The organism is Rhodopirellula halodulae (genome assembly GCF_020966775.1).
GTDB lineage: Bacteria > Planctomycetota > Planctomycetia > Pirellulales > Pirellulaceae > Rhodopirellula > Rhodopirellula halodulae.
Map to the genome: position 1 here is coordinate 172,892 of NZ_JAJKFV010000007.1, position 57,671 is coordinate 230,562.

Consider the following 57,671-nt stretch of genomic DNA (forward strand, 5'->3'; position numbering starts at 1 on the left):
GGGAGGTGCAATCGCACCGTTTTCAGGCCAACTGTCTGCACAGACACCTTTGTTGGGTGCTAGGATCGTGTTGACGGTTCCGTAAACAGGACGAGCGTTCGCCCATCGCATGCCTCGGGCCGTCGCGGCACCGAGATTACGAGGTTCATCGCCAGGCGACCGCCCCGTTCCAGCACCGTCGGGATCGATCCAGAATTGAGGCCGCTCGGGATCCAAGAAATTCTGTTCGCAATGGTTGGGGTTCGTTTGATACGTCCCGCTTGTGGTGACCGCCAACGAAGTTCGTTTGTCGCCATCGTTCAGGTCGGTTGCGATTTCACCCATCGCAATCGTGTTGGACAAACCATCCAAGATGTCTCGGAACTTCGTGACGTCGCGAGGGATGAAGAAACCTCGGTTGCGAGATTGAACACCCATGGCCCAATTGTTCACCGTCAGGTCACCATTTTTGCCACCGTGCCAGCGGTTCATGTTGTCGCCAACACAGGGGGCATAGTTGGTGCGTCCCATTGCTGGTGCACCGCGGCCGGGATCGCTGGGGCAACGCAGGTAGGGTAGATCCGTCATCCAAGGGTCGTAATAGTTGCGATCATTACCGCCCGGGGTCGGGGTGGGGCCCATTGGTGGGAAGGTGATGTCTGGCGTGCCGTCATTGTTGGTGTCGGCCGGAAACGGATTGGAGATTTGTTCCCAAGTTGCTTGCGATTCCACGAATGGCGTCAAGCCGATCAACATGGACAACAGCTCATGGTTGCCGAAGTTGCTGCTCTGCCACCAGAACTCAGCCGAGCCAGGCCCGTTCAACAAAGGAGCCACCGGTGTGGTGCCGCCGTAGTTGATTGGAAGCTGATCGTAGGCGGAATGGTAGTTGTGCAATGCCAATCCCAATTGCTTGAAATTGTTGCTGCAGCTCATGCGGCGTGCAGCTTCGCGTGCCGCTTGAACAGCCGGCAAAAGCAACCCCACCAGAACGCCGATGATGGCGATCACGACGAGGAGCTCGACCAGCGTGAAGCCGGTGCGAGAAAGAGTGCGTTTCATCATCTTCATTGTCTCCAATTCTTTAAAAAGAGTCCAAACAGGAAATGATTCAAAATGCGGTGAGACGATGCGTCTCGCGGCATGGCTCGCCCACAGACGGGCGAGCCGATGAGATGGAATCAAAATTTCGATTCCAAAAAAGAAAGAGAGGAACTGAATCAGTTCCCCATCTGGGCGGCCATTTCTTTGTCGTATTCAGCCTGCTCTTCGGGAGAAAGTTCAACTGATTCGACGGCCTGATCCGGCTCGACGACGGTGGCTTCTTCCCCACAACCTGTGAACGTGAAAGCGAGCGCGGCAACGACGGTGAGAAGAGATAAGTGCTTCATCGGGAATGAGTTCCTAGCTGCAAAGTTGGCGAAATACGCCGTTTAAGGGGCTTGAAATGCGACGCCTGAGCATGTGGTTGCTAAGTCGGCACCCGTAGGATAGCAATTGTGGTGGTTCAGTTCCCGTTAAAACGGTGTAGGAAATCTATAAATTTGAGAATTTTTCCACGGCAATCGGCGCATTGCACGTTCCATCGTTGCTTGTTGCACTCGGAATTGGTGCTAACTGCGGGCTTCGTCCGCAGCGGTGACACCGCGAGAAAGACGCTGCTTTGGCGGGATCAAAGTGGCGATCGAGAGATGACGGGGGCGAGGGCCGATCAGACAGCTCAGAAGTCCGGCCCGATGAACGATCCGGGCGGTTCAGCACGGACACGCCCGTCATCAGAATGGCGCTGCGGCCGCATGCCTTCAGCGGAAGCAGGCACGACAATCGCGAAGCGAGGTCGCGTTGAAAGAGCTATTGGTCGACGACAACGATCGCGTGCTGGTAATTTGGATCCTGACGCACGGAGACAGCACGGCGGGAAGCAACAAGCAAGTCAGCCGAGGTTCATGCTGAAAGAGGCTTCGGCGGATCAAATGTTCAACGCCCGTGCGGGCGATTGATCACTGATTCGATGTTTGTCGCTTTCGAAGACCGCTGACCAGAGATTGCTGGCCCGTGATTATTGGCCCCAGCCAGCGACGCTGATGAGCATGTCGGTGAGAGCACTGACGGGGGCGGAGGGTTCGGCGTAGCTCCACATGTTGCGGACGAGATCCGTCATCAACATGCCGCCAAGACTCATCACGCAGAGGATCAACAGCAAACCGATCGTTTGCAAGAGTGTGAAGGGGACTTCGTAGCCCATGCCAACGGGCGCACCCGCTGCGGCCACGGGGGAATCTTCGTCGATCAGCACGCCGCCTTCGTCCATCGCCATCGGATCATCGAGGGCGTCCACTTCGGCGACTTCCGCGTCCATCGCGAAAGCATCTTCGCCGGCGTCTCCAAACGCGTCGCCTTGATCGGCACCGTCGAAGTCAACTTCTTCGATGTCGACGGCTTCGGAATCCATCACTTCGATGACTTGCGACGCACTTTCGTCATTGCCTTCGATCTGGATCCCGGACGCAGAAAGTTGGAACTCGTCGTCACCTTTGAAATCGATGCCCGATCCCATTTCGCTGGCGGGAACCAAACCGCTGCCGTCGTGACCACTTCCGGTTCCGGAACCTTCGTTGAGTTCCGCACCCAAATCCAAAGCGGAGATGCTGCTGCCGGCCAAATCCAATGGCTCGCTTTCCAGTGACAGTCCGCTGTCCGATGGGCTCATCAAGTTGATGCCACTGTCACCGGCGATCGAGATGTCGCTGCCAGCACCGCTGACCACCAAGTCATCGTCATCGTCGGCGATGATCAAATCGTCATCATCGGCCAAGGCGTCGTCGACACCGGACGAACCACCTGATTCGGCGGACATCAGAGAGCTGCCCAACAAGTCGCCGCTGCCCGAAAGCAAACCGCTTCCGCCGGCATCGCCCGCGAGCAAATCCAACTCGCTGAGAACGTCACTGCCTGCTTTGCTGGGGGATTCAACCGCCGATGGGCTGCTGTCCAAGTCGAGGTCGCCCATCAATTCCAAACTGCTGGCTTGCTCGTCCGAGCTGATATCACCCAGGTCCAGTTCGCCGTCGCTGTCCTCGCCGCCCAAACCCGATAGATCGGATTGGCTCTTTGGCGTTCCGCCAGGAGTGTTTTCGCTGACGGGAGCGAGTGCCAAATCGTCTGAATCGCTGCTGAGGTCCAGCGAGCTGCCCAGGTCAAATTCGTCGCTGTCCGCGACCGGTTGAGGGCCTGGCGTGGGGGATTCCAATTCCAATTCACCGCTGTCATGCGACAATGCGGAGCCAGACAAATTCAATTCGTCCAAGTCAATCTTGAGCGGTGCGTCGCTATCGGCGGCGGCTCCGGGGACAATCGTGACATCGCTGCCTTCGCCGGAATCGTTGGCGATCAAGTTGACATCGCTGCCACCGCTGGATGATCCACCGGCGTCGATGTCCAGATCCAACCCGCTGTCTTCGGTCGATGAGGCGTCGCCCCCGATGACGGATCCGATTTTCGATCCGCTACCGTCGGCGGCCAGGATGCCGGAACCCAGTCCGGACATGTTGGGCAATTCGTCTTTCAGACGCTCGATTTCCGCTTCTGGAAACTTCCAACTGGAGCCATCACGAAAACCGCGAACTTTACCTTGGCTGCGAAGGTCGATCAGTTTGTCGGCGGGAATGCCCAGTTGTTTCGCGGCGTCTTCGAGAGACAAGTAAGAAGCCATGGCAACGCTGAGAAGAGGATAGAGGGCGTCGAAATGTGTCGGTTTGGTGGCGCTTCCCTGCGTTCCCCATCTTAATGGCCGAGCTGTTGAATCGCCAACAGAAACGGTCGGTTCAGATGCAGAATTGCCGCCTCAACGCGAATTCGAGCTCCCTTGCATCCGACGAATTTCGCCGGGAGTTGGAGCGGCCACGTTGAGTTCCAATGAAAAATCGGCATCGATGGCGCGGCTGCTGGTCAGACGGATCTCACCACCGGGACCCACATGATACACAGCCATCCACATTTTGCCTGTGTTCACCAAACTAATTACTTGGGTTCCTGACTCGTCCACATGGGAAAATCCGATTATTTCGCCTGATGCCCCCACATCGCGACCAGGGCGAGCTTGGATCAACGTCGGTGTTCCCCCCGGGAGGGAGGTTCCTTGCGGCAATGGCATGGGTTGGGCGGCAGCGGAATCAATCGCCGAGAAACCGGGCGGCACGTCCAGGCTGTTTTCCTGAGCCGCCGCGAAATCGCTGCCGCCGGAGGTGATCAGAACACCCAAAAACACGCCCATTCCAACGCACACGATCGGGGCGAGCAGGTTCAAACGCACGGAAAGAGAACGCATCGCAGTTTTCCGGAAGATGGCGGAGGAAAATTCGGTTCGGGCATGAGCCAGATTCGACTCGCATTCCTCTCGATTTGGAGGACCGCTTCACCTTAGAACAGCATCAGCGTTTCAGTCCAGATCGTCTGAAATGCGCCGCGAAACGGCCGCTGGTAAAAAGTGCGGATTGGGTGAAGTCCAGCGGTTGTGACGGTCGATCCTAGCGACGTGGCATGTTCAATCGGCTACCCGATTTCATGTCGCTCCAAAGCAGTCCCTCTCGGAAGGAGTCCGATGAAGCCTCTCGATCAAAACGTGCCGCCCTCTTCCAGCCCGGCTCTGCACCCAGGGACGAAACCGAACGATTCGGGAGCGACATCGTTGGGGGATCATGCAGTGGGCGGTCTTGCAGCGGGCGCCCAATCGCCCGCGGACCATTGGGGTGAACCGGTGGAGCCTCGGCAATCCTACGCATCATCGGGCGTCGCCTCGGTGCCAGCGGAGGACGTCACCTTTCCCCAAGACGAATCAACGACGACCCATTGGATCTCGGCGGCGGGACCAATCGGTTTGGGCTTGGTCGGTGCGGTGGCGTTTTACGGAGTGGTGTACGCGGTCAATTGGGGGCCGCTGAATCGATACTTCTTGGGTCACCCCGTCGCGATTGCAGCGGCCGTGTTGTTCAGTGTCGCTTGTGCCATCTTGGTCGTGCGAGCGTTGCAGGTGGTTCGCGACCGTCAGCAGTTGGACCTGCTTCGTGACGAAGACTTGCTGTTGCAAACCGCGACGTTGCCAGGGCAGTCGCCCGCTCAGCAGTGGCTGCAACAAAACGACGCGGGAGCGATCGCTCGCAATTGGATGCAATCGCTTCGCGGTCTTCCCGTCGCGACTCGCAATTCATTGTTGGTACGTCGGTTGACGGACGTACTTTCTCGCCAGGCTCACCGCAGCGGGACCGGCGAACTGCCGCAAGACCTTCGTGAACTGTCGGATCGCGACGCCGACGCCGCTCATGATTCGTACGGTTTGATTCGCATCATCGTTTGGGCCATTCCAATGCTCGGGTTCTTGGGAACCGTGATTGGGATCACGCAAACGCTCGGCGGTCTGGACTTTTCCGACGGAACCGCGGCGGTCGATCGATTGAAGAGCGGTCTGTACGTGGCGTTCGACACCACCGCGCTCGGTTTGGTGTTGTCGGTGTTGGCGATCTTTTTGCAGTTCCCCGTCGAGCGTGCTCAGCAAGGTTTGCTCGTCAAAGTCGACCAGCGAGTCCGTGATTTGGTGTCGGGGAATTTGCCCAGCGAAGACGCGGCGGACAACCAAACCGCATTGGTCACGCAATTGTGCGACGGAATTCGTGTTGCCGTGCAAGAGTCCTTGGTGACGCAAGCCAAGTTGTGGCGGGAAACGATCGAGGAGGCTCAGTCGGCTTGGCGAGACCAACATGATCAAGGCGCAGAACAGTTCCGCAGTTTGATGCAGGCGTCTCTGCAACCCGCACTGACCAGTCACGCGGATCGTATCGAAGCGACCGTGTCACGCTTGGATGCCATTGGCGGCGGTCTCGGTCAAACGTTGAAAGACCAAACCAAAGCATGGAACGACGCCATGCAAGCCACTTCCGTCGAGGTGCAAACGCATCGCCGCACATTGCTGACCCACACCGAGGCGATGACCAGCCTGGCTGAACAGCAAAGCATGGCGGCTCCGACAACCGCGGCTGCCACGCTGGATCCGGTGATGGAAGAAGCCATGCGAGCATTGGCACGTGCTGTCGATACGTTGTCCAAGCGATTGCCAGCGAACGCATCCGGCCAGAACGCTGATCGATCCGATAGCAAAAGGCGGGCGGCATGAGTCGGCGACGCGCCTCGCTGTCTCCCTCGTTGTTTCCTTTCCTAGCGGTGCTGGTGTGCACGTTGGGGACGCTGATTCTGTTGTTGGCTTTGGTGGCCGAGAAGGCTCGGGACACTTCCGTACCGCAAGTCGCTTTGGCTGAAGACGACTCCGTGGCCGTGCCGACCACCGATGACCCGTCCAACCCATCGGTGGAAAGTGCCGTTTCGGCGAAAGCGGACGCTCAACCATCGGCGATGACCGCGTCGATGGCGACCAGTCTGCTGGAAGAAGAAGAATTTCGGGTCACGGAATTGGTGGCGCATCGCGAAAAGCAAACGGAAAAGGTTGAACGCCGTCGCGATGAATTGACGCAAATCCAATCCGCGACGCAGAAGCTTCGCAGCCGTTTGAAGCTACTCAGCGATGAAGTCGACGCTGCCGTGTCGCCGGAAGATGCGATGCAGGTCGACGAGCAAGCGATCGTGATGATGCGTGAAGAAATGGAAACGCTCCGTCGCGAAATTGCCGAATTAGAATCTGTCAAATCCGGTGACAAGCCTCGTGTTGTCATCGTGCCTCACCGCGGACCCAACGGAAGTGCTCGACGTCCAATCTATGTTGAGTGCACCGCCAATGGGATCACGATCTGGCCCGAGGACACTCGGATCACACACACGCAATTGATCGCGGGCGTTGAGTCGGGATCGCCGACCGCCAATCCTTTGGATGCGGCATTGCGAGTGGTGCGTCGTCATGCGGTGCAGCATTACGGTGATTCTGCTCCGCCGTACCCGTTGTTGATTGTGCGACCCGATGGCATCGAAACTTTCGTGGTGGCTCGCGCAGCGATGGGCGATTGGGATGATCAATATGGCTACGAGTTGGTGCCCGGCGAAGTGGATCTGGCATTTCCCAAAGCCGATTCGACGTTGAAACCGAAGATCGAGCTGGCCATCCACGAAGCCGTCAATCGAAACGCCTATCGCTACATCGGCGGACGTGGCGGGGCTGGTTCCGGAGGATCCGGCGGTGACGTCGCGGGCTCGGTTGGTGGTCCAAGGAGCAATCTACTGAGTGGTGGCCAGGATTATTACGCCAAACCCGACGGTTCCTACGCGTCAGGTTCAGGACCAATGGTTTCCGGCAACACCCAAGGAAGCGAATTCGGAAGCGAAATTGGAACCCAAGCCGGTCGCGATGCTGGATCTCGCAGCGGATTCGGATCCGGGGCCGAGGAAACTCGTCCGAGCAAACCGTTGCCGGTGCTGTCGGCTCGGTCGTTGGATCGCCAAGCTCGGTCCAATGGCTTTGCACCCTTGCGCGACAATGGTCCGCCTCTGACCGCCGGTGGGATGGCGGAGCCCGTCCCCGGTTCGACTCATGAGCGATTCGGTGCTGCGGAAACCCATTCGGACGCTTTGAACGAATACCTGGCGCAGAAAGACAAACCTTTGTCCAGCCGCATGCCATCGGCGGGGCAATCGGGAACGGGTGACAGCGCGAACGCGAACTTGATGGCGGCTGGTCAGGAGGCAATGGATGGTTCTGATTCATCGGATCAAAGCGAACCGTTCCAAAGCAACACCGATGCGGACCAGCGAGGTGCCAGTTCGCAAGTCAACGGAGAGATGGCTGCGGGAATGAAGCAGCCTTCCGGTGGTCAGTCCGCGGCGGCTTCCGTTTCGATGTCCTCTGCACCGGCGGCATCCCAGGCTCAACCGCCCGCGGGAGCCCCGCCGCAAAGCATGAACATGCGAATGGACCAGCAACAGCAAGCCGCACCAACGATGGTGCGACGTGAAGGCAAGGATTGGGCGTTGCCGCGTTCCATGGCGGGGATGAACGGAACCCAAGTCGTGCGACCAATCGCGATGGTTTGTCACCACGACCGATACGAGCTGGTTCAGAATAACGAAGTCATCCAGTCATTCCCGTTCGAGAACGGTTCGGTCTACAACGCGACATTGCGTTTGGCGACCGCTGTTCGTGATCGCGTCGATAGCTGGGGAACCACTCTGCCCGGCGGTCGTTGGCAGCCTCGGTTGGACGTGTTGGTGGCTCCTCACGCCGAGCAGCGTTTTCATGAGTTGCAAACGCTGATGAACGGTAGCGGTGTCGAAATCATGCGGAGGGTTCGATGAGTCGACGCAAACGGGCCACGCTGGAACTCGGACACGATGCCTTTTTGGACATTGTGGCCAACCTTGTTGGGATCCTGATCATTTTGGTGGTCGTGCTGGGGACCCAAACGCAACGCATCACGAGGGCACTGACGTCGCCGGATGAGGTCGCTCAAAATCCAGGCGAACTTGTGCAGCCCGACGCGGTGATTCCAAACACGCCGACGCTTGCCACCGAATCGCAGATTTCCGAACTCGCGCAAACGGCGATGCAAGCCGCGGCAGCGCAGCGCGAGTCGAATCGGTTGGAAAAGATGATCGTTCGCTATGATGCGGAACTGGAAGTTGCCAAACGCGAACGCGGTGCCTTGTTGGACCTGTTGACGTTAGCCGAAGAGGCTTGGGCGGAAAAACAGAAGTCTTTGGATGAACAGAAGGTTCGCGCGGCCAAGTTGGGAAGCGAGATGCAGGAGGTCAGTTCCCAGTTGGCGGAATTGGCGGGAACCAAAGAACGTCTGGAAAACCAAGAGTCGCCGGTTGTGGCGGTGGAGCATCTGCCGACGCCCATGGCAAAAACCGTGTTCGGCGACGAGATTCATCTGCGTTTAAAGAACAACCGTTTGTCGGTGGTCCCGATCGAGCCTTTGTTGGAAGCCATCAAAGAAGACTTCGGCCGCGTGATTCGCGGTTCGAGAAACGGGCGATCGTCCTCGGCGGTGGGACCGATTCGAGGCTACGTGGCTCACTATGCGATGGACAAATCCACCGGCCGGATCACGCAGAGTGGCAAGACTGGCATGGGCACTAGGGTGCAACTCGCCGGGATGGTGATCGAGCCGTTGGAAGAGCCTCATGGCCAACCCATTGATCAAGTCCTGACAACCAGTCGCTTGCTCGATGTGGAACTTGCCGGACGAGATCCTTCTAAAACCACTATCACGGTGTGGGTTTACCCGGAAAGCTTTGCTTCGTTCCGGTCGCTGAAGGAACACTTGTATCGACGTGGGTTTGCCACGGCCGCGCGTCCGTTGCCTGCGGATCGAGCCATCACCGGTGGCCCGAGCGGTTCACGATCACAGGCACAGTAACCAATTCACATTGTCGGCGTTTTCATCGTTGCTGCGTCGAAAGCATGGCGGGCGAATTGACCGCTAGCCAGCTTCCATGTCGACGAGCGTTTGCTTGACGATTTCCGCCGACCTTCGGAAAGCGTCCTGTTCTTCTTCGTTCAGCACGGGGTGCAGAATCCGAGTGATGCCTTCGCGTCCGATCACCGCCGGCATCGACAGGCAGACGTCTTCCACGCCCAAGTACCCATCCACCATGACGCTGACTGGTAACGTGTGCCGAAGGTCGTACGTGATGCTGTCCAAAATCGTGATCGTGGCCATCGCGATTCCATAGGACGTGTGACCTTTCAAGCGAAAAACCTCGTAGCCCATGGCTTTGGTTTTTTCGAACATCTCCCGTGATGTGTCACTGGGATAGAACCGTTCGCCACCCGTCATGGCGATGGATGATGCCGCGAATTGAGAGTCGCCGTGTTCGCCCATGATGTAGGCGCGGATGTCTTCCGGGTGAATTTGCAAACGCGTGGACAGGAGGGCTCGGTAGCGAATGCTATCCACCAACGTCCCCGTTCCGATGACTCGTTTGGGATCGAACCCAGTCAGGCGAATCGTTTCATACGTCAGTGCATCGACCGGATTGCTGACCATCAAGATGATCGCGTTGGGGCTTTGACGTGCCAGTTCAGGAATCCATTCTTTCAGGATGGGCATGTTCTCGATGCCCATCGCCAACCGGGTTTGTTCTGGATAGCGAAAGGGAACCGACGCGGTGAAGATGATCACATCGGAGTCCTTCGAGTCCGCGATCTCGCCGGCGTGGATCTTCATGTTGCTGTTGACCAGCGCCGCAGCGTGGGTCAAATCCAAAGCATCGCCCTCGGCCTTGTTACGTGAACGATTCAGGAGAAGCAGTTCGCTGGCGAGTGGATTGATTGTCAAGCCAAACGCGATGGCTGATCCGACACGTCCGGTTCCTACCAAGGTGATCTTCATGCAAGCTGCTCCGTTGCGATTGCGACGACGTTGAGACTCCGATTTCATCTTAACGTTTTGAAACGGAAGCCAATTGCCGACGCAGAGCGTACCGGCCCAGTGCAGCTTTCGCATCCATCGCAAGGCTTCAATGGCATCTAGCCGTCCGGTTCGACCAAGCGTTTGAGACGACGGCGGCGCACAGAAAAAGGCCAGTGCCCCGTAGGACACTGGCCTCGCAATTTTCAGATTGGCTGTTTGACCGTTTGGTCAAACAGACGGATCAGCATCCGCAGCCCGAAGCGACTGGAGCACCGCATCCGCAACCGCTGGCCGAGCCAGCAGCAGCACCAGCGGCCGAGCCACATCCGTTGGAAGCAGGAACTTCAACGGTTTGAGGAACCATGATGGTCTTCGTGACTTCGACTTCCTTTTCAACTTGGACTGGCACGCAAACGGTGTAGTCTTCGGTCTTTTCTTCTTCCACGCGGTCCATGACGGTCACGGTGTAAGGAACTTCTTCGCTCACCGTGTCGAACTCGGTGACGGTGTATTCGCGAGTCTTGGTTTCAGGAACCATGACGCAAACTTCGCGAGTGCGAGTTTCGGTGGTCATGCTGGTCTTTGGCACCATGCGGGTGCGAGTTTCAGCGACCATCGTGCAAACTTCTTTCGTACGAGTACGAGTTTCGGTTTTGTACTCGCAACGCTTTTCGGTGCGAACGCGTTGTTCTGCACGGCACTTGGTGACTTGGTATTCCTGAGTGCGTTGTTCTTGACGGCAACGACGAACAGGAACTTGGCAAGTGCGAGTCTCACGCTGCATGCGGGTCACTGGGACCATGCGAGTGCGAGTTTCCAAACGGCATTTCTTCACGTCGACCATGCGGGTCTTGGTTTCGGTGCGGTACTTGCAAACCGAAACGGGACGAGTGCGGGTTTCGGTACGGCACTTGGTCACGGTGTACGTGTAAGGCTCTTCCGAGCGCTCGTTGACGTACTCGGTGTAAGGAACTTCTTCGGTCACCAAGTTTGGAACCCAAACGCGTTTGGTGATGGTTTTGGTGCAACCGCCACAGCCGTTGTTGCATCCGCCACAGCTGCTGCCGCAACCGCAAGCGTCGCTGCAACCGCCGCACGATCCGCATCCGCCACAAGCCGATCCGCAACCGTTGCCGGCGGGGACTTCTTCGGTGACGCACTGGTAGCTACCCATGTCTTTGCTGACCATGCGGGTCTTTTGAACAGGAACGCGTTTGCAAACGGTGCGCGATGCGGTCAGCGTTTCGGTGTAAGGAACTTGAACCGTGTAGGTTTGCTCAACGGTTTCGGTGTAAGGAACGCGAACGGTGTAGGTTTGAGCGACTTGCTCGGTGTAAGGAACGCGAACGGTGTAGCTGCGCTCAACTTGCTCGGTCACAGGAACGCAAACCGAGTAGGTCTTTTCGACCATTTCGGTGTAAGGAACATTCACGGTGTACGTGCGTGTTGCGGTTTCGGTGTAAGGAACCTGGACCGTGTAAGGCACTTCGACTTCGGTCGTCACGGGAACTTGAACCGAGTAGGTTTCTTCCACGGTGCTCTTTTGTGGAACCATGACGGTGTAAGCTTCTTCGATTTCGGTCGTCACAGGAACTTGCACGCTGTACTCTTCCGTCTTCTTCGACGGAACCATCACGGTGTATTCCTCTGTCTTGACGACTTCGCGAGGAACTTGCTTGGTGACGGTGCGAGTGCGAGTTTCGGTACGAGGAACGCATTTCACGACCGTGTAGGTGCGTTGACGCGTTTCTTGTTGCATTTGCGTTTCAGTCACCGTTTGCATTTCGGTGACTTGTTGTGGAACCATGATGGTCTTGGTGACCATGGCAGGACCACAACCTTCTGCTACGGCGACAGGAGCTGCGTCAGCAGCAGGTGCACCTTCGGCGGGCGAAGCCGAGACGACAGCACCGCATCCGCCACAGGCAGGTGCGGGAGCGGGTGCGCCACAGCAGTCAGCGCTGGCGGTCGAGCCGTAGGCGATTGCAGTCGCTGCAACCGCGAACGAATAGAACAATTTCTTCACGGGGGATACCTCAAGAGGTTGGAACGGATGATGCCCAAGACGGATGTGGCGCATCAACATGGACTGTCGGTTCGTAGAAGCTCCGCAGAACTTCACGTCGCAACATATATAACTCGCGCTCGGGGGGATCGAAATTGATTCCGCTCAGGGAATTTGATTCAAGTTCGGAAAGGTCGCGGGTCAGGTTGACTGTGCAGGTCGTACCGATTGGAAGATCCGAATCGGTGTTCAACACGGTGTACGGTCGTGGTGATTTCGTCCGAGATGTTGCGGAGGCCGAACAGTCGTTGCAAACGGGCACGCAGCTTCCCTTTGCCAGCGCACACGATGTTCGAAGTGACCAAACCGTCGGCTCGAACGGTCATGAGAAACCGCGTTCAGAAATCCAATGAAGAACCCCACCGAGAGAACCCGGTGGGGTGGCGTGTTTTCAGTGGTGAACGAATTGATCGCTTGTCTTGGTCAATCAGTCGTGTTGGCCAATCAGTCGTCTTGGCCGAGAATTTGATCGATCGCGTCACGGAAGGTTGGGTACTCGTCTTCGATCAAGTCTTCCAGGCTGGCATCGAAGTCGAAATCGTCGACTCCGCCCAACAGTTGGACTGATGTGCCGGTCGAGTTCACTCGCAGATGCTCGCCGTCAACTTGAGCGGTCAACACATCGCCGTCTTCTTCGATGATGGTCAACAGAGCCGCGTCGTTGTTGCGGTTCATCGCCAGTTCAGCGTATTCGACCCCTTCGAATCCGGTTCCAGCGAGGAACATCATCTGGGCTCCACTGCTATCGAGCGTGATGAAGCCGCCCTCGCCGTACTCCACACCGTCGGGCAATTCGCTGCTGCCGTTGGTGTTGGTCGAAAGAATCGAGCTGTTGCCTTGGCCCGCTTCACCCAAAGTTGCAAAGGCAAAGTTACCAACCGGTGAAGCACCGCCTTCGGATCCGATCACAACAGGAATGACGCCGTCGACGGCTTCACCTGCGGCGACCGCACCACTGGGCAAGTTGTAGATAACGCGGTAGGTACCGGGAGCAACGTCCTCGAAGGTGTATTCACCGTCCAAGTTGGTCACAACCGTGATGTCAATGTCTTCGCCCAGCAAGTTTTCGCTGGCGGAAGAGACCAGTCGAACGGCAACGCCACCCAAGGCGGCTTCGCCCGAGTCACGAACGCCGTTGCGAACCGGATCGGCACCGTTGTCGATGACGTCACGGATGTTGGTGATTTGGTCAACGAAGAGTTGGCCACTGATGACCGATGAGACGAAGTCGTTCACCGTGACGTCGACGGTCGCCGTATCGGTCGAGACACCATCGCTGAGTTGATAGGTGATCGTCGTGGTGCCAACGAAGTCGGTGGCGGGGGTGAACACCAATTGGTTGTCCGCGTTGACCGTCACGGTGCCGTTGGCAGGTTGCGTTGGAACGGTGACGGTTGCGGTTTGATTCTCGTTGGCTGGTCCAAGCGAATCATTCGCGAGCACGTCGATGGTGACCGAACGGTTGCGAGATGTTTCCGCGGTGTCGTCGTTGGCGACTGGATCATCGTTGACACCGGCAACCGAGATGCTGATCGTTCCCGTGTCGGTCGCACCGAGCGAATTGGTCACGGTGTAGACCAATGAGTCGCTTCCGAAGAAGTCAGCATTCGGAGTGTAGGTCAACGTCGCATTGGTCAAGTCGCCCACTGTGCCACTGACGGAAGCCGAACCATTCGCAGGATTGGTCGTGATGGTGACCGTTCCCGTATCGCCGCTGTCCAAATTCACGAGTGTCGACAGATCCAAGGTTACCGCACCGCCGTCTTCGGTCGCCGAAAGCGAACCGTTGTTGGCGACTGGGGGTGAGATCACGTCGGTGACGGTGATATTGACCGTTGCGGTCGCAGTCAACGATCCATCGGTCACTTGATAGGTGAACGAATCGGGACCGTTGTAGTCGGCGTCCGGGGTATATCGGATGATGCCGTTGCCCAGCGAAACAGCCGACCCGTTGCCTGGGTTGGATGCGACCGAGATGACCAGTCCGGTGCTGTCGATGTCAGCTACGTTGCTGTTCAAGTCGATGTCGATGCTGTTGTCTTCCAGAACCGTCACGCTGCGGTTCGTGGCGGTCGGAGCATCGTTGACAGGCGTCACGTTGATCGTGATGGTGCCTTCGTCGAACAATTGGTCGCCTTGAGTGCTGGTCGCACGGTAGACGATGGTTTCAGTCCCGTTCGCATTCGCGTTGGGAGTGTAAGTCAAGGTGCCGCCAGCAGAGATGCTGGACGTTCCGGCGGCGTCTGTGCCACTGATCTTCGTGAACACGACCGAGTCACCTGATTCCAGCGTGACCAAGTCGTTCAGGTTGATGGTCAGCGTTCCCGAATCTTCGTCGATGGTTTCCGAATCGTTGGCCGCGATCGGAGCGTCCAAGACGTCTTGAATGTCGATGTTGACGACCGCGGTGTCCGTTCCACCCTGGCCATCACTGATGGTGTAGGTGAACGAGTCATCACCGTCGGAGGCGACGCCCGTCGATGTGTAACTGATTTGAGTGCGGCCATCGACGGTAACGATGGTGGCCGTGCCACGAGTTGGTTGCGTGACTGAGGTGATCGTCAGCGTTCCGCTTTCACCGGGGCCGTCCGCGTCGTTGTCCAAAACGTCCAGGGTGACGGTTGCACCCTCGGCGACTTGATAGTCGTCATCGTTCGCGGTCAGGTCGGTGTTGTCCGGCGTGACGGTGACGGTAATCACGCCCGTGTCACTGCCAATGTCGTTGCTGGCGGTGTAAGTGATGGTCGCCGTGCCGAAGAAATCTTGTGCTGGCGTGTAGAATATCTCATCGCCAGCGAAGCGAACGGAACCACTGCCGGAAGTCAGGACTGCGTTGTCCAAGGTGACAGTGCTGCTTCCCGTGTTGATGCTGATCAAGTTATCGTCGCTGAGATCTGCGACCTCAGCTTCGCTGGTGACACCGCCACCGTTGTCCTCATCGATGGTGATCGCTTTGTCAGCCGCGTTGATGCCCGTTTGGCTGTTCGTGACCGTCACATTCACGGTCGCCATCGCCGTCAACTGACCGTCTGAAATCGTGTAGGAGAACGAATCGCTGCCCGAGAAACCAGCGGGAGCGGTGTAGCTGATCTCGCCATTGGAAATGATGGCACTGCCGCCGTTGGCGGTTGTCAGCACCGAAGATGGCTCTTGCAGAACCAAGACAGAGTTGTCTTCGAGTGGTCCGGCCGAGTCGTTGTCCAATGCGTCGATCGAGATCGTTTCACCTTGTTCGACGGTCGCGGTGTCGTTCACCGCGATCGGAGCGTCGTTGACCGCGGCGATATCGACCGAGATCGTTCCGGTGACGGTGTCTGTTCCGTCCGAAGCGGTGTAGACGAATTGATCGCCTGTTCCAAATTCATCCGCGGCAGGTGTGTAGGTCAACGTCGTGCCGCTGAGCTCGAACACGCCCTTGGTTTCCACTTCAGAAACCGTCGCGTAGGTCGTGCCACCTGGGTTGCCCGAGTTGAGCGTGGCCAAGTCGATCGAAACCGCACCCGCGTCCTCGGTGGCGTTCAGGGTGCTGTTGGCTGCCGTGATGCCGCTGGCGGAACCAGTGACATTCAGAATGAATCGCGAATCGTTGTCCAGCTGAATCATGTTGCTGGGAACGTTCTCTTCGCCAACCTGGGTGCCGTAGATCAGAACACCGTCGCCCTCATCCGGCGGATCCAGCGAAACCATCAAGTTGGTCGTCGGTGCAACCGCCCGGACGGGAATACTGAAAACGTCGTAGGCAATGCTCGAGTTGAAGTCGGAAAGTTCTTCGGTCAAGTCATTCGTTGGACCGAGAGCACCGATTTCGTTGAACAGGTCAACCGTGTCAGTGCCGATGGTGGCGTCTTGGGCGAAGGAGCCAAAGACTCGGTTCTTACCGTAGATCTGAGCGTTGCCCGCGTTGCGAGTGTTCAGCTCGAGGGCACGCAAAATTGGAGCTGCGTTGAAAGAACCATCGCCATTTTGAACGTTCGTTTGGGAGATGGTGACGGGTTGGACGTTGCCGCCAATTTCCAAGGTGACCTGCAACTGCGGCACATCCACGTTGATCAGGTCGTCACCGCTGTAAAGGATGTCCAACAAGAACGATCCACCACCGCTGGGTCCGCCCGAGGAACCATCGATGCTGCCGTTGACAGTGACGTCCGCTGCCGAATCCACCAACGGGCTCAGGTCCGCGATGATCTGAGCCAGATTGTCTTCGGCGGTATCAAGCGAACTCGTGCTTCCAATGAAATCGGCGAACGAGCGAGTTTCCGTCACCGTTGGATTGTCGGCAAACGAGAACGTGATGTTGCCGCTGATTGGAGAATTCAGAACGGTGTTGTCAAACGTGATCTGTTGGATCTCACCGACGGCTGGTTCCAACACGTCCGTCTGGTCCATCACGATGTCCGTGACCGCACGGAAAACGCCAGTGGCACTGAAACCACGAAGATCCTGGACACCAACTTCCAGCTTGAAGACTTCGTTGACGTCGACGTTGTAGGTCAGTTGCTCGTTCGAAGTCGGCAAAACATCCGTCGCACCAGCGGTGTTGTCGACCAGCGAGTCGTCCAAGTTGCGAGCGGCCAAGACGAACTCGACCAATGGCATGTCCGCTTCGCCCTCACCACGGTTCAGAGCGTTGATGACGCTGAGAGCATCCAGGGCGGTCACGCGGTTATCGCCAGTCACATCGACAAAACCAGCGAATTCCTCCGTGCCGTCCAGAGCTTCTCCCTCACCGTGTTGGTTGAGGTGATTGATCACCATCAGGGCGTCAAGCGCGGTGATGTATTTGTTGTTGTCAACGTCGTAGGCACGCCAGTAGTTGTGTGCCACGGCGATTTCGGGTTCGCCCTCGGGAGCTGCGTCCATGGCCGATGGAACGTCACCTGCCAGCAATTGACGACTTTCCAGCGATTCGCTGAGCAGTCGACGCTTGGTCAAGCGGTTCGCACGGGACCGGTCTTCGCTTCGCTTTCGTGATGACGACGGGCTCACGCTGCGAAGCAGTTGACGCAGATTCTTCATCTGTTTTCTCGGCAATTCGAATGGTTGGGCTGGGTCGATGTATGGGTCTCCGCGACGACCGAAACGCCCCAATGTCGACAGGCAATCCGGTGTTCCGCGCAAAGTCGTAACGAGCTCCCGAAGACCGCTCTCACGGTCGGGACCGCCAGCGTAATCCAAAAACTTTGGGCGGGTGCGAAAATTTGAAAAGCAGGTGCATCTTACCTAGACCACCGCCTTTATCAATCTTTGGTTGGTGCAAGGAAACAAAAACGATGGGTTGGTCGCGGTTGGACGGATTATTCCGGCAATAAGTTCCGATTTGGCTGATGAAAAAATGAAAAATTGACGACATCCCGCCGTCGCTTTTTTGATGAAAGTCGGGATGGTTCGGCTCAACCCGCTCGTTTTCATTCCACGCCCCCCGGTTTTCACGCGATTGCCCGCTGAATCGGGGCGGTGCACGTTTTCCGTGACCTAGCTTTCAAAAACTTTTTCACGCCGCGTGATCCATCACCTCTGATGACCCACTCCCAATCACCCGAAACCGAGACCGCCGAGCCGCACGTGGACTCGCTGGAGATCGCCGAGCCAACGATCCAGCCTTGCGAGCAGCGTTTGGCACTATCCGCTTCCTTGATGGGGGCTTGGTTGGCAGATTGGGCGGATCCGATGCAGGCCTGTTCGGCCGATATTCCGACGTCCGGTTCAGGCTCGATTGCACCTGCCAGCAGCGACGCTGATTCCTCACCGGTTGCTGATCACGGAATAGATGCACTGGGAATGGGGCCACTCGCCCCCGCCAACCCGCCCCAACCGATTGAAATTGAGAACGCTTCGTTCCCCACCCCCGCGGGTTGGAATTTTGATGCTTGGGTGGAGCAGTCAACTTCGGGATCGTTGTGGGAACAAGCTCAGAACCTGAGAGAATCCGGTGAGTTGGGGGCTGGCGGCAGTTCGCCTTGGGATGGCAGCGGTCAAACCATCGCCGTGATCGATAGCGGAATTGCCTACGATCACATCGCTTTGGGGGGAGGCTACGGGCCCGGTTACCGCGTGGTTGGTGGGTACGACTTTGCAGAGAACGATTCCGATCCCTACGACGATGCACCCGCCGGATACCACGGTTCGCACGTCGCCGGCTTGGTCGCGGGCGATGGATACCTCGATTCCGGAGCGACCTTTCAAGGTTTGGCACCAGGGGCTGACCTGGTGGGACTGCGCGTTTTCGATGACGCGGGTAACGGAAATCTGCAGTGGATCGAATCGGCGTTGCAGTGGGTGATCGAAAACCAAGACACGTTCGAAAACCCCATCACGACGGTCAATCTGTCTTTGGGAACTGAATTGACAGATGCTAATCGATTTGACGCGATGGCAATGCTCGAAGACGAATTGCAAACGCTTTACGAAAGCAACGTGATGGTGTTTGCCGCGGCGGGAAATTCATTCGCCACGATGGATCACGATACGGCCGACGCGTTGATGTATCCCGCATCCAGTCAGTATGTCGTCGGCGTGGGGTCTGTCGATTCGAATCAGAACCTCAGCGATTTCTCACAACGCGAAGACGGCATTTTGACGACTGGCGGGCAAGCGATTCGAAGCTCGGTGCCCGAACATGTTTATGGCGCAGATGGCTTCGCGAACGATTATGCGCTGTTGAGTGGAACCAGCATGTCCAGCCCACAAGTGGCCGGGGCCTCCGCGTTGATCCGGCAAGCCATGCTGGAATCTGGAATGACACCGACGGTCGATTCCATCTTGGCCCGAATGAACGAAACAGCAGACGTTCACACGGACCCAGTGACCGGAGTTCAATACAAAACATTGAATCTGGACGCCGCGTTGGCCTTTGCGGTGAACGAACCTGAACCAACACCGACGCCTGAACCCGCACCCACGCCGGAACCAACGCCCGAGCCAGCACCAAACCCAACTCCGGAACCTTCGCAGCCCACCACGATTGATCGATTCGACGGAACCACCGGAAGCGACGAAATCGTGTTGGATCTTCGTCAGATGCGGCTGGAATCCGATGGTTCGATCAGCGGCAATGCGTTGCTTACGGATGCGACCGGGACACACAGCCTGGACACGACCGCCCCGTTTCTCTTGGACGGTGGTACCGGTGGGGATGTGCTTCGCATCTTGGGTTCGGCGGAGGCGGAAAGCCTGCTGTTGCGACCACCCAACAACGCCGATGGTTTGAGCCGGCTGAGCTTTTTAGGCGGCGAAATCGAAATTCGCGGGTTTGAAAACGTTTCGTTTGTCGGCGGAGGCGGCTTGGACCACGCGACGCTTTATGACAGCACCGGCAACGATGTGTTGACCGCTTCCAATCAGACCGCACGCATGACCGGTGTTGGGTTTGAGTTCCGCGTCGACAATGTGCCGAAGTTGTTTGCTCATGCGACTGCCGGAGGCGAAGATTCCGCGCACTTGAATGACACGGAGTACGACGATCGGTTGGTCATTCGTCCACAATTCAGCTCGTTGCGAAACGAAGTGCAAACGCAAGCCGTGTTTGGTTTCGAAAGAGTCTACGCCTACGCCGAAGCCGGTGGGCATGACTCGGCTGACCTAGGTGATTCCGAAGCCAATGACGTCATGTCCATCTCGCAATCGCAAGCAACGATCAGCAGCAGCGGCTACCGCGCGACGGCGATTGGATTTGAAGATGTTTCTGCCAAAGCCTCGGCGGGCGGCGAAGACACCGTTCGAATCTATGTGACGCAGGCCGGCGGAACTTGGCACACGACCGATTCGCTGACCCAGTGGATCGGCGCGGATGGTACCAGTCGCATTGCTCGAGGGTTTGAGCACAGCGAAACATTCGAGCGATTCGAAACGCAATCTCTTGCTGAAACTTCCTCGTTGACCGCGAACCCATCCTCAACCAGCGGCCTCCCAACATCGGCGGTGAGACCGTTCGATGAAGAGGCCCACCGCGACGCTCTGCGGCGGATGTTTGAAACGTTGGAAGACTAGCAGTTCATTTCATGCTCGGTGAGGTCAGCCGCTGAGGGTCGCTTCCTGCTTCAAATCGTTGTTTTTAGAGTTGCGTTGGCTTCTGTCCGGTGGAACCGGACCTACATGGACTCATACTTCGCCCGGTGGAACCGGGCCTACACGGGCAGTCCGGTGGAACCGGACCTACGTGGGTTGGGAGTTGGTATGGCAGAGGGATGGCCCTTGGGTGTTGTTGCGGGAGCTGGGAGCGTCGCTGGGGCGGTCGCTGGCGTCTTTGCCTGCGATTTGCAGTGTTCTGTCGAGACGGTGTGACAATTTGGTACTCAAAGTCGCTTGGTTTAAACGCTTGTTTAAAACGTATGTTTGGATCATGCTGCGATGAAGTGGCGTTTCGATTTGAAACCGTTCTCCTTTTCTTTGAGTCCACCAGCTTGTCTCGCTCACAACCGGATGCTGACACGACCGATTCACGTGAGACCGTTTCTGGCTCTGTTGAATCAGGCTCCGTCGAATCAGGCCTGCCCGAACCGGCCCAACGTTTGTTGAACGCCGCGGGACCGGTGTTTGCCCAGCGAGGGTTCGATCGCGCCACCGTTCGCGAAATCGCGAACATCGCGGATGTGAATGTGGCTTCGGTGAGCTATTACTTCGGCGACAAAAAGGGCTTGTACACCGCCGTCATTCGATCCATCCGCGAGCGTCGCGAACGAGCGTTTCCTTTGCCGGTTCTGGGGCAGGGCACGGCTCAGCGCGATTTGGAATTGCTGGTTCGAACGTTGCTATCACGGATGTTGGCATCGGACGAAACCGGATGGGAATCAATGTTGATGATGCGTGAGATGCAACATCCCACATCCGCGATCGACGGCTTGGTCCGCGACTATTTCAAACCGCTTTACGACGCGCTTTGTCAAACCATTGGGACGCTGCTTCCGCCTTTGGATGCCAATTCGTCCTGGCAGACTGACGCACTGGTGCCCCAGTTGGCTTTGGGGGTCGTTGGCCAGTGTTTGCACTACCGGATTGGCCGCCCGGTGCTGAATCATTTGATCGCCCCCGAGTTACTTCAAAAGCATTACGGCTCGGATGCGTTGTGTCGCATGATCACGGCGACGACCTTGGCCGCTTGCCAAGACCAAAACGTGATCCAGCAACATCTCCTTCTCGAATCATCGACTTTCCCACCGGCGGAAGACGTCGCTTGTCAATCCAACTGAATCGCTGAACATCATGACCGAAAATACCATGACAGAAGACGAACCTGCTGTTCAGGCACATGGCGTGTCCGATGGGACTCCGCCGGAAATGGAAGGGCCGATCGCTTCTCCTTACAAACACGGCAACGACGTGACGAGTGCTCCTGCTGACAACGACTCGATCAAGTTAGTGCGATCCTCGAATCTGACTTCGTGGTTGCTGTTCAACATCGGAATGCCGATTGCCTTGCTGGCTGGTGCTGGTGGATTGGTCGCCGCGTTGGGCTCGATCCAACCGTCCACGCGTCCTCCCGCGGATCAATCACGAGCCGGACGTTTGCAAGCCTTGCCCGCCGTGGAGGTCGTGCCCATTCAGTCTTTGGCCGACAGCGGCGAGCGGTTGCACTTGAACTCCGATGGCACCGTGGTGCCCTTTCGCGAAGTCATCTTGGCAACGGAAGTCGCCGGGCGAATCATCGAGAAATCCGACCAATGCGAAGCTGGCCAGTACGTGACCGCGGGAACCGTGCTGATGCGGATCGACCCGACGGATTATGAATTGGCGGTGCAACGTTTGGAGCAAAGCCAACAGTCCGAGTACGAGCAAATTCGCGAAGTCGACCAAGAGTTGATCAACTCAAAACGTTTGCTCGAGATCGCTGACGCCGACATCGAACTGCAAAGTCGCGAAGTGAAGCGATTGGAGAAGTTGCCAGAAGACTTCGCCGCTCGGAAGGAACTCGACACGGCTCGGCGAGCGGTGTTGCAAGCCGAGCAACAAAAAGTCACGTATCAAAACCAAATCGATTTGCTGAGAACCCGCCGTTCGCGATTGGAACTGGCCGAGCAGCTGGCCGCGACTCAGCTAAAACAGGCCAAGATTGACCTGCAACGCACCGAGATACGGGCTCCCATCGATGGCGTGGTTGTCAGTGAACAAGCTGAGCTGAATACGTTTGTCGCTCGCGGAAACCCCGTGGTGACGATGGAAGACACGTCCAAAGTCGAAGTCGCGACCTCCTTGCGCATGGACCAGCTTTATTGGGTGCTGAACCAAAAGAAGTTGGAGTCGCCCATCGATGATTTGAATGCACCAGCCAACGGCGCACACCGTGGTTACAAGTTGCCGCCGACCAGTGTTGAGGTGCACTATCAACTGTCCGGACGCGACGATGTTTCTTATGTCTGGGACGGTCAACTGCTGGGCTACGACGGGATTGGCATGGACGAACAAACTCGTACGGTTCCGGTACGCGTTGTCGTGGATCAGCCGCAAGTGTTTGAGGTGCGCCGCAACGATGTGGCGGACGCGGCAGCCGATCCGGCCGTCCAAAACATGGTTGCGGCCGGGCCCACCGCCTTGGTTCGCGGCATGTTCGTGCGATTGCGATTGGAACTGGATCCCGCCGTGCCGTTGGTGATCCTGCCCGCGGAAGCCTTGAAGCCCGGCAATCGTGTTTGGGAATTCATTCCCGACGAAACGGTTCTGGACCAAGCGTCCGAGAAGGTTGCGGCAAAGACCGAAGAGGCTGAGGCTGCGAAACCCGAGGCGGAACCGGCGGCCGAATCCATCGCCAAGGATGGTGAAGAGTCCTCCGAATCAGAGCTTGTGTTCGACGCGAATGCTTGGTCGGCGGGACGCTTGGTGATCCGCCAAGATGTTCGTCCGGTTGATCTGCTGTCAACGTTCGGCGGAACTTCGGATCACTGGATTTGCGAAGTGCCCGATCAATCGATTCACGGTGACAGTTTCGTGGTGGTCTCGCCTTTGGGAAGCATCGAATCGGACACGTTCCCGGTTCGCGCACCGGCCAAAAGCTTGTCGCCTGAATCGGAGTCGGCTGAAGAAACCGCGGCCGCGGAATCCAAGCTGACCAAACGTTGAACGCAACTGGAGTGAGACACGTTGAGATGCGACGTGCTTTCTCAAGTGACCAAAATCCCGCGACACGCGGAAGCGGTCCGTCATCGTTGTCACCGGACCCAATCGCTCATTCAATTCCTTTCCAAACAAAGTTACTTCGATGAAACGTGTGCTCGCTTGGGCCATCGAAAACGCACCTGGCATGAACGTCGTGATGTTGGCGTTGGTGATCGTGGGTGCGGCAGCGTTTGTCGCGATGCGTCGCGAGGTCTTCCCCGAGTTTGAACTCGAAGTGGTGATGGTTTCGGTGCCTTATCCCGGAGCCACACCTCAAGATGCGGAAGAGGCCATTTGTCAAAAGATCGAAGAAGCCATCCGGTCGATCGATGGGATCAAGAAGGTCACGTCCATCGCGATGGAAGGTCGAGGTTATGTGCTGGCGGAACTTCGCAGTGACATCAAAGACGTTCAAAAGGTGATGTCGGAAATCGATCGCGAGGTGGATCGCATCCCGAGTTTCCCTGATCTCGCAGAAGACCCCGAGATCGAACAAATCACCTTTCGCGATACCGCCATTCGGTTGGGGATCATCGGGCCGGATGATCGAACTCGCCGCGGCGAATTGAAATTGCGTGAAGTTGCCGAGTCCGTTCGTGATGATCTGCTGATGCTTCCCAGCGTGACCGTGGCGGAATTGATGGGAACGCGAAACTATCAAATCGACGTGGAGATCCCAGAGGCAACACTGCGTTCCTACGGTCTGACTTTGGAACGCGTGGCCGCCGAGATCCGTGCCCACAACGTTGAACTCCCGGGCGGGCAGTTGAAGTCGTCAGGGCAAGAAATTTTGTTGCGAGCAAAAAACAAAGGCCGCGTCGGTCCGGAAATCGAGCAAATTCCGTTGATCACGCGACCGGACGGAGTCGTGCTGACCGTCGGTGACTTGGGCAATGTCCGCGATGAATTCGAGGACGTAACCGCTATCGCGGAAATCAATGGCGAACCTGCCATGGTGGTGAACGTCCAGCGGACCAAGTCGGAGGACTTGCTGAACCTCGTGGATGACGTTCGCGGTTATGTCGCCAGCGTGGAGCCGCCACCCGGATACCGATATGTCCTCTGGGGAGACACCTCGGTCGATGTGCGAGACCGGATGGCACTGCTTTCACGAAACGGGATCCAAGGGTTGGCGTTGGTCTTTTTGGTGCTGGCGTTGTTCTTGGAAGTGCGTTTGGCTTTCTGGGTCGCTCTCGGGATTCCGATATCGATCATGGGTGCGGGGGCCGCGTTGGCTTGGGGCGATCAAACGCTCAACATGCTTTCGTTGTTTTCGTTTTTGATTGCGCTCGGAATCGTCGTCGATGATGCGATCGTGATTGGGGAAAACATCTACGCACACCGGCAAATGGGCAAATCGCTGCATGATTCGGCGGTCGACGGGGCAACCGAGGTCTTGCCCAGTGTCGCTGCGTCCATCACGACCACGGTCATCGCGTTCGCTCCGATGTTTTTCGTTTCGGGCGTGATGGGGAAATTCATGGCGGTGATCCCGTTCGCCGTGATCGCCATGTTGCTGGTGTCCTTGTGGGAGAGCACGTTTGTGTTGCCGTGCCACTTGGCTCACAGTCATTCAGGGTTCTTCCGTTTGGCGACGATCGTTACCTACCCGTTTCGTCCGTTCATGCTGCTGTTGTTTTGGTGCAACGCACGAGCCAGCATCGCGATGGAATGGTTCGCCGAGAAGATTTATGTTCCGACGCTGCACTTTTGCTTGCGGAACCCGGTTCTGCCCATCGCGGTCGCGTTTGCCTTGTTCATTGGCACCATCGGAATGATTCGTGGCGGTGTGGTGACGACGGTGTTGTTTCCGAAATCCGACAACAACTATCTGCAAGCCTCGGTGGTCTTCCCCAACGGAACGCCATCGACCGCCACGGAAGCCGCGACTCAGCGGATGGAACGCGCTCTGCAAAAAGTGAGTCGCGAGATCGCACTGGAACGAGCCGCCGCAACTCGGGAACCACTGGAGTCCCTTTATCCGCCGCCGGAAGGTGACTATGTGGGCCCCGTCCGATTCGCCTATCGAGAGGTTGGATCGATCACGAACACCGCCGGACCGATGGGTGGGCAAGGATCCAGCGGCAGCAACGCGGGCCAGATCTTTGCAGAACTTCATGGCACCGAAATTCGCGACATTCACAGCGACCAACTGATCGCTCGTTGGCGTCGGGAGGTGGGCGAGATCGCTGGCGTCGAGAAGATCACCTACGGCAGCATCGGTACGGGACCAGCCGGCACGCCGATTGAATTCAAATTGCTGGCGTCGGGGGAACACGTCGATGAATTGCTCGCAGCGACCGAGGTGATGAAAGAAAAGGTGGCGACGTTCGCGGGTGTGTTTGACATCAGCGACGACAACACTCCCGGCAAATGGGAGTTTCAATTCCGAGTCAAAGACAAAGCGCTCGCTACCGGCGTCACGCCGACGGATTTGGGGCAAACCGTTCGCAACACTTACTTCGGCGCGGAAGTCATGCGTCTTCAACGCGGGCGTCACGAAGTGAAGTTGATGGTGCGATATCCGCCAGAGGAACGGACATCACTCGTGAATTTTCGCGAGATCCGAGTGGGAGGTGCCGACGGAATGCAGCGTCCCATCAATGAGTTGGCTGAGATTGAACTGGAGCGGGGGTTTTCCGAGATCAACCGAGTCGACCAACAACGAAGCATCACCATCTCGGCTGACCTGGACGAGACTACTGCCAATGCGGACTTAATCATTGCCGACTTGCAAAAGCAATCGGATGAATTCATGCAGCAGTTCCCGAATGTTTCGATCCGTTGGGAAGGACAACAAGAGCAAAGCCGCGAGTCGGTCGGCAGTCTGATGGTTGGATTCGCCGTCGCCATCTTGTGCATGTTTGTCCTGTTAGTGCTTCAGTTTCGTTCGTACATGCAACCGTTGTTGATCCTGGCGATCATCCCGTTCGGCATGATTGGTGCCGTCTGGGGACACGCATTTTTGAATCTGCCATTGACGTTGTTCAGCATGTTTGGATTGGTGGCATTGGCTGGAGTCGTGGTCAATGACTCGATCGTGCTGATCGATTTCATCAATTCACGCGTGCGTGCTGGTGACGAACCGGTGCAAGCCTTGTTGGAATCGGGCCGGCGTCGTTTCCGACCGATCATGTTGACCAGCATGACAACGATTGCCGGCTTGATCCCGCTGCTGACCGAGAAGTCGTTTCAGGCACAATTGCTGATTCCCATGGCCAGCAGTTTGGCATTCGGATTGATGCTCGCAACAGCATTGGTGTTGTTGTTGATACCGGTGCTTTACATGCTGTACTTGCTGACGCTGCAGTCGCTGAACATCCCCTTCGTCGAAGTCGAGGAGTGAAGCTTGTTCGACAGTTCGCGGTCCGTTTTCCGTAGGTCAGGCCTCGCCTGACGGCCGCGCACCTTCGCCCGCAACCCTGACGCTGTGGTCCTGCCACCTTTCCACTCTTAACCGTAGGCCGGAACAAGCCGCTTCGGCGCGGTTCCGGCGATTGCAATTGTTCGAGCGAGTGACGTCTTGCCGGATGTGCGTCGCAAAGCCTCCTTCATCCGGCCTACGCCTTTCGTCGCGACACATTGCGGGCGACACCGGTGGGCTTGCGCCCAGCCGCTAACATGGTGCACCCGTAGGTCAGGCCTCGCCTGACAACCGCGCACCTTCACGCACAACTTTTTCGCTGTGGCCCTTCCACCTTTCCACTCTTATCCGTAATCCGGAACAAGCCGCTTCGGCGCGGTTCCGGCGGTGCAATCGTTCGAGCGAGCGACGTCTTGCCGGATGTGCGTCGCAGAGCCTCCTTCATCCGGCCTGCGTGTTTCGTTGCGAAACATCGCGGGCGACACATTTCGGGCGACACATTTCGGGCGACACCGGTGGGCTTGCGCCCATCCGCTAACATGGTGATCCCGTAGGTCAGGCCTCGCCTGACAACCGCGCACCTTCGGCCACAACCTTGACGCTGTAACGCTGCCGCTTTTCCACTTCCCACCTACGCGGATGCAGAATCTCACGCATTCAACTTGGTCGCTACCAAAAATGCCGCATGTTGTCTTGGAGCCACGACGTAAAACGTTCACCAAGCAAGAATCCCAGCGTGGTCCCCGAAATGATTCCCAACACGGCTCCGAAGGCAAACGTGATGACACCCCATCCGGGCATCGCCAGCGCACAGCCGAATCCGATCCCCGTGCCCGCAAGCCCACCCAAAAGGGCTCCCGCGATGGCGTTCGAGATTCGATCGTTGGTGTCCGCGGTCACTGCTGATGGCCCCGGATGTGAATGCGTTTTTCAATGCTTTCGATCCGGCCTCGCCAATCCTGTGCCTCCACTCGTAGACTGAAGCTTGGGACGGACGCGTCCATGCAAACCTTGTAAATCAATCCGTTGCCTGGGGCGACACGCACGAGGCCGCGTTCGCCGGGGGACACATAGACCTGGTCGTCTCTCACGCCGCAAGCAAATCCTCCAATGATCGGAGACGCGAAGGGATCCGAGTTGTTTGGAAGCCAAACGGGGGAGCGTCCCGCATTGACGATCGAAACGTCATAGACTTTCGCATGTGTGTAGTACGCGTGGTAACGTTGGAGGTCGACGGGCGCGTGGATCTGGATTTTGGGTTGAAAAGGAATGCAGCATGCAAACACCAACGCAAACAAAGTGGTAAGTGCGAACAAGGTAAGAAGTCGAAACTGTTTTCGCTTTGGCATCGGTGAACCACTAATGAGTGAGCCGATCGGACGGCACCCATCTGCTAGCCGAGACATTCTCCACAGGATGCAGCCAATTGGAGAAGCAAAGCCGCAGCCAAGTGATTTTCTGTCCGTTCAGCTTCAATTGCTCCATTCTTTCAAGCCTCGTCGTCGATCGGAAAATCCAGCGGTTGATTAGCATGGACGTCCTCGCTCGTTCGCTCTGTTGGATCGTGCCGGGATGAAGGTCAAACCCGATCATGATATCGCATTGTTCGATTGCCGTTGAGATTTGGTTGAACTGCGAGGTTCTGAATCAATGTTCGTAGGCCGGAACGAACCGCTTCGGCGCGGTTCCGGCAGTTGCAACGGTTCGAGCGAGTGGTGTCTTGCCGGATGTGCGTCGAAGAGGCTACTTCATCCGGCCTACATGTTTTGTTGCGAAACATTGCGGGCGACACCGGTGGGCTTGCGCCCATCCGCTAACATGGTGCACCTGTCGGTCAGGCCTCGCCTGACGACCGCGCACCTTCGGCCACAACCTTGCCGCTGTGGTCCTGCCACCTTTCCACTCTTATCCGTCGTCCGGAACGAACCGCTTCGGCGCGGTTCCGGCAGTTGCAACGGTTCGAGCGAGTGGTGTCTGGCCGGATGTGCGTCTCAGAGCCTCCTTCATCCGGCCTACGCCATTCGTTACGACACATTTTGGGCGACACCGGTGGGCTTGCGCCCAGCCGCTAACATGGTGCTCCCGTAGGTCAGGTTCCACCTGACGACCGCGCACCTTAACGCACGATCTTTTCGCTGTGGCCCTGCTACCTTTCCGCCTCCATGCGTAGTCCGGAACAAGTCGCTTCATCGCGGTTCCGGCGGTTGCAATCGTTCGAGCGGGCGACGTCCTGCCGGATGTGCGTCGCAGAGGCTCCTTCATCCGGCCTACATGTTTTGTTGCGAAACATCGCGGGCGACACGTTTCGGTCGACACCGGTGGGCTTGCGCCCATCCGCTAACATGGTGCACCCGTAGGTCAGGTCCCACCTGACGACCGCGGTCAGCGCACAAAAAACCACCGGCACGCATGACTCGTGCCGGTGGTTGACGGTCCAGACGTTGGTGACGTTGGAGCTATCGAGCGATGACTTCGACCGTGGTTTCGATCAAGTCGTTTTCTGCTTGCAAAGAAGCGTTGTTGGTGTTCTCCAGAGTGACCCAACCTTCAGCGTCTGGTTTGGCACGGCTGATGGCCGATGCCAAGGCGACGGTTTCGGCTTGGTCCAATTCGATGACTTCGCCACCGTTGTTGACGAACGAGGCGGGGGGCAGCAAGGGAGCACCTTCAGTGCTGGCACAGCATCCCGCATCGCAACCGCCGATTTCGCATCCAACGTCACAACCGGTGTCGCAGCATCCGGTTCCGCAGGAGCCTTTGCCGCCGAACAGTCCACAAGCACGTTTGCGGCAATCAGGGCAGCAGGTGATGGCGGACCAATCGTAGGTGCAGACGGTCTTCTTCTTTTTGTCGGTGACCAGCTTCTTGATCGTGCGGACCTTGCCACACTTTTTCAACGGGCCACATTCCCATGGGAAACGCAATGGCGGGATGCAGATGGTTTCGCATTCCACATCATAGCATTTGACATCAACTTCTTCTTTTTCGACTTCGACAACGCAGCGGCCGGCTTGGCAGAAACAACATGCGGGGCCGAAAGCGCTGGCGGTGCTGGAGAACAATGCCGATGCGGTGAGGGCAACGAGTCCCAGCAGAGCGAAGCGACCGAATGGGATGGATCGGTTCATTTGAAATTCCTTTTTCAGTTCTGTGCGGTTTGGCGTGCGGGGCTGTGATCAGCCCCGCACAGAAACTTGGGGGACGGGTTCGCGGGATCGATCAGAAGTCGATCATGAAGCGAGCACCGTAGACGTTGTAGTTGCCATCGACGGGAGCTCCGCCGCGGTTTCCGACCGTGCTGTTTTCGATCTCACCCGTGATGTAGTTGAACTGCATGCGAGCGTTGGCGTTCCAGTACCAGTTCATGGCCGCCGTGAAAGCCTGAGCTTCACCGCCGTAGAACTGGGCATCGCCACCATCGCTGAAGTCAGCCACGGAGTAGCGTGCTGCCAATTGCCATGCACCCCAACCGCCCGAGCGGCATCCGTTGCAACGATCCACCAACCAGAAGTTCTCGAATGGAACCGGGCGGCCGAGCGTTCCCGAGCCACGATCCCAAGGCATGTGTTCGCCGGTTAGGAAGTAACTGGCGTAGACGTAACCACCGTCCAAACGCAAGTCTTCGAATCCGTCACGCTCGATCCAGTTGCTTTGGTATTCACCAACGATCTGCAACGCACCGAGGTTCACGACGCCTTCCAATCCGAGCAAGTTGTAGTAGTCGGTGCCGTCGATCTGTCCCGTGTCCAACCAACGGGTGCCGCTGGTGCGAGCTTCCGGACGAGTGCGGAAACGCGATTCAGCGTTGTCTTCGGTGCTGACGTCAGCGTGTGTACCGGAGATGGCCCAGTGAGCGTATCCACGACCGTTGCTGGTTTCGTCGTACCAGATCGTGTTGGCCAAACGCCCCGCGAGTTGCAATTGCAAGTGATCGCCGGTGTAGTTGCCTTCGTCTTGAACGTTGCGTTGGTTGTAGACACCGTAACGCCAGTTCCAAGCTTCGTTCTCAGAAACGCCGTACGAGGCCACACCCAAACGACGAGCGTCTTCGTTGAACGCTTCGATCACGAACGGACGTTCGATGAACACGTTGTAACGTGAGCTGTTCAGGTGGTCCAAGCCGTATGGACGCTTTTGGTTACCCACCAAGACTTTTTGCAGGAATGGCAGATCGCTCCATCCCAAGTAGGCATCACGGAATTCGGAATTGTTGCCGTTGGCAAATTCCATTTCGATCTTGTAGACCATGTTGTCTTTGACTTTGCCCGACACGCCGAAACGCAAACGTCGGAAGCCAAGGCGGTTCAGTTCGTCGTCTGGACCAGCGCTGAACTGATTCATGGCTGGATCGTCGTCGGTGTCAAATCCCCAGGCATCCACGTGCACACGACCACTGATCTTCATGGTCGATTTGCTGGACCCGCTGACGACCAACGATTTGTTGCTCGCTTTGGCATCGACCTCGTCGAGGGCTTCTTCCAAGCCTTCGAATCCTTCGTCCAGCGAATCCAAACGCTCGGCAAAGGCGTTGAGTTTGTCTTCGAACGTGTCGTCGTCGAGTTCCTCGGATTCTTCCAAGTCGGCGTCGACAACGCCGGGTTCAGGACCGGGGTTCAGTCCATCTTCGTCTTGAGCGACAGGCCGTACTGGTGCGGCACTGTATTCGCTTGACAGCATGCTGTTGAAGCCGCCCGCGGGTTGCGGATCGACCAAGACGGATTCGTTTCCATTGCTGGGCGCTGGTGACCACCAGTCTTGAGCGTTGGCCGCTGTCACGCCACTGGTTGCCAAGCAAACCAACGCCGCGAGGGTTCGTCTGGCAGCGCTCACGCGACGCCGCATGGATGAGGATTCCATCGATTTGAGACTCCGTTAATAAACTCTTAGCACCAACCAATCCCTAGGTTGGCGTCGCCTTACGGAGTCTGTATCGAACGTCTCTTTAACGCGGTGCTGCCGATGATTGACAGCGCCGCGAGTCTTAACATTTCTTAATAATTGTTACTGAATCAACTGGATCAATCGGCACAACCGGATTCGAAAGATCGAGAACATTCCGAACAACCGACACGACCGGAACTCGGTCAGTTGCCCATCGTCGAAAGTGTGCAATAGTACGCCCCAACTTCGCCGGTGGGGATTTGAAAGACCGGCGAAAGCTCGTGTGAGCCTTCGGTGAGCTCGATTTGCATGGTCACAACGGAGTCACCCGGTTCGACCTTGGTGGAAGCAACCGCTCGCCCGTCCACTCGAATTTCTGCGGCCTGAACCGAGATCGCTCGACCCGGTGTCGTTCGGTAGGCCCTGGAGGATCCAGGCACATCTTTTCCTGGCTCAAGAGCGGCACCGATGGCCGTACCGGACTCTTCTGGCCAACGTCGCAACTCAACTTGGTAAGTCCCCGATCGGTGGACTTGGATCGCCCAGTGGCCGTTGTGTTTGAGCTTCTTTTTGCTGGCCTTTTTCGGGAACACAGCCGCTGCGGCTCGAATGGCTGCTTGGTTCCATGGCGGTGCTTGACCGATCCAATCATGAGCCGTGAACGTGACCTCGGGGTGATCGGGATGTCCGACGATCATTTCGGTTGTTTGCGAGAACGTCGGTTCCAGTTCGGCCCACCACGCTTCGTAGAATTCTCGCATCGAGGCGACTTGTTCGGGATGTTCTTTCGCAATGTTGTTCGACTGACCGGGATCATCCGCGATGTTGTACAGCTCTTTCCCGTTGATCAAACGCCACTTGTTCTGCATGACGGATGACTGACGCCATTTGATGGGATCGATGACGCGTTGCGAATCCGTGATCAGCATACGTTTTTCGAATGAGTCGGCGGGTTGGTCTTTCAACAGCGAGACGATCGAGGTTCCGTCAAATTTGACCGTTTCGGGAGCCGGCACATCGCAGAGTTCGATCAGAGTTGGCACTACGTCCACCGCATGGCACAGCGTGTCATTGGTTCGGGCGGTTGCGAATCCACCGCGAGGGTAATGGAACACGAAGGGCACGCGGTGTCCGCCCTCGTAGGGGCTGCCTTTCTTGCCACGCATTTCCGCGTTGAAGATGTTCGCACCGCCAGCCGTCCCGTTGTCGGTGGTGAAAATGAAAATGGTGTTCTCGTAGATGCCGAGTTCCTTCAGCAACGCTCGTGTCTTTCCGACGTTGTCGTCGATGTTCGTGATCATGCCAAAGAAGGTGGCCACGTTGTCTTTCATGTCCGGGTACATGTCGATGTACTTCTGCGGAGCATGCAGTGGACCGTGCGGAGCGTTGGTGGCGATGTAGGCGAGGAAAGGTTGGTCCGCCTTGGCACAACGCGTGATGAATTCGTTGCCTTTTTCAAAGAAGACATCCGTGCAGAAACCATTGGCACGCACCGGTTTCCCGTTGTGGAAGTAGCTTCCGTCAAAGTAAGCGTTGTCCCAGAAGTCAGGCGTTTGACCGACGCCACCCCCGCCATGTCGATAGACCTCGGTGAAGCCATTGTCTTCCGCGCGGTAGGGATAGTTGTCGCCCAGGTGCCATTTGCCGAACATCCCCGTTTCGTAACCCGCGTCACGGAAGATCTCACCGAACGTGATTTCGTTGTCGCGAAGCATGGAACGGCCGCTGATGGTGTGCCAAACTCCGGTGCGATTGGTCCAGTGACCGGTCACAAAAGCGGAACGCGTTGGAGAGCAGGTCGGCGCAACATGGTAATCCGACAAAGAAGTCGACTCGGCGGCCAATGCGTCAATGTGCGGAGTCTTGACGACCGGATTCCCGGTGAATCCCACGTCACCGTAACCTTGGTCATCCGTGATCACGATCACCACGTTGGGATGATCCGCGGCGGAAAGACCGGTCGCAGAAAATGGACTTTGGTTCAGTCCGACGGAGGCAAACAACGTCAAGCAAATCAACCAACGCAACATGGCACGACTCAAACGGTGGGAAAGGAAAGGCGGGTAGCGAGACGCTCCAACGAGCAGTGAAGGCGGGCTCGAAAGCCGACGCCTGAGAAGCCAAATTCTAATCCGGTGGTGCGGACCCGATGCTGTGCGAGATGGTCCGAGTCCGGTTTCCACGCCGAATCATGATGATTCGGCTTGATCATCCAGTCCGCGTTCACTCACGTGACGCAAACGGTTGGTGGTGAAGGTTGAAAGCGACGCCTACTCGGCCATTTTCGCTTTCGAATACTCGTTTGAAATGCGAATGGCTTTCGCTCGATCCGCTTCGCTGTAATCCCAAAACTCCTGCACCACGGCTTCGGTTTTGGGGTAGTGCGAACCATCATCGCCAACACGGTCACGCAGTTGTGCCAAGCGGTGTTTCAGGTCCTGGACGACTTCCGCGTATTCGGGATTGTCGTATTGGTTGACGATTTCGGTTGGATCGTTGACCAAGTCATACAGCTCCCAAGCCGGTGGCGTTTGGTTTTCGCCCTTGTAGTCCGTGCCGTAGTAATAGATCAACTTGTGAGTCTTCGTGCGGATCCCAAGATGGCCGGGGTTGTCATGGTGTGCCATGTGCATCCAGTAGCGGTAATACGCTTCCTGTTTCCAGCCTTCGGGTTCCTGTCCGGTTTCGCAGATTTGGCGGAAGCTTTTGCCCTGCATGTATTCGGGCGTGTCGACGCCGGCGAACGCCAACATGGTCGGTCCGTAGTCCACGTTCTCGACGATGGCGTTCGAGCGTGAGCCGGCAGGAATGGACTTGGGGTAGCGAACCAAGAACGGCATGCGTTGGGATTCGTCGTACATCCAACGTTTGTCCATGTAGTCATGTTCGCCCAGCATGAATCCTTGGTCACCCGTGTAGATGATGACCGTGTTGTCCATTTGGCCGGTTTCCTCCAGCTTGGCAAACAATCGAGCCAAGTTGTCGTCGACGCCTTTCACGCATCGCAGGTAGTGCTTCAGGTAGATGTTGTAGGCTTTGCGTTTGGCTTCGTCGTCGCTGAGCCACGAGTCGACCCCGTAGTGTTTGGCGTAGTTGCGACGAGGGTTCCGCCGACCGATGGACGTTCCGATGTAGGGCGTCATTTCGTCACTCGCGCCGCGAGTCGCCAGGGAGCCAAACTTGGGTTGGTTCCACAAGTTCAATGGTTCGGGGATCGCGACGTCTTCCAGGTAATCTTCGTAACGCGGTGCGTATTCAAAGAAATCGTGGGGGGCTTTGTAGTGGTGCATCAGGAAGAACGGCTTGCTCTCGTCGCGTTCTTCATCGAACCACTGCAACGTGATGTCGGTGATGGCATCGGTGCTGTGCATGCCTTCCTTGACGATCGTATTTTTCGGCCATGGCTTGTCGCCTTGCACTCGAAATACCGGATCGAAGTATTTGCCTTGTCCCGGTAGAACGCAGTAGTAATCGAAGGCGGCCGGTTCGGCTTTCAAGTGCCACTTTCCGATCATCGCCGTTTGGTACCCAGCCTTCTTCATCTCGATGGCGAGGTGCTGGTTCTCCGGATCGATGCGTCCGTTCAGATCGAACACGCCGTTATTGTGGTTGTATTTCCCCGTCATGATGCAGGCACGACTGGGGGTGCAGATCGAGTTGGTCACGAACGCGTTTTCGAACAGCATGCCTTCCTTGGCCAAGCGGTCCAAATTGGGCGTAGGGTTCAAATAGGCCAAGCGGCTCCCGTAAGCACCCACGGCTTGCGTGGTGTGGTCGTCCGACATGATGAACAAGATGTTTGGACGGCCAGCGGCGGATGCCGTTGCTGGGGAAACCCATGGTGCGATGGTGAGAGCAAGCAACCACAGAACGTGTTGCGGCCCAATCGATTGGCGTGACATCATCAGTGCATCTCAAGGTGGGGAGGGATGGCGGGGAATGTTTTTCTTGATAAGCGTCAACCAATCCTTTGGTATCAGGCCTGCTGTTTGTCATCCGCCCGCGAAATTTGGGTTGGCTTTCGCGGGCGTGAATTGGAGTCTTGCGAACGGTCGTCGCGGATTTCGGTGCTGATCAAGCCGTCAAGCGTTTGAAGGCTTCGATGGTGTTGCGAGCCGCGGTGTCGGAATCAGGCAACGCAAACGCTTCCGCACACAGGTAGCCGTCGTAGCCGATGTCTTTCAAAGCCGCGATGATTGGGGCGTGGTCCATGTGACCCATTCCGGCGGCTTGGCGGTTCGAGTCCACAAAGTGAATGTGCCCGACGTAGCCTTTGCCTTCACGAATGGCGGCGGCGAGGTCGGCTTCCTCGATGTTCATGTGGAACAAATCGGCCAACAGTTTGATGTTGTCGTTGTCCAGCGTCTTGCAGAACTCAACGCCTTCGGCAACGGTGCGAAGCAGGTTGGTTTCGTAGCGGTTCAGTGGTTCGTAGAACAACGGCACGTTGTGTTGAGCGGCGTACGGGCCGAGTTCGTTGAGTGCTTCACGGAGATAGGCGAGGGCCTGGTCTCGCGAGACATCGCCGCCCCATTTACCCTGCATCGATCCGATGATCGCGGGGGCGTTGTAGACGCCGCCGAAGTCGATCATTTGTTTGACAAAATCGCGAGCCTTCGCGCGATGATCGGCATCGGGATTGGTCAGGCTCAAACCGTGTTTGACCATGCCCGCGCCGGTACCGACCGCCGCGACGACCAAGTTGTGTTTTTCCAGCAATCCCTTGAGTTCGGCTTCGTCGACCGCATCGGGACCGGGGGCGAAGATTTCGATGGCGTCAAAGGCGAGTGCGGACGCCTTTTCGCAAGCGTCTTGCATGCCGTCCCAATAAACGAACGGACCGCCGCGGGCTTCTTCGACCAAGCTGACTGTGATGGCTGATTTGAATGACATAGAAATTCGGGAGGGGAGACCGAGTGAGGAAGAAAAAAGGGTGATTCACAGAAGCGATCCGCTCGGCCAATGATCCAATGTCGCGACTGGGGAGGTCATCAACATGGAAAGATCGCAATGTTGCGATCGGATGGCTGCGGAGCGGTGACTTTCACCCACTGATTGATTGAATGGGGCTGGATTGAATCGAACCGGCGATCCGTGCGTGTGCTTTGCAAGAGCGGACGAAGGCGTCGCCAGACAGCGGTCGAGGACCGACGCCGGGCTCAGGCGTTGACGGGTTCGTCGTTGTTTTCAGGTCGGCCTTCGATGTAGAACCAATTGTGGATTGGTTTCAGGATCTCTTGGACCTCGGCGACCAACGTTTCATCCATGGGTTCTTGTGCCCATTCGACCCACTGAGCCACGCGTTTGGGGTTGGCGGAACCAGGGATGCAGGTCGCGAATTCTTCGTTGGCGATGCTGAATTGCAACGCAAGTTTCGCGATGTCACTGCCGCGATCCGCACAGTGTTTCGCGGCGGCCGCGGCGACCTCGCGGACTTGCGGGGTCGCTTTGTGCCACGGCGGCAGCTCGGCGTTGGTCAACAATCGAGCCGAGAACGGCGCGCCGTTCATCAGGCCGACGCCTTTCTCTTTCGCGATCGGCACCAAGTCGAGTGCCATGTCGTTTTGCAACGTGTAGTGGTTGTAGGTCAGCAAGCAATCGATGTCCGCACGTTCCATCACGTACTTGAACATCTTCATGGGGTAACCGCTGACGCCGACGTATCGGACTTTGCCTTTTTCGATTTCTTTGCGAATCGCGGGAATGGTTTCCTCGACGATCTGTGACATCTCGACAAATTCCAAATCATGACAGAGCACGATGTCGAGGTGATCGACCTTCATACGCTCCAGCGAAGTGTCGATGCTCTCCACCACACGCTTGGCACTGAAGTCGAAGTGTTGTCCGGTGTAACGTCCAAGCTTTGTGCCCAGGTAATACTGGTCGCGTGGGTAATCGGGCAGCACACGGCCAAGCATCATTTCACTCATGCCGCGACCGTAGAACGCGGCGGTGTCGATGAAGTTCATGCCGCTATCAAGTGCCACGCGAACGGCTTCCAGGCTTTCGCCCAAATCAACGCTGCGGAATTCCTGACCGATCGAAGACGCTCCAAAGGAGAGCGTCGTGAGTTCCATATCCGTTTGGCCTAAACGTCGACGAGGCAGCATTTTGGCAATTCTTGGGGTGATGAGTTGGGGGGGCATTTCACACGAGAAGCTGCTGCGAGTGTAACCGCCTCCTGCCGTGGATGCCAACGTGCCCGTCGCCGCGAAAACTGCGTTAAACGCTATAGACTACTGGCTGGTTGAAAGCATCCGAGCAGGCGTCTCATCTCACCATTGTTGATCGAGGTGTACGGCCGAAAACGAAGAAAGGCCGGAGGTCGACACACGCTCGATACGTGTGCCCACCTCCGGCCTTTGATGCGACGGCAAAGTGATGTGTCGTCGCTTCCGTTTTGCATCGGTTCAGTGGCTGACAATCAGCTCAAGAAAGCAGCTCGCGAAAGATAATTCACGCGAGAACCATTCATCGCAAGCTGGAGCCAAATGCGGTTTTCAACTTGCCGAGATACTGATCCGCACCGTTGATCTCGTTGAGGATCTTGCGGCTGAGTTCTTCCACCGACTTGTCCGCTCTTGCCAGCAGCGATTGAGCCTGATTCTGTTGAGCCAGCATCCACTCGTTCAGTTCCAACATCTGCTCGCGATGAGCTTCGTTGACCTGGGCAGCCACCTTGGCTTTGGACGCTTCCATCTGGCTCGCGATGGCCGTTCGTGCGGCGTTGTTGAACACGTCGCCCAGGTTGGTGTTCAGCTTCAAGTCGATGTCTTTCCAAGTTCCTTCGAACTCGGCGTCGATCTCGACTTGATCCACGTTGGCCAGCGATTGGTTCATTTGGATTGCGGCAGCGGACGCACCCGCGTCGCCTTTGACGTCGACACGCATGTTGACGCCTGACTGCTTGCTCACCAAGCGACCTTCGAGGTGTTCACCACGACTGGCCAATTGCACCCACACTTCGCGAACGCCGCCGGCGATGGCGATGCCAACGTCTTTGCCGCGGCCCAAACGGATCGGATCCGCGTTCATTTCTGGCCAGTGCAATGTCAGGCGATCCAGTTGATCGCCTTGGCGACGATCGCGAACGTAGTCGACGTCGACGGTTTCAGGACCTTCCAAACGCAAGCGTGCTCGCGTGGGATCGGCCAACAGTTCCGGAGTCGGTGTCATGTTTTCAACGACGCCCGACAGCGTGAAAACTTTGCCATCCGCTCGCATGGTACCGCTGACGTCACAGTGGCGAACCATCAACTCGGGACGGCGGTTGCCACCCAAGAAGTCATAGTCTTCGCCGCGAACACGCTCCGTGTCCGGGGCCACCACGGTGTAGTTGGCGAGGGTTCGCCCGTTTTCCAGATAGTCACGCAGTTGGTTCAGCGAACGGCGAATTTCGGCGCTGACCAAGTCGACGCCAAAGTTTTTCGATTCGCTGAGGTCGCCAGGGACAAATGCGTCGACCTTGTCCAAGTCTTTTTGTTTGGCTTGTTCCAAACGAGCCAAGTCGTTTCGCATTTCTTCGGGCATGGCGTTCATCGATTGACGCAACTGAATCAATTGCTCGCGAACCTTTTCGGCTTCCGCCAAGGTGCGTTGCAACTCGGGCCAATCTCGAAGCGGATTGTCGATGCCACTGGCGGCTTCGCGAATGGTTTCGACGCGTTGTTCAAGCGTTTTTGTTTCGCGGACCAAACGTTCGTATTCGTTTTTCCAACGTTCGCGAATTTGTTTGCCGGTGCGGACTGTTTCCAGGTCCTTGCCCAACGCTTCGGCGCGATCCGACAATCCGTCGGTTGCTGACGAAAGCAATTGCTCGATCATGGATGGACCGGACGATTCGATTTCGTCTTCGATCGTTTGATCCAAGTGACCGCTGCTGTCACGCGTGGTTCCGATCTGCAAACCGGCGATGCTGCCTTGGTCGATGACCCAGCGACGTCGTAGCAAAGCGTCCCCGTCGATCACAAAGTTGATCGAGTCCGCTTGGAAAGCGTTTCGAAATTCTTTGTCATCGCGAGGGTCGGCGACCCGCACGTCATCGAATTGGATTTGAGGCGGGAACAGTGCGACTCGCGTGGCACCGATTTCCGCTTTCGCTCCGGTCGATGCTTCCAAGCCACGAACGGTGATGTAGCTTGCCATCGGGCCGAGGCCCCAAAACAGCAGCATCAAAATGGTCGCGACAACGATCAACCGTGTCAGTAAGAATCTCCAACGAATCATGCTGCATCCTTGTCTTGCGAATCGCGCAATTGACGAAGCAAATAACTGAGCGCTTCATCGATCTTTTGTTGGTCGTTTTGTTCCGCCGCGTTGACGGAGGCCGAAGCCTTGGTCTGAACTCGGGGGCTGCTGAGGGTGGCGGTGGTTGTTGCCAGGTCCGCACGCTCGTCGATCATTTCAATCCGAGTGGTCTTGGTCTCAGACGACGAGTCAAATGCGGGTGGCGTTGGTTGGTTGGGTTCGATCGTGGCCGCGATCGGTTCCGCCTCATCGACTCGGCGAAAGTCAAAAACTCGTCCGGATGTGGCCGATGCGGTGGGCTCGAGCTCGGGGCGGAAGTGAGGCTTGGAGGGCGATTCGTGAGGTCCGTCGACCACCAATGTTTCTTCATCGCGTTGTCGTTGTTTTCGCTTGGGAGCGACGGCGACTTCTTCCAAGTCCTGGTCTTCGCTCCAGTTGCCCGAGATCGCTCGGCAAAGTGGATACGACAGCGCGAAAGCGGGCAGCAACGCGGCCAAGCCGATCAGGAAACTTCCCATCACGACGGTGTTGTTCAGGTCGGTCCAAGGAACCAACGGGTAGTCCCACGCTCGCGACATGAACTCGCTGACGCCTTTTTGGGCGAACACCCACTGCGCCAATTGGTCCGAGATGGGATCCAGCTTGGGGGCGATCATGGTCACGCCGATCGCGGTCAACGCGGCCATCGCGTGGTTGATTCGCAGCACGAGCACACCCAAGACCAACGCGACGGCGAGCAAATTGCCGTGCGGAATCAAGCCGATGAGCAGGCCCAACGAAAATCCCCAAGCGAGTTGGGACGGGTAGCGTCTTCCCGCGATGGCTCGGCGGAGTGTGCTGAGCAGTTTGATCGTGAATAGAATCATGCACCCGCCTCAAGCGGCTTTGATGGATGTAACAACTGGAGTCATCGTCTGTATCGGCAGGGCCGGAACAGATATTTAGTACAACCGTCAAAATCGACGCTGCCAGACCAATCCGTCGTTGTCGTCTTAGCGAGGAGATGAAAAATCGTGGCACCTGGGGCGTGGTGACAAAGAAACGTTGTCGACGGATCCACGCAAAGTCGGCAAGCATGCGGGCAATCGAGATTTATTCGTCGCTCCGTTGACGGATCGCTTGCCACGCCGAAGCCTATAGACGGTCCGGCGTGAAACATTTCTTCGCTTGGAGTTGTGAAACCGGGATTGCTCGCTCGTGAGCTTGCTCGTCAGCATGCTTCCTGCAGGCAAACATTGCGAATCGGAAGCGCATTGCTGCGATGAAACCGGTTCCTTCTGTTACAATCGCATGCAGTTTCCATCCTGCCTTTTTGGACGACGTGGACGCCCATCGCCGTGAAACTCCTCTTCACGGCGGGACGTTTCTTTCCACATGGCGGCGGTCGGTTCAACCAGCAACGGTTTGCCATCGACCTGTCTCGCCCGGTCGTCCGAACCCTTCCCGCCAAAAGAACATGATGTTGTTGCTTGCGAATTTTTTCGCACCTGCTCGACGTGCAGGTTTCAGATCCAGTCTGGTCTGCGTGGCAGTCGCCATGACTCCGTTGATCGCTGTCGGCGACGAAACCATTGCCGACGAAGACGTGATCCAGTTCAACCGAGACATCCGGCCGATCCTGTCGGAGAACTGTTATTTCTGTCACGGCCCCGACGAAGAAAATCGCCAAGCCGGTTTGCGGATGGACGTTCGCGAAGACGCCATCGATTACGCCGCGATCATTCCGGAGGACGTCGAAGGCAGTGAGTTGGTGGCTCGCATTGATCACGAAGATCCCGAGTTGTTGATGCCGCCGCCGGAATCGCACAAGTCGCTGACGGACAAACAAAAACAGTTGCTGAAGGATTGGATCCGGCAAGGTGCTCCGTACGAGGAACATTGGTCGTTCGCACCCATTCGGCGTCCGGAGGTTCCCGATCTGAGCCGCTTTGACGAAGCGTTCGACAATGAAGATGTCCATCCGATCGATGCGTTCATCCGCGCGGAACTGTTGTCGCACGGTCATGATCTGTCACCGCCGTCACGGTCCGATCGATTGCTACGCCGATTGCATTTGGACTTGGTCGGTTTGCCGCCGACCTGGCAGGACGTGGTGTCGTTCGAACGCCAAGTGGACGGACTTCGCGAGATTGATTCCGGACAGCCGGTCCCAATGGGTGACGTTTATGACTCGTTGGTCCAGAAGAAGATCGATGAGTTGCTTCGCAACCCCCATCACGGCGAGCGGATGGCTTCGTTCTGGTTGGACGTGGTGCGTTTCGCGGACACGGTGGGCTATCACGGCGACCAAACCCAACACATCTTTCCCTATCGAGATTGGGTGATCGATGCGTTTCAAAACAACATGCCGTTTGATGAGTTCACGATCAAACAGTTGGCAGGCGATTTGTTGCCCGATGCCAACGCGGATGATTTGATCGCGTCGGGATTCAACCGATTGAACATGATGACTCGCGAAGGCGGTGCTCAACCCGGTGAGTACTTGTCCAAGTATGCCACGGATCGTGTTCGCACGGTTGGAATGGCGTGGATGGGATTGACCACGGGATGCGCCGAATGTCACGACCACAAGTTTGATCCATTCACGGCGAAGGATTTCTATTCGCTGGGAGCCTTCTTTGCGGACATCGAACAATGGGGTGTGTACAGCAATTACGGCTACACGCCCAATCCAGACTTGCTGGGGTACAATAACAACTTCCCGTTTCCACCGGAGATCGAAGTCACCAGCGAAGCCTTGCTGAGAGAACAGGCTCAGGCTCGATTGGAATTGGTCGCTGTGGCCAAAGGTGACATCGCCGCTTTGGATTCTGCTAAGAAGGAAGAAGCCAACCAATGGTGGTCACAAACGGTGGCTTGGTTGAGCCAACATTTCGATGGGTGGCGACCCGAGCGGCTGACGAAGGTTGATTCGAAAGACAAAAAGGTTCGATTGTACGAATGGACGCTGAGCGAGGGAGGATCAAGCAACGAAGCCAGCGAAGCAGCCGTTGTTCGAAGCATCCAGGTCAATTTGGATGTGGCCGCGAATCAATCGCCGCAGAATGTTTCGGTTCAATTCTTCATCGAGAGTCCACCGGCTGAGCCCGCCAAGTCAGACGAACAAGCCGACAGCAAGGAAGCGAAGAAAGACGAACCCGCCGCGCCGACGCGTCGTGCGATCGCCGTCCAACAGGCACTCGCGAATCGTTGGTTGCCTTCGTTCTCCAGTACCGTCGCCCAAACGAATGTGGCTTCGACCTGGACGGTTCCTGCAACGGACGAAAATGGTCATGCGAAGAAGCAACGACCTCACCAGTTCATGATCGATCGATCGGCTCACGCGGATGATTTGAACCAAGCCGTGTTTGAGTTGAAGCAGCCTCTGTCGCTGAAGCTTAAGCCGGGCGAAAAATTTTTGGTGGAAATCAAAGGCCTGGCTGAATCGACGCAGGTTTCGATTGGCTCATCGCCCATGATTCGTTTGCGTCCCTTGGACACCGGCGAAGTCGAAACATTGCTGTCGTGTGAATCACTTGATGATTCGGCGGCTCTGCTGACGTGGAGTTTGTCCCACAGCGGCCAGGCTCGCGATGCGGGAGCGATTCAGCATTGGCGAAACGAATATGTTCGCTGTCGCGATGGCCGCACGTGGACAATGGTGACCCAGGCAACGGATCCGATGGAGATGCGGGTTCTTCCTCGTGGGAACTGGCAGGACAAATCGGGCGAAGTGGTTCAGCCATCGACACCGGAATTTCTTGGGAAGTTTGGTTTGGAATCGACCGAAGTCGACAACGCGTCTGCGAAACGATTGACGCGTTTGGATCTGGCTCGATGGATCGTTCATCCCGACAATCCGCTGACGGCTCGCGTCGTTGCCAACCGTTTGTGGAAGCAGTTTTTCGGAACCGGTTTGACCGCCGCCGTCGATGATTTGGGAGCTCAGGGCGATCCGCCGTCACACCCCGAGTTGCTGGATTACTTGGCGAGTGAATTGATCGAGTCGGGCTGGGACATGCAGCATTTGATTCGCTTGATTTTGACCAGCGACGTTTACCAACAAGACAGCCGCGTGCGGCCGGAGCTGGCGGAGTCGGATCCGAACAATCGTTGGTTGGCGTATCATCCGCCACGACGATTGGAAGCGGAGATCGTTCGCGACAACGCGTTGTCAATCGCCGGTTTGTTGAACCTGGAAATCGGTGGCCCGTCGGTCAAACCGTATCAACCGGGCGGTTACTACTCGAACTTGCAGTTCCCCAACCGAACGTATCGATCCACGGCGGGTGACGACCAGTACCGTCGCGGTTTGTACATGCATTGGCAGCGAACGTTCTTACATCCCATGTTGGCAAACTTTGACGCTCCCAGCCGCGAAGATTGTGTTGCCATTCGTGCCAACGCAAACACGCCGCAGCAAGCCCTGACTTTGCTGAACGATCCAACTTTCATCGAAGCCGCCAGCGAACTCGCGTGGAATTTGCTGGCGGAATCGGGCGACGACGAAAGTCGTTTGCATGAGATGGTGCATCGTTCGCTGCAGCGCGAAGCCACGTCGGAGGAGATCGAGCGATTGCTCACGTTCTTGAACGAGCAACGTCAGATCTTTTCGGCCGACGAGTCATTGGCCCATCAACTCACCAGCGTCGGTCAAGCGTCGCTTCGTCATGACGAAGCCTTGCCGGCAGAAAAACGATCCGAATGGGCGGCTTGGACCGCGACCGCTCGCATCGTTTTGAATTTGCACGAATCCATCACCCGTTATTGAACCAGTCGCACCTATGAACGCTTTGACCGATATCCAGCGTCGCAGTTTTTTAAAGCGTGGCACCTACAGTGTTGGGATGGCCGCGTTGGGATCGATGCTGGCGAAAGAAAGCCAGGCAAGTCAATCGACCAATCCGCAGCCCCATTTTCCGGGCACGGCCAAGACGGTCATTCACCTGTGCATGGCCGGTGGCCCCAGCCATTTGGAAACGCTCGATCCAAAACCGGAATTGGACAAGATCAACGACCAACCGTTTCCGGCGTCGATGACGGACGGCCAGCAGTTGGCTCAGTTGCAGGGAGCCAAATTGGTTGCCCGCGGCGCGTTCTGTAAGTTCAAAAAGTGGGGCGAGTCGGGGCTGGAAATCAGCGAACTGTTCCCGCACATTGGTTCCGTCGCGGACGATTTGTGCATCATCCGTTCGATGCACACCGAACAGATCAACCATGATCCGGCTCACGCCTTCATGAACACGGGGTCGATCCAAAAAGGACGTCCCAGCATGGGATCGTGGTTGCTGTACGGTCTTGGGGCCGAGACGGAATCGCTGCCCGGGTTCATCGTTTTCACCAGCCAAGGTCGCTACGGCGCTCAACCGGTTTCGGCTCGTCAGTGGAAAGCGGGCTTCCTGCCCAGTCGTTTCCAAGGCGTCCAGTTTCAATCCCGCGGCGATGCCGTGCACTACGTCCGACCGCCGGGCGGAATCAACGATGTGACTCAGAAAGCGACCATCGACGCGGTGAACGCTTTCAACCGCGATTTGCTGGCGGATCGTGGTGATGCCGAGATCGCAACGCGAATCAGCCAGTACGAGATGGCGTTCCGGATGCAAGCGTCGGTGCCTGAGTTGGCGGACATGTCGGACGAGTCCAAAGAGACGTTGGAACTTTACGGAGTGAAGCAACCAGGAGACGGTTCCTTCGCCAGCAATTGTTTGATGGCCCGACGTTTGGCAGAACGCGGCGTTCGATTCATTCAGCTTTATCACCGCGCCTGGGATCACCACGGCAGCTTGGAAGCCGGAATGAAGGACAGTGCGAAAGCCGTCGATCAAGCCTCCGCAGCCCTGATCCAAGACTTGAAACAACGCGGCATGTTGGATGAGACGCTCGTGATTTGGGGCGGCGAATTTGGTCGCACGCCCATGAAACAAGGCTCGGGGCGTGACCACCACATCAACGCGTTTTCATTGTTCATGGCGGGCGGTGGCATTCGTGGCGGAATGTCGTACGGCAACTCGGATGAATTGGGATATCGCTACTTGAAAGACGGCGAGGAGTGCCACGTTCGCGATTTGCACGCGACCATGTTGCATGCTTGCGGTTTGGATCACATGCGTTTGTCAGCGAAGTATCAAGGATTGGATGTGCGTTTGACGGGTGTTGAACCCGCGCGAGTTCTCAAGCCGATTTTGAAACATGCGTGACGCGATGATCGGGCGGCGATGTGTGCTCGCGGGAGTGGTTTGGGCTTGGGCGTTCATTTTGTCCTGTGCGTCACTTGTCGCCGACGAAGGCAACAACTTGCTGCAACGATTGGTCGGCGATGGAATTTCGCTGACCGAGACCACCAATGCTTCGATCGATCGTCCAACGTTTCTGGATGCGGACGGGAAACCGGTCGGGGATGCGGAAGTCGAGCAAGCGTTGAAGCAGGTCGCTCGCGCGGGAGGCGTGGCTCGGTTCGTCCGTGATTCCGTGGTGGCTCCCGTTGCCATCGAAATGGATTCGGTGCGGGATGATGCCGGGCAAAGGATCGGCCATGTCTTGAACGTCACGTTTGTGGTGCATGCGGCGCTCGATGTTGTGCGGGATTCGGATGCCCTGGATCAATTGATGGGCTTGCAAGAACCCGCGGCTGAGGATGCTGGCGAAGCCAAGACGCTGAGCGAAGACGAGTTAACGAAGGCGGGCGTGGCGTCGGCGATGGATGATGAAACGTCGGATGATGAAACCTATGGCCGAGTTCGATTTCCTTTGTTGGATCGCGTGCTGATTCAAGGAGTGATTCACGCGGAGTCGTTTCGGCGCATTGAAGGCAACGAGCAAGACCGCGTCACGATTGCTTGGCAATTGGATCCTCGTTTTGAGAACACCTGGAGTCCAATCAAGCGGGATGATTTGGGGCAGGAGGTGATCGGTGATGCCAAGGCTTATCAAGGCATCGGCGGCGTGATCGTCGCCACTCGGTTGCCGCCCGCAATCGCTCCGTCGGGCAAAGACGCGACGGTGGTGCAGGCTCGGTTGGTTATCCATGAACCGGAAGCCTGGTTTGGTGGACGCAATCAACTGCGAAGCAAGTTGCCGTTGTTGATTCAAGACCGCGTGCGAGATCTGCGGAAGAAGTTGGCGGAAGCAGACTGAGGCACCCGCGGCTGCGTTGGCCTTGCTGACGCAGCGGGGCGTGAAAGATGGTTTACCGCGTTGGCGTGAAACGCATGATGTGCCTCAAAGGTATTTGGCCAACTGGTCGCCTCGGGTGGCGCGGGCATCGACCTTGGCGGTGACATCGGGATCTTCGATCAACGGAGGTGCGTGGTGCGGTTTGACACGCGCGTCGATGACCAGAGGACCGCGGCAACCCCAGTGTTTGTCGATCACTTGCACATTCACACCGTCGATATCGATCGCGGGATTGCTTCGCGTGAACGTCAACCACAACCAATTGTTTAGCGTTGCACTGGCGAACTCCGAATCGTCACAGAGCGTGATCAGCGGAAGGTTGCTCAAAGAATCGCAGCCGGCCAACCGTTCGATTAACGCCGCGCGATCTTGGTGCGAATCGGGGCCGGTGAACTTCGGCCCTTGAATCGCCAGCACTCCGGGCATCACGACTTTGGGGTTTGAAAATCCATCGGGTAGCGCAAGGTTGCTTGGGACCTGTGTTGCGAGTTCTCGCGTGGGTGATCCGGTGGCCGCGATGACGACTTTGGATCCTTGGTTCAGGCCGGTGCCGCTGTAGTCCAAGGTGTCGATGGTGGTCTTCGTTTGAAAATGTAAATCGCGTCGCCAATCCGCTCGACGCAAGATGTGCTGCATGAACGCCGCGATGTCATGAATGCGAATCGAGTCGTCGGGATCATCGGTGATCCACAGGTACTTTGCCAACGAAAGCTGACCATTGCCGAGAATCGCATTGGCTTGCGTGAGCAACTCCTGCGGTTCTTTGGCTTTCAAATACGGCATGTACCGTTCGCTACCGATCGCCAGCAGCAACGGGTGCACGCCGGCGGCATCCACCGCATGAACGGCTTTCACACCGGGGATCACCGATGGGATGATCGGATCGGTCAGCTCGTGGATCAATTGTCCGAACGTGGTGTCTTCTTGCGGTGGACGACCCACGACCGTGAATGGCCAGATGGCGTCTTTGCGATGCCAAACTTTCTCGACCCGTAAAAATGGAAACGGGTGCTGAAGCGAGTAATAACCAAGGTGGTCGCCAAAGGGGCCTTCCGGCATCGTCGCGGTGGGATCGACTCGACCCACCAGCGCGAAATCGGCGTCGGCGTAGATCGGTGCGTGATCGTCGCGAATCATGCGGATGCGACGGCCAGCCAAAGCGCCGGCAAACGTCAGCTCGGTCAGGCCTTCGGGCAGCGGCATCACGGCGGCCAGCGTCATGGCGGGCGAACCGCCGACCGTGACGGTGACCGGCAAGTCTTCCCCGCGATCCATCGCGGCACGGTGATGGACGCCGATGCCGCGATGAATTTGATAATGCAACCCGATTTGGTTTTCAGGATCGTATTCGTTGCCAGACAGTTGGACTCGGTACATCCCGAGGTTGACTTTCATCAGGTTGTCAGGCGCCGTCGGATCTGACGAGAGGACTTGCGGCAACGTGACAAACGCACCGCCGTCATCCGGCCAAGATTTCAAACCGGGAAGTTCACTGAGACGACACGAGCGGGCTTGAACGGCGCCTCGCCGCGTCATTCGCGGCAGCATCGTCATCGCAGTCAGTGGGACGCCGGCGTAGCGGAATGGAGACTTTGGAACCGCGGAGGGATCCAACTTCACTTCGATCAGTCGCCGAACTTTTTGCAGTGTGTCGCGAAAGAGGTAGCGGGCTTGATCGAGCGACCCGAACAGGTTCGAGGCCATCGGAAAACGGCAACCACGCACGTTGGTGAACAGGATCGCGGGGCCACCGCGCAGGTAAACACGGCGCTGGATCTCCGCCATCTCTAAATTCGGATCGACCTCGTCGTCCACGGTGATCAAGCGACCACCGGCGCGAAGATCGTTCACGACGTCTCGGGTGCTGCGATGTTTCAACGAAGGTGCTCTCGACGTGATTGATTGAATTCGAAATCAACCCACGTGGAAACTCACCAAGCGATGTCGCTCCGATCGAGGAACATCGCGTCCGGCGGCAACGTGGGGCACTCGTTGTTGGACCGTAGAAAATGCCGTTTGACAACCGGCTTGGTCCGTGAAGCAATCGAGGCCGCGGGCTATTTGAATTCGTCTTCGAAGGCAGCGAAATCGTCACCGCCTTCGGCTGCGAATTCTCCACCGCCGAAATCGTCGCCAGCGGGTTCCGCCGCGAATTCGTCCTCGCCGACCATCTCGACCGCTTCGCCGTCTTCCATCATTTCCTCGGGGACCGCCGCCACAGCCGGCCGCGGTTTGCGGTTCTTGAAACCCACGATCACGACGGACAGGATCAGCGTGAGCAGGAAAACGACCCAGCAAATGAAATAGATCATGGAGGACAGGTCAGACGGCAAAAAGGAAGGGTCGCGGGACGAGTTGAGAAGCTCCCGCCTATCCTAATTGCCGTTCTGCAAGTCGGCAAATTTGCGGTTGGGGGCAGCCTGGCAGGCTGCGATACGAGTGCGCCTGCAGCCTGGCAGGCTGCAATACGGGGCGCTCAGCCGGGCAGGCTGCGATACAGGTTGTGCAGCCTGGTGGGCTGCGAAAAAGGTGCGTGTGCAGCCTTGTGGGCTGCGATACGGTGCACCGCGCAGGCCAGCAGGCTGCGTTGCCGGAGCAAGGCAGCCTGATGGGGTTTGTCACGGGGGCAGTCCTGGGAGCCGCCCAGAAGCTGCTCTGCGGCAGAGTCAAACGGGGCGGCGTCGGCGGTTTAGCGGACGTAGCTGAGACCGAAGTGGATGCCTTGGATGTAGAACGTGTCGTCTCGCATGGACGATGCCGGGCGAACGTTGTTGTTGTCGTTAATGTTGCGATCGAAGATCCCGGACACCTGAATCGCATCGGACATCGCGATGAGGTGGTACCCGATCGTGACGTCAAAGTTGTTGAAGCGGTGCCAGCCCAGGTTCACGTCCAATTCAGGAACCCATCCGAACGTGTCGCTGGTCGTCGTTCCTTGGTTCGTGTCCGCGTCGACGAACAGTCCGCCGTCCAGCGGAGTTTCCGGTGGTCCGGTGGTGGTGCTTCCTTGGCGTTCCGCGGTGCGGCTGACGTTGCCGAAGGCAGCCTTGGCCAACCAGTTGAAGCTCCAGCATCCTTCGCGGTAACGGCCCGCCAACCCAAACTGGGCTCCATGGAATTCGTTGACGGCTTCGAACGAGTCACGAATTGAGATGAAGTTGCCCGCGTCAGGACCCTCGGTCAACGTGGAGCTGCTGTTGATGCTCAGCCCTTCCGCCAAACGCATGTATTGATAGCCGTACAAGAAATCGAACGTGGTGCCCAATCCGCCTCGCCAATATTGACGAATGGAGATGTCCGCTCCGTGCACTTCGCTGTGGGCACTCACGCCGACGGCGCCGAAGCGTCCGTTGATCGTGCCGGTTCCGTTGGGAAAGACCAACACGTTGGAATCTTCCAAATCGGTGGCAACGTTGAAGAACGGAATGGCCAGCACGTCAAAGTTGCGTTGATCGGCTCCAAAGCTGTACGTCTCGTCGCCAGCCACCCAGCCTCGGAAGACAAGGCTGCGGCATTGATGATTGTCCAACCACAACCCCAGGGTCAATCGACCTCCGGCGGTGGCATCTTTCAGCACGGAGTCGTCTCCGGCCAGAACGGTTCCCGTATCGAGCGAGCCGGTGTCGGGCGATGTGTCGGTGGTGACCAAAGGCGGCAAACGATCGCCCTTGCGGAACATGATCATCAATTCCGCCGAACCGAACCAGCGATTGGGATCGACGCAGATCGCTCCGCATGGATCGCAGCTTGGGCCACACATGCCGTCGCAGCCTCCGTAGCCGCAACTGTCACAACCGATTGTTTCAAAGCCGCAACCGGCTTCGACACCGCAGCCACATGCCTCGATGCCGCAACCTTCCATGCCACAACCTGGACCAGAAAAGGACATCGCTCCCGGGCCCATCACGCTTTCGTTGAGGAACATGGGGTCCTCCATCACGGTGACGCTGCCTGAAGTCTTGCGAAGCACTCGGCCGCTGTGGCTGGGTTGAGATGGACGGATGATTTGGACGTTGCCCTGCGACGGGGCTGTGGTGACAACACCGGAACCAACGGTCATGCCTGAAACCGGACGAACCAGTTGCGGGGCCGTTGATCGAGGCGTCTCGTCCAATGCTCGCAATTGCAATCCGCCGGGGGCGTGCAATGGTTGCAAAGAGGTTTGGTCATCGACGGCGAGTGTCGAATCTTGCGGATCCACATCGTCGTGACCAACTTCGCTGATCTGAATGCGGCTCAGTTCGCTCGGTGCCAATGGATCATTGGACCAATCTGCCGTGCGAACGGATTCGCCTCCGTTGTTGCCCAATTGAGGTGATTGATAGGTTCCGCGATCTGGCTTTTTGGTGCGGACTTGTGCGTCCGCGTGACTGCTCGCCAAACAAGCCAGCAAGGCCACGCCGCTTTTGAAGGACCAACTTGACGCGAGCCGCTGGATCACGGATCGATGGGTTGCGGCCCGGTTCAGGCGACGGCAAATCAGGGAGCTCATGTTAGGTTCGCTTGTTTCAATCGTCGGGGGAATCGCGAAACGCTGGCGACGCGCGCTCCTGGCGGAACGACGCTGAAATTTCGCCATGTGAATCGGTATCGGATGTGACGACCGTGCCGGTTGAGCCGTTTTGGCAAACTTTGCGGGTTAGGCCGGCGATAACGATGGTGGATCGTGTGAGCGATATCCTTTGCTAGATCGCAGCGTGTTTCACCCATCGTTTCACGAGCGACTGCAGCAACGGGAGCAAGCTGTTCGTACCAGCAATGCAGGAACGGTTTGTCGTTCGCTTCACCGAGCGGGTAGGATGAAGTCGCATCGGGCAGCGATCGTCCCGCACGACGGTTGGCAACGCTGACCGAAATCAAATCGCTATCCGTGTCCATCTCCATCGAGGGAAGCTGATGACGAACCGAGCCGCTCTGCCAACGCAACGAGGATCATCGCTTCGCTGGAAATGTCGACCGCTGAATTCAGGCGTGCGGTGGTGCTTGTTTTTTTGCGGTCTGTGCCTGGGCGTGATTACACCTTCGGACGGTTCTCGGGTCGATGCGTGCACCGTGATGCGGTTGCGAATCAACGGGCAACTGGTCATTGCTCGCAATCACGATTGGCCGTTCGGCGAAGCACACGTGGTGACCAATCTGCGAGGGATCGAGAAAACTTCGCTGGCAACCGTGAAACCCGCGACATGGGTCTCCAAGTACGGCAGCGTTTCGTTTTGCCAATTCGGTCGCGAAATCCCGTTTGCTGGAATGAACGAAAAAGGGCTGACGGTGGATCTGCTGCGCCTTCCAGAGGCTGCTTTCCCCGACCCGAATGAGCTGTTGAACGATCCTGATTTGCACGCGGTCAACGCGATCCAGTGGGTGCAGTATCAATTGGACACGGCGGCGACGGTTGCGGAGGTGGTAACCAGTCTCTCGTCGATCGTTCCCACACCGATGCTGCCAATGGTCGAAAGGGTGCACTATTTCGTGACCGACCCCAGTGGTGATGTTGCCATCGTTGAGTTCATTGACGGCGAAGCGGTAATTCGTCACGGAGACGATTACCGAGACTCCGAGGGCGAGCCCAAAACGGCCGCTTGCGTGCTGGCCAATTCGTCATGGAAAGATTCCCAAGCGACTCACATCGACGATGGCAGTTTGCTGCGTTATCGCCGCGGGATGAAGCTGGTCGAGATGGCGGACTCGGCGAAGAAAGAAGTGGATCCGAAGGAGTTCGCCAAACGCTGTTTGATGAACGTGGCGCAAGGCCCGATGACGCAGTGGAATCTGATCTACTTCCCTGCGGAGCGGCAAATTCATTTTCGCACCCAGTCCGCCACTTCGGTGCGATGGATCGATTTGGACGACCTGCAGTTCGGTAATGATAGCACTCCGGTTGGGATCGATATCGACAACAACTTGGAGGGTGACGTGCGAGAACACCTGCGGCCCGTGTCGTCGGAAGATAACCAGCGGATTGTGAACCATGCGTTTGATCACTTTGTGACCCCCAGTCTGCCACAAATGATGATCAAGCAATTGTTGCTGGATTACCCCTCGAAGTTCTATCCACAGCCGGTCGCACCCTGAACTTGGGTGTGAATCGGACGTCGCTCGGTGGGCATCGCCGTCCAATTTGGCGTTCGATCGGACGTTTCACGGCGAGTTTCGTGAACAGCAACAAAGTTTCCGGGAAAATCTTTCGAGCCAACTGGAACGGCTAGGTGGAGGGGGTGCTGTGAATTGTGAAGATCGCGGACACGCAAGCGATCCAGAACGTTGCGTTCAGCCCCCTAGTTTTGACGTTGGTTGGAAGCTCCTGGGTGCTCATTTCGGTTCATGGGATCTTCATTGTGAGCTTCGCTGTTTCTTCATTTTGTGTCTGTAGAACGCCGCCCATCGAACGACGACGGTCCTTTGTTGAATTCTCTGACCGTCGCCATCTACCCACACAATCTGCTGGAAAAACGAATGACCCTCCTGACGACCCCTCGGTGTCGCCTGACCTCCTCCCGCCGCCCGGAAATCTCCCGATCGACCGCCGCTCGCAACGCATTCACATTGGTTGAGTTGTTGGTCGTGATCGCCATCATCGGCGTGCTTGTTGGTCTATTGCTGCCCGCCGTTCAGTCGGCTCGCGAAGCCGCTCGACGCATGCAGTGCAGCAACAACATGAAGCAAATCGGTCTCGGTTTGCATGTTTACCATGATACGTTTCGCGTGTTCCCCTACGGTTGGGATCAACGCGGGATGACTTGGAGCGGCCACATCCTGCCGCAAATCGAACAATCCGCTCTGTACCAAACCCTGATCTTTCAAGAGTCCGGTCTGGGCAACTGGGGAGCCGACGACGGCCCCAACGAAGAAGCCTGCGAAACGGTGATCCCAACCTATCGTTGTCCCAGCATGGCGCTGCCGTTACACATGGATTACAACGGTATTCCTCAGCGTGTTCCCGGTAGCTACCGCGGCGTGGCCGGAACGCTGGCGACGTCTGACGACACCAGCACCGCTCTGCCCGACACGATTTCGTTGGAGAGCTTGGATCAAGACGGGATTTTCTACGCCTGTAGCAAGACCAAGTTCCGCGACATTTTGGACGGAACATCCAACACAATCATGGTTGGTGAGAGCTACAACAATCCAAAGTTTGTCAAAGACGGGCAGGGGATGGATTACTGGTACATCGGTGCTCCTCAAACCGACCCGTGCCGATGTGACGGCGGAACCGGCGGGACGGAATTCTCCGAAGTGGCCGGTGTGACGATCACTCCCGTCAACGCCGTCATCCGTGCACCGTTGATGAGCGGTCGTCTGATGGAGCTTTCATTCGGAAGTTACCACATCGGTGGAGCCCACTTCTTGCGTTGCGACGGGTCGGTTTCGTTCTTGACCGAGTCGTTGGCGGAAGACGTCTACGACGCACTCGGTTCGCGCAACGGTGGCGAGATCATCGAAGAACTCTGATCGCGATTCACAGTCCCGTCAGATCGAATGTCTTGCTATTCACACTTTGAACAAGAAAACCATGTCAATGAAAAACATTCTGAACATGATCGCGGTGTTTTCGATCGCCGCGACCAGTGTCGTCTCCATGACTGGATGCGGCCCCAGCGCCCAAGCGGATTATGCATCCATCGGATTGGTTCCTATCACGGGAACGGTCACGTTGGACGGGCAACCTGTTGAAGGAGCCGTCGTGCAATTCGTCGCTCCTGACACGACCTTCGCCTATGGAACCACCGACTCCGAAGGCCACTATGAAATGAAATTCAATAGTGAAGTGATGGGCGTGCCCCCGGGGGAGAAAATCGTTCGCATCAGCACGACGGCTTCCACGGGCGAAGTGGATACCGAAGGCGCTGACGACGATGACGATGCGCCACGTCGCCGCAAAAAGAAAACGCGGGATCCGAACGAAAAGATCCCCGCCGCTTACAACGAAGATTCCCAGATCAAAGCTACTGTGTCCGCTGGACAAGTCGTCTATGACTTCGCATTGAAGTCCGACGGTTCTGCTCTCTAGCAGCAACGCATCGCGAAGGAATCCAGCAGCCGATGGGCGTTGGTTTCGGTGTTCTTCCAAGCACCGAGGTCAGCTCCCATCGGTTTTTTCGTGCGTTGTCGGCTTCAATCGATCAGTTGATCGTTTCGCTGGTGAACGAAATGCCGCCGAAAGGCACGATTCCGTAGATGCCTTCGGTGAAGACTTGACGCACGAAGTCGCCAAACACGGTGATCGGGCGGTCGGGCACGATGATCACGTCTCCGTCACGCACCCAAATCTCATCCGCGGGCGTCGGTCGTTTGCCTCGCACGGCACCGTTGAGATCCAGCATGGTGCTGATCATTCGCCAATCTTCGGCACGCCGGAACACGACGACCTGACGCAGGTTGCCTTCGGGTAAATGTCCGCCCGCCGCGGCGATGGCACCCAGAACCGTTGTGGGCGTGGTGACCTCTTGTCGACCAGGCGTTCCAACCCGTCCGAGAACGTACACGAAGTGAGGAGCTTGCTGAGTGAGAATCGGTTCGACCTCCAACCCAACGACAACCTCGGCGTAACGCAAATTCACTTCGCGTTTGAGTTGTTCCAGCGTGAACCCTTGCACGCTGACTTGTCCGATGCCTGGCAAACGCACGTGGCCATCGGGCATCACCGTGGTGGTGATGGCTTGCGCGGTGAAACCGCCCAATCCGCCCACCGCGGCACGGATGTCTTCCGCCAAGGTGTTGGTGCGAACGGGAGTCACGTCGATCGCGGGATCGTCGTAGAACGCCTTGTATTCTCGTTCCAACAAATCACGAAGCCCGGTCACGGTCAGCCCCGCGGCCTGCACTTGTCCCAGCAATCGCACGGTGATCGTTCCGTCGGGTTGGATCAGCAACCCGCTTTCCAGTGACCCGCGATCCAGGTCTTCGTCCGCGATGGATTCGATCGAAACCTGATCCCCCGGCATCAATCGATACTGCCCCGCATCTTGCCGACGTGTGACCAAATAGACCATTTGCAATTGGTCGCCCGGACGAACGTGATAGCGAGCCAAATGACGCAGGCGAGCCGGTCCCGTGTAGCCGCCCGGACCGTACTTGTCGAAGTCCATCGGCTTCATGTCTTGCCAGCGAGCTTCACTGCCGCAGGCGGTGTTGCAATCGACGCCCAACATGCATTTGGGGCAACCGTAGCCCTCGGCGGTCAAGACCATGTGCGTGCCGCAGGAACCGCAAGGGCCGCACGCGGCTTGCGAGCCGAATTGAGATGCAGCGACCGGCCGACCGCTGGTGACCGTTGCCGCCGAGTGCGTTTGCCCGGCCGATGTCAGCAACTCACCTGATTGCCACTGCGCGGACACATTCCCGGTGAGGCACGCAAACACCACCGGCAACATGGTAATGATGCTGCGAAGTTTGCGAATTCGGTTTGGAGCGTTGATGTTGCGATTTTGCATGGTCTCACCACCACTTTTTCAATTGGGGCAAGAAGCGAGATCCCATTCGCGGAGAACGAGACTCGGTGGAGTCTGCGGGCGTGCTCTCGGCGGTGACATCGGTTTCGCTGCGAGCTGGCATCCGATAGGTTGCCGGGGTGGCTTGTCGCGACGTTGAACCGGACACCATCGTGGTGCGAGCGGTTGCGGCGGCGGTCGCGGCAGCATTCTGCGTGGTGGCTGAAGGAGCCGGGATGACGCTGCGGGAAATGTTCGCGAATTGCTCCGGTTGCATCGCGATCACGTCGGGTGTGCGACGCGTAGGCGTGTGATTCGCCATCGGCATGCTTTTCAGAACCGTCGAAGCGTTGGGCGAGCGACTTTCCAATTGATTCAGTTTGTTCAGAACCGCAGGATCGTGTCGCAGAGAAAGCGAGTGACGCAGCGCCCAAGTGGCTTCCTCGATCAATCCCACTTCGGCCAGATGAAATCCAAGTTTCGCGACCAAGTCGGGATGATTGCTTTGCCCCTGCACCGCCGCACGACGCAAACAAATCGCCGAGGGGCCGGGTAGCTGGGTGGCTTCGTTGCGTCCCAATCGAATCGCGGCCAACAGGTCCATGGCCTGGGCCGCCAGCAGACTTCGCGAAGCAACGTCGCTGAGTTCCATCCGGGCCAGATCCAGGTAGCGGTCGATGGCTTCCGTCGAAGTTGGAATGGAAGCGACTATCGACTCGGTTTGTTCGAGCGACATGTCGGCGTACAGACTCAGCCGATCTTTCGAGGGAGCGGCCGATGGAACCGAGGCGTTGAAGCTCGCCGCCTTTTTGCGAGGCAGTCCCTGGCGAACCACCGCGGTGCGATGCGAACGAGCCAAGCGTGCGATGGATTGAGGATCTTCCGTGGCATACGGACCGACGAAGTCTTGCGCTTCGGTCAGAGCGTCGCGACCGGAATGAAGTTGCTGAACCGCGGAAGTGGCCCGAGAGGGCGGCAGTTCGTGATCCGTGTTGATGGCGGCTCGCGATCGGGTGTGATGCTCGTGCAAGTCGATGGCCTCGGCGGCCAATTGCAACGTTTGCCACGCCGAAGCTTCCGCCGAGGCGTAGGCGCCGGTGCTGTACTCCACTTCGGCC

The 57,671-nt window shown here is 57.2% G+C and carries 35 protein-coding genes (2 of these 35 running past the window's edge); 13 read left to right on the forward strand and 22 right to left on the reverse strand.

Annotation, left to right across the window (positions count from 1 at the left end; genetic code table 11):
* The 4 genes from LOC70_RS06095 to LOC70_RS06110 form a co-directional block, all read right to left on the reverse strand.
* Nucleotides 1–1,044: the 5' portion of a DUF1559 domain-containing protein gene (locus LOC70_RS06095; RefSeq protein ID WP_230252541.1), read on the reverse strand. The gene continues 186 nt to the left of window position 1, outside the view; 1,044 of the gene's 1,230 nt are visible here — the first part of the coding sequence; it begins with the start codon at nucleotides 1,042–1,044; its stop codon lies off the left edge, out of view.
* A 155-nt stretch (nucleotides 1,045–1,199) separates the two neighbouring features.
* Nucleotides 1,200–1,370 carry a hypothetical protein gene (locus LOC70_RS06100; RefSeq protein WP_230252542.1) on the reverse strand — a complete coding sequence of 57 codons (171 nt, stop codon included), beginning with the start codon at nucleotides 1,368–1,370 and terminating at the stop codon, nucleotides 1,200–1,202.
* Between the two features lie 668 nt (nucleotides 1,371–2,038).
* Complete coding sequence (locus tag LOC70_RS06105; RefSeq protein WP_230252543.1) at nucleotides 2,039–3,691, reverse strand: helix-turn-helix domain-containing protein; 1,653 nt, start codon at nucleotides 3,689–3,691, stop codon at nucleotides 2,039–2,041.
* 132 nt (nucleotides 3,692–3,823) lie between these two features.
* A complete protein-coding gene (locus tag LOC70_RS06110; RefSeq protein WP_230252544.1) occupies nucleotides 3,824–4,306 on the reverse strand; it encodes a hypothetical protein in 483 nt (160 codons plus the stop codon).
* 273 nt (nucleotides 4,307–4,579) lie between these two features.
* Between LOC70_RS06110 and LOC70_RS06115 the strand changes: the two genes are divergently transcribed.
* The 3 genes from LOC70_RS06115 to LOC70_RS06125 are packed head-to-tail and all read left to right on the forward strand — an operon-like array spanning nucleotide 4,580 to nucleotide 9,335.
* Nucleotides 4,580–6,145: a MotA/TolQ/ExbB proton channel family protein gene (locus LOC70_RS06115; RefSeq protein WP_230252545.1), complete on the forward strand. Its 1,566-nt coding sequence runs from the start codon at nucleotides 4,580–4,582 to the stop codon at nucleotides 6,143–6,145.
* Nucleotides 6,142–8,268: a hypothetical protein gene (locus tag LOC70_RS06120; protein ID WP_230252547.1), complete on the forward strand. Its 2,127-nt coding sequence runs from the start codon at nucleotides 6,142–6,144 to the stop codon at nucleotides 8,266–8,268. The genes LOC70_RS06115 and LOC70_RS06120 overlap by 4 nt, the downstream gene beginning before the upstream one ends.
* Nucleotides 8,265–9,335: a hypothetical protein gene (locus tag LOC70_RS06125; RefSeq protein WP_230252549.1), complete on the forward strand. Its 1,071-nt coding sequence runs from the start codon at nucleotides 8,265–8,267 to the stop codon at nucleotides 9,333–9,335. Before LOC70_RS06120 ends, LOC70_RS06125 begins: the two co-directional genes overlap by 4 nt.
* A gap of 63 nt (nucleotides 9,336–9,398) precedes the next feature.
* On the opposite strand, the gene LOC70_RS06130 is transcribed toward LOC70_RS06125, so the two are convergent.
* From LOC70_RS06130 to LOC70_RS06140, 3 genes are all read right to left on the reverse strand, one after another.
* A complete protein-coding gene (locus LOC70_RS06130; protein WP_230252550.1) occupies nucleotides 9,399–10,358 on the reverse strand; it encodes a lactate/malate dehydrogenase family protein in 960 nt (319 codons plus the stop codon).
* A 214-nt stretch (nucleotides 10,359–10,572) separates the two neighbouring features.
* A complete protein-coding gene (locus LOC70_RS06135; RefSeq protein ID WP_230252609.1) occupies nucleotides 10,573–12,357 on the reverse strand; it encodes a hypothetical protein in 1,785 nt (594 codons plus the stop codon).
* 483 nt (nucleotides 12,358–12,840) lie between these two features.
* Complete coding sequence (locus tag LOC70_RS06140; RefSeq protein WP_230252551.1) at nucleotides 12,841–17,412, reverse strand: Ig-like domain-containing protein; 4,572 nt, start codon at nucleotides 17,410–17,412, stop codon at nucleotides 12,841–12,843.
* Nucleotides 17,413–17,913: 501 nt separating this feature from the next.
* On the opposite strand from LOC70_RS06140, the gene LOC70_RS06145 reads away from it, so the two are divergent.
* The 4 genes from LOC70_RS06145 to LOC70_RS06160 all read left to right on the forward strand — a co-directional run bounded on the left by LOC70_RS06145 (nucleotide 17,914) and on the right by LOC70_RS06160 (nucleotide 26,827).
* Nucleotides 17,914–20,382 carry a S8 family peptidase gene (locus LOC70_RS06145; RefSeq protein WP_230252552.1) on the forward strand — a complete coding sequence of 823 codons (2,469 nt, stop codon included), beginning with the start codon at nucleotides 17,914–17,916 and terminating at the stop codon, nucleotides 20,380–20,382.
* A 413-nt stretch (nucleotides 20,383–20,795) separates the two neighbouring features.
* Complete coding sequence (locus LOC70_RS06150) at nucleotides 20,796–21,581, forward strand: DUF1956 domain-containing protein (RefSeq protein ID WP_230252553.1); 786 nt, start codon at nucleotides 20,796–20,798, stop codon at nucleotides 21,579–21,581.
* A 28-nt stretch (nucleotides 21,582–21,609) separates the two neighbouring features.
* Nucleotides 21,610–23,445 (forward strand): HlyD family secretion protein, encoded by a 1,836-nt coding sequence (locus LOC70_RS06155; RefSeq protein WP_230252610.1) that lies wholly within the window; start codon nucleotides 21,610–21,612, stop codon nucleotides 23,443–23,445.
* A gap of 139 nt (nucleotides 23,446–23,584) precedes the next feature.
* Nucleotides 23,585–26,827, forward strand: coding sequence for an efflux RND transporter permease subunit (locus LOC70_RS06160; RefSeq protein ID WP_230252554.1), 3,243 nt, complete (start codon nucleotides 23,585–23,587; stop codon nucleotides 26,825–26,827).
* A gap of 687 nt (nucleotides 26,828–27,514) precedes the next feature.
* Here the strand turns inward: LOC70_RS06160 and LOC70_RS06165 are convergent.
* The 10 genes from LOC70_RS06165 to LOC70_RS06210 all read right to left on the reverse strand — a co-directional run bounded on the left by LOC70_RS06165 (nucleotide 27,515) and on the right by LOC70_RS06210 (nucleotide 40,839).
* Nucleotides 27,515–27,745: a hypothetical protein gene (locus tag LOC70_RS06165; protein WP_230252555.1), complete on the reverse strand. Its 231-nt coding sequence runs from the start codon at nucleotides 27,743–27,745 to the stop codon at nucleotides 27,515–27,517.
* Nucleotides 27,742–28,194 carry a hypothetical protein gene (locus tag LOC70_RS06170; protein ID WP_230252557.1) on the reverse strand — a complete coding sequence of 151 codons (453 nt, stop codon included), beginning with the start codon at nucleotides 28,192–28,194 and terminating at the stop codon, nucleotides 27,742–27,744. Before LOC70_RS06170 ends, LOC70_RS06165 begins: the two co-directional genes overlap by 4 nt.
* Nucleotides 28,195–29,301: 1,107 nt before the next feature.
* Nucleotides 29,302–29,973 carry a hypothetical protein gene (locus tag LOC70_RS06175; protein WP_230252559.1) on the reverse strand — a complete coding sequence of 224 codons (672 nt, stop codon included), beginning with the start codon at nucleotides 29,971–29,973 and terminating at the stop codon, nucleotides 29,302–29,304.
* A gap of 91 nt (nucleotides 29,974–30,064) precedes the next feature.
* The gene (locus tag LOC70_RS06180) at nucleotides 30,065–31,702 is read right to left on the reverse strand and encodes an OprO/OprP family phosphate-selective porin (RefSeq protein ID WP_230252561.1); all 1,638 of its coding nucleotides are present in this window, start codon (nucleotides 31,700–31,702) and stop codon (nucleotides 30,065–30,067) included.
* 227 nt (nucleotides 31,703–31,929) lie between these two features.
* Nucleotides 31,930–33,756: an arylsulfatase gene (locus tag LOC70_RS06185; protein ID WP_230252563.1), complete on the reverse strand. Its 1,827-nt coding sequence runs from the start codon at nucleotides 33,754–33,756 to the stop codon at nucleotides 31,930–31,932.
* Between the two features lie 240 nt (nucleotides 33,757–33,996).
* Nucleotides 33,997–35,628 carry a sulfatase family protein gene (locus LOC70_RS06190; protein ID WP_230252611.1) on the reverse strand — a complete coding sequence of 544 codons (1,632 nt, stop codon included), beginning with the start codon at nucleotides 35,626–35,628 and terminating at the stop codon, nucleotides 33,997–33,999.
* A 172-nt stretch (nucleotides 35,629–35,800) separates the two neighbouring features.
* Nucleotides 35,801–36,619 (reverse strand): sugar phosphate isomerase/epimerase family protein, encoded by an 819-nt coding sequence (locus LOC70_RS06195; RefSeq protein ID WP_230252564.1) that lies wholly within the window; start codon nucleotides 36,617–36,619, stop codon nucleotides 35,801–35,803.
* A gap of 266 nt (nucleotides 36,620–36,885) precedes the next feature.
* Nucleotides 36,886–37,836 (reverse strand): aldo/keto reductase, encoded by a 951-nt coding sequence (locus LOC70_RS06200; RefSeq protein ID WP_230252565.1) that lies wholly within the window; start codon nucleotides 37,834–37,836, stop codon nucleotides 36,886–36,888.
* Nucleotides 37,837–38,197: 361 nt separating this feature from the next.
* Nucleotides 38,198–39,952, reverse strand: coding sequence for a TIGR03545 family protein (locus LOC70_RS06205; protein WP_230252566.1), 1,755 nt, complete (start codon nucleotides 39,950–39,952; stop codon nucleotides 38,198–38,200).
* Nucleotides 39,949–40,839, reverse strand: coding sequence for a TIGR03546 family protein (locus LOC70_RS06210; RefSeq protein WP_230252567.1), 891 nt, complete (start codon nucleotides 40,837–40,839; stop codon nucleotides 39,949–39,951). Before LOC70_RS06210 ends, LOC70_RS06205 begins: the two co-directional genes overlap by 4 nt.
* A 671-nt stretch (nucleotides 40,840–41,510) precedes the next feature.
* Between LOC70_RS06210 and LOC70_RS06215 the strand changes: the two genes are divergently transcribed.
* Genes LOC70_RS06215 through LOC70_RS06225 form a run of 3 tightly spaced genes read left to right on the forward strand, consistent with a single transcriptional unit; the run spans nucleotide 41,511 to nucleotide 47,086 of the window.
* A complete protein-coding gene (locus LOC70_RS06215) occupies nucleotides 41,511–44,723 on the forward strand; it encodes a PSD1 and planctomycete cytochrome C domain-containing protein (RefSeq protein WP_230252568.1) in 3,213 nt (1,070 codons plus the stop codon).
* A 13-nt stretch (nucleotides 44,724–44,736) separates the two neighbouring features.
* Nucleotides 44,737–46,149 carry a DUF1501 domain-containing protein gene (locus tag LOC70_RS06220; RefSeq protein WP_230252569.1) on the forward strand — a complete coding sequence of 471 codons (1,413 nt, stop codon included), beginning with the start codon at nucleotides 44,737–44,739 and terminating at the stop codon, nucleotides 46,147–46,149.
* Complete coding sequence (locus tag LOC70_RS06225; RefSeq protein ID WP_230252571.1) at nucleotides 46,142–47,086, forward strand: hypothetical protein; 945 nt, start codon at nucleotides 46,142–46,144, stop codon at nucleotides 47,084–47,086. Before LOC70_RS06220 ends, LOC70_RS06225 begins: the two co-directional genes overlap by 8 nt.
* Before the next feature lie 84 nt (nucleotides 47,087–47,170).
* On the opposite strand, the gene LOC70_RS06230 is transcribed toward LOC70_RS06225, so the two are convergent.
* The 3 genes from LOC70_RS06230 to LOC70_RS06240 form a co-directional block, all read right to left on the reverse strand.
* Nucleotides 47,171–48,976 carry a UbiD family decarboxylase gene (locus LOC70_RS06230; RefSeq protein WP_230252572.1) on the reverse strand — a complete coding sequence of 602 codons (1,806 nt, stop codon included), beginning with the start codon at nucleotides 48,974–48,976 and terminating at the stop codon, nucleotides 47,171–47,173.
* A gap of 206 nt (nucleotides 48,977–49,182) precedes the next feature.
* The gene (locus tag LOC70_RS06235) at nucleotides 49,183–49,437 is read right to left on the reverse strand and encodes a hypothetical protein (RefSeq protein WP_230252573.1); all 255 of its coding nucleotides are present in this window, start codon (nucleotides 49,435–49,437) and stop codon (nucleotides 49,183–49,185) included.
* Between the two features lie 377 nt (nucleotides 49,438–49,814).
* Nucleotides 49,815–51,617 (reverse strand): BBP7 family outer membrane beta-barrel protein, encoded by a 1,803-nt coding sequence (locus LOC70_RS06240; RefSeq protein ID WP_230252574.1) that lies wholly within the window; start codon nucleotides 51,615–51,617, stop codon nucleotides 49,815–49,817.
* 404 nt (nucleotides 51,618–52,021) lie between these two features.
* Here LOC70_RS06240 and LOC70_RS06245 point away from each other — a divergent pair, with 404 nt between their 5' ends.
* The 3 genes from LOC70_RS06245 to LOC70_RS06255 all read left to right on the forward strand — a co-directional run bounded on the left by LOC70_RS06245 (nucleotide 52,022) and on the right by LOC70_RS06255 (nucleotide 55,133).
* Nucleotides 52,022–53,197: a linear amide C-N hydrolase gene (locus LOC70_RS06245; RefSeq protein WP_230252575.1), complete on the forward strand. Its 1,176-nt coding sequence runs from the start codon at nucleotides 52,022–52,024 to the stop codon at nucleotides 53,195–53,197.
* A gap of 381 nt (nucleotides 53,198–53,578) precedes the next feature.
* Nucleotides 53,579–54,574, forward strand: coding sequence for a DUF1559 family PulG-like putative transporter (locus LOC70_RS06250; RefSeq protein ID WP_390889004.1), 996 nt, complete (start codon nucleotides 53,579–53,581; stop codon nucleotides 54,572–54,574).
* Between the two features lie 61 nt (nucleotides 54,575–54,635).
* On the forward strand, nucleotides 54,636–55,133 hold the full coding sequence (locus tag LOC70_RS06255) for a carboxypeptidase-like regulatory domain-containing protein (protein WP_230252577.1): 498 nt from the start codon (nucleotides 54,636–54,638) through the stop codon (nucleotides 55,131–55,133).
* Nucleotides 55,134–55,245: 112 nt separating this feature from the next.
* On the opposite strand, the gene LOC70_RS06260 is transcribed toward LOC70_RS06255, so the two are convergent.
* The gene (locus tag LOC70_RS06260) at nucleotides 55,246–56,556 is read right to left on the reverse strand and encodes a polysaccharide biosynthesis/export family protein (RefSeq protein ID WP_230252579.1); all 1,311 of its coding nucleotides are present in this window, start codon (nucleotides 56,554–56,556) and stop codon (nucleotides 55,246–55,248) included.
* 4 nt (nucleotides 56,557–56,560) lie between these two features.
* Nucleotides 56,561–57,671, reverse strand: partial view of a hypothetical protein gene (locus LOC70_RS06265; protein WP_230252581.1) — the 3' portion only. 908 nt of this gene lie beyond the right edge of the window; only the last 1,111 of its 2,019 coding nucleotides appear in the window; its start codon lies beyond the right edge, outside the window — the gene reads right to left on this strand; it ends in the stop codon at nucleotides 56,561–56,563.

Excerpts from the sequence above, each read along its gene's own strand:
- LOC70_RS06100 (WP_230252542.1), bottom strand. The coding sequence starts at position 1,370 with ATGAAGCACTTATCTCTTCTCACCGTCGTTGCCGCGCTCGCTTTCACG.
- LOC70_RS06105 (WP_230252543.1), bottom strand. The coding sequence starts at position 3,691 with ATGGCTTCTTACTTGTCTCTCGAAGACGCCGCGAAACAACTGGGCATT.
- LOC70_RS06110 (WP_230252544.1), bottom strand. The coding sequence starts at position 4,306 with ATGCGTTCTCTTTCCGTGCGTTTGAACCTGCTCGCCCCGATCGTGTGC.
- LOC70_RS06115 (WP_230252545.1), top strand. The coding sequence starts at position 4,580 with ATGAAGCCTCTCGATCAAAACGTGCCGCCCTCTTCCAGCCCGGCTCTG.
- LOC70_RS06120 (WP_230252547.1), top strand. The coding sequence starts at position 6,142 with ATGAGTCGGCGACGCGCCTCGCTGTCTCCCTCGTTGTTTCCTTTCCTA.
- LOC70_RS06125 (WP_230252549.1), top strand. The coding sequence starts at position 8,265 with ATGAGTCGACGCAAACGGGCCACGCTGGAACTCGGACACGATGCCTTT.
- LOC70_RS06130 (WP_230252550.1), bottom strand. The coding sequence starts at position 10,358 with ATGAAATCGGAGTCTCAACGTCGTCGCAATCGCAACGGAGCAGCTTGC.
- LOC70_RS06140 (WP_230252551.1), bottom strand. The coding sequence starts at position 17,412 with ATGAAGAATCTGCGTCAACTGCTTCGCAGCGTGAGCCCGTCGTCATCA.
- LOC70_RS06145 (WP_230252552.1), top strand. The coding sequence starts at position 17,914 with ATGACCCACTCCCAATCACCCGAAACCGAGACCGCCGAGCCGCACGTG.
- LOC70_RS06155 (WP_230252610.1), top strand. The coding sequence starts at position 21,610 with ATGACAGAAGACGAACCTGCTGTTCAGGCACATGGCGTGTCCGATGGG.
- LOC70_RS06160 (WP_230252554.1), top strand. The coding sequence starts at position 23,585 with ATGAAACGTGTGCTCGCTTGGGCCATCGAAAACGCACCTGGCATGAAC.
- LOC70_RS06170 (WP_230252557.1), bottom strand. The coding sequence starts at position 28,194 with ATGCCAAAGCGAAAACAGTTTCGACTTCTTACCTTGTTCGCACTTACC.
- LOC70_RS06175 (WP_230252559.1), bottom strand. The coding sequence starts at position 29,973 with ATGAACCGATCCATCCCATTCGGTCGCTTCGCTCTGCTGGGACTCGTT.
- LOC70_RS06180 (WP_230252561.1), bottom strand. The coding sequence starts at position 31,702 with ATGGAATCCTCATCCATGCGGCGTCGCGTGAGCGCTGCCAGACGAACC.
- LOC70_RS06185 (WP_230252563.1), bottom strand. The coding sequence starts at position 33,756 with ATGTTGCGTTGGTTGATTTGCTTGACGTTGTTTGCCTCCGTCGGACTG.
- LOC70_RS06190 (WP_230252611.1), bottom strand. The coding sequence starts at position 35,628 with ATGTCACGCCAATCGATTGGGCCGCAACACGTTCTGTGGTTGCTTGCT.
- LOC70_RS06195 (WP_230252564.1), bottom strand. The coding sequence starts at position 36,619 with ATGTCATTCAAATCAGCCATCACAGTCAGCTTGGTCGAAGAAGCCCGC.
- LOC70_RS06200 (WP_230252565.1), bottom strand. The coding sequence starts at position 37,836 with ATGCTGCCTCGTCGACGTTTAGGCCAAACGGATATGGAACTCACGACG.
- LOC70_RS06205 (WP_230252566.1), bottom strand. The coding sequence starts at position 39,952 with ATGATTCGTTGGAGATTCTTACTGACACGGTTGATCGTTGTCGCGACC.
- LOC70_RS06210 (WP_230252567.1), bottom strand. The coding sequence starts at position 40,839 with ATGATTCTATTCACGATCAAACTGCTCAGCACACTCCGCCGAGCCATC.
- LOC70_RS06215 (WP_230252568.1), top strand. The coding sequence starts at position 41,511 with ATGACTCCGTTGATCGCTGTCGGCGACGAAACCATTGCCGACGAAGAC.
- LOC70_RS06220 (WP_230252569.1), top strand. The coding sequence starts at position 44,737 with ATGAACGCTTTGACCGATATCCAGCGTCGCAGTTTTTTAAAGCGTGGC.
- LOC70_RS06225 (WP_230252571.1), top strand. The coding sequence starts at position 46,142 with ATGCGTGACGCGATGATCGGGCGGCGATGTGTGCTCGCGGGAGTGGTT.
- LOC70_RS06235 (WP_230252573.1), bottom strand. The coding sequence starts at position 49,437 with ATGATCTATTTCATTTGCTGGGTCGTTTTCCTGCTCACGCTGATCCTG.
- LOC70_RS06240 (WP_230252574.1), bottom strand. The coding sequence starts at position 51,617 with ATGAGCTCCCTGATTTGCCGTCGCCTGAACCGGGCCGCAACCCATCGA.
- LOC70_RS06245 (WP_230252575.1), top strand. The coding sequence starts at position 52,022 with ATGACGAACCGAGCCGCTCTGCCAACGCAACGAGGATCATCGCTTCGC.
- LOC70_RS06250 (WP_390889004.1), top strand. The coding sequence starts at position 53,579 with ATGACCCTCCTGACGACCCCTCGGTGTCGCCTGACCTCCTCCCGCCGC.
- LOC70_RS06255 (WP_230252577.1), top strand. The coding sequence starts at position 54,636 with ATGTCAATGAAAAACATTCTGAACATGATCGCGGTGTTTTCGATCGCC.
- LOC70_RS06260 (WP_230252579.1), bottom strand. The coding sequence starts at position 56,556 with ATGCAAAATCGCAACATCAACGCTCCAAACCGAATTCGCAAACTTCGC.